Below are 57,671 nucleotides of genomic sequence, written 5' to 3'. Positions count from 1 at the left end.
CGAAGCGGTCGGCGAGCCAGCCGGTCACCGGCGTCATGATGGCGGCGGCAACGATGTAGGAGGTCAGCACCCAGTTGATATTGTCGGGCGAGGCGCCGAGATCGCCGGTCATGGTCGGCAGCGCGACGTTGGCGATCGTGGTGTCGAGCGCCTGCATGATCGTCGCCAGCATCAGCGCGACCGTGATCAGGCCGCGATGCGGCACTTCCTTGAAAGGTTCGGGCGTGCTCATGGCGTTGAACTTCCAGCTGGTAACAAGAACGTGTACAACGGGTTTCCGGGCGGCAATGCCTTCCGTTGAGAGATCCTCATCGCGGTGGGACGCGATTTGTCGATGTGGGGGTTACATCGACCGAAGTCTCTGATGAGCGGATGTCTGCCGCCCGGAAACATGAGGACCGACGGGTCCGTTTCGAAAGTTTCAAAATTCGGGCAAGCCGCGACGCGGTTCGGCCAAACGCTGATCCTTCCCACCCCTCCCATCAGACCAATCCTGCTGTTCGCTTCCACCCGCCTGGTCCCGGCGGGCTTCGCTCTCTACTGCGCGGTCTCGCCGGCCGTGGCGTGACCGAAGATCGACGGCCAGCCACGCGCCACACCGGTGTCGACGGTGACGGCGGCGCTCATGCCGGTGCGCAGCGCCATCTTGGCGTCGGGGTCCGTCAGTTCCAGGCGCACCGGAATGCGCTGCGTGACCTTGACCCAGTTGCCGGTGGCGTTCTGCGCCGGGAGCAGCGAAAACTCTGCCCCGGTGCCGGCGCCGATCGCCTTGACCGTCGCCTCGAAGGTGCGGCCGGGATAGGTGTCGACCACGATCTCGGCCTTCTGGCCGGGCTTCATGTGGGTCAGCTGCGTTTCCTTGAAATTGGCGTCGATCCAGGTGTCGCCGGTCTCTACCAGCGCAAACAAGGGCGTGCCGGAACCGACATACTGGCCGACCTTGAACGAGGAGGCCTGGCTGATGACGCCGTCAGCGGGCGCCCTGACCGTGGTCTGCGCCAGATCGTAGGCGGCTTTGTCGCGCGCGGCGAGCGCCGCCATCACGGTCGGATGCTTGTCGGTCTCGATGTCGGGATTGCCGGCAAGTGCCGCCTTGGCGCTGATGATGCCCTGCTCGGCAACCGCCAGTTGCTGCCTGGCCTTGTCGAGATCGTTCTTGGCCTGGTCGAGCGACGATTTGGCGTTGATGCCCTTCTGGGCAAGGTCGGCGGCGCGGTCGTATTGCGACTGGGCGAAGGCGACCTCGCTGGCATCCGACTTTTGCTGCGCCGTCGCCTGGCTGTAGGCCGCGCGCAACTGCTCGATGCCGACGCGTGCGACCGCGACCGCCGCGTCGGCCTGGGCCAATGCGATGCGGTAGGGCTCGGGGTCGATGGCAAACAGCACATCGCCCTGCTTGACCAGCTGGTTGTCGGATATGGCGACCTTGACGATGCGGCCAGCCGTATCCGAGGCGATCGACACCTTGGCCTGCTGCAGGTTGGCGTTCTCCGTCTCCTGGTAGCGCCCGCCGGTGACCCAGACATAGCCGCCGCCGATGGCCAGCGCCGCCGGCAAGGCGAACATCAAGAGCGAGCGGCCGATGCGGCGCTTCTTCTTTGGCGCCGGGGCCGGCTCCGGCACCACCGGGGCCGCCGCGACGGGCGTGTCGGCCGGCTTGGCCGGCGCTTCCATCTCAACCTTCGGAGTGCTCTCGTCTATCTTCGCTACGGCATTCATGCTGCTGCGCCTTCTCTATTCTTGATCTTTTCGTCGGACGGCGGATCGCCGTCGCCGAGATTCCGTGCCATCGCGTCGAGCGCCCTGATCAGGACGCGACGATCCTCCGGCGAAACGCCGACGAGCGATTCTTCATAGACTTCGCCAGCCAGGCTCTTGACCTCCGCATAGGCGGCACTCGCCTTGGCGGTCGGGAAAATCATGCGCACGCGGCGATCGGCGGCGTCGGCGCGGCGTTCGATCCAACCGCCCTCCTCCATCCGGTCGACAAGGCGCGAAACGCTGATCGGCTCGATCTCGAGCAGTTCGGCGAGCCGCGCTTGTGTGATGCCCGCTTCCTTGGCGACGCGCACCATCAGTCGCCATTGCGCCGAGGACAGGCCAAGGCCGCTGGCGCGCGTCTCGAAACGCTTGCGCATCAAGCGCTGCACGTCGTGGATCAAAAATCCCAATCTGTCCAAGCCATCTGAAACCATGAGCGGTATATATGATAAGCGTGCTCACTATTCAAGCCGCTATATCGCGGTTGAAAGCCAGCAAATGCGCATGGCGGCCGCCCAACGTCATCGTGGTTAGCGACTGGTGACACTTGCGGCCCGAGCTAGCGACTGCCGATCTCCGGGCAGCGTCCAATACGCCATATCAGATGCCAGCACCCGTTTGGGCGCTGCAGCCGCTGGTCGCGTACGACATATTCATGTACAGCCGCAGTCAGGATCGGGGGGTCAACGCAATGCCGACGCTTTACGCGCTCAAGCCGGCTTTCCAGGGGAGACTGCGGCCGCTGGTCAACCGGCTGGCGGCCATCGGTGTCACCGCCAACAGCGTAACCATCCTGGCTGCCCTGATCTCGATCGCGGCCGGAGCGGTCATCGCGACCCTGCCTGAATGGCGCTGGCCACTGCTGCTCATTCCCGTGGTGCTGTTCGTGCGCATGGCGCTCAATGCGGCGGACGGCATGCTGGCACGCGAACATGGCCAGGCTTCGACGCTCGGCATGTATCTGAACGAGATCTGCGACGTCGTTTCAGACCTGGCGCTGATCCTGCCTTTTGCAGCCTTTGCGCTGTTCAATACCTGGGGTGTCATCGCCTTTGCCATCACTGCGGTGCTGACCGAGTTCGCCGGTGTGCTCGGCATCGCGGCCGGCATCGGGCGCAATTATGCCGGGCCGTTCGGCAAGAGCGACAGGGCGCTGGCGCTGGGCGTGGTGGCCGTTCTGTGCGCCGCCGATCTGTGGTCTCCATCCATCGCGCCGCTTGTGTTTCCGGCCATGGCAACGCTTTCGCTGCTGACCGCCATAAACCGGATACGCGCCGGCCTTATTGGCAGCGCCAGCTGAGCACCGGGGCTCGCCATGCCGCCAGAGGGGAAGACCATGATGCACGGATCGATCGCAGCGGCTGCCGAAAGCCTTGGCCGGCAAGCACAAGAGCGTGTCTTCCTTAGCCATGACGGGACCGAAATCTTCTACCGGTTCTGGCCGGCGGTTTCCGCGGATGCCAAGGGCGCGGTGGTGCTCTTCCATCGCGGTCATGAACATGGCGGCCGCATGGCCCATCTCGTCGACGAATTGCAGATGCCGGATCACGCCTTCTATGCCTGGGATGCCCGCGGCAACGGCCGTTCGTCCGGCGAACGCGGCTATGCTCCGTCCTTCGCGGCGCTGGTGCGCGACATAGACTGCTTCATGCGCGAGATCGCCGCCAGGGATGGCTTCGCGACGCAGGATATCGCGCTGATTGCGCAGTCCTTCGGCGCTGTGCTTGCCGCCGCCTGGGTGCACGACTATGCGCCGAAACTGCGCGCCATGGTGCTGGCCTCGCCGGCCTTTTCGGTCAAGCTCTACGTGCCCTTCGCCAAGGAAGGCATCGCGCTCTGGCAAAAGCTCAAGGGCCGTTTCTTCGTCAACTCCTACGTCAAGGCGAAATTCCTGACCCATGATCCCGTGCGCATCGCCTCTTTCGAGAGCGATCCGCTGATCACGCGGCCGATCGCCTCCAACATCCTGGTCGAACTCTACCAGCACGCCGCCCGTATCGTCGCAGATGCCCGCGCCATCACCGTGCCGACGCAGCTTCTGCTTTCGGGAAGCGACTGGGTGGTACGCCATGGCCCCCAGCACGAATTCTTCGTCAATCTCGGCAGCAGGACCAAGGAACGCCATGTGTTGCCGGGTTTCTTCCACGACACGCTGGGCGAGCGCGAGCGGGCGCAGGCCCTCGACCTGATCCGGCCGTTCCTGGCCAAGCAGTTCACGGCGCCGGACGCGGTGGCCGACCTGAAGCAGGCCGATATTGCCGGCTACACGCGCGACGAAGCCGACCGGCTTGCCTCGCCGCTCGATCTGCTGTCGCCAAAAGGGCTCTATTGGGCGTTCAGCCGCGCCTCCATCCGCATGGGCGCCTGGGTTTCGTCGGGCATGAAGGCCGGTGTTACCACCGGCTTCGATTCCGGCTCGACGCTGGACTATGTCTATGAGAACGACGCGCGTGGGCTGACGCCGCTTGGCCGCTTCGTCGACCGCATCTTCCTGGGGGCCATCGGCTGGCGCGGCATCCGCCAGCGCAAGCTGCATCTGGAAGAACTGATCGGCTCCTGCCTGGCGACGCTGAAAGCCGCCGACCGGCCGGCCCACATTCTCGACATCGCCGCCGGCCACGGCCGCTATGTTCTCGATGCGATCGTGAAGAGCCCCGACCAGCCGGCAAGCGTTCGGCTGCAAGATTATTCCGACCTCAATGTCGAGCTCGGCCGCAAGCTTATTGCCGAGCGGCACTTGCCGGCCAGCGTCTCGTTCAGGCGCGCCGACGCTTTCGATGCGGACATGCTCGCCGCGACCGATCCGGCGCCGGACCTCGCCATCGTTTCAGGCCTCTACGAACTGTTCTGCGACAATGCGATGATCGCCCGCTCGCTCGGTGGACTGGCCAGCGCCATGCAGCCGGGCAGCCTGCTCCTCTACACCAACCAGCCCTGGCATCCGCAGCTTGAGATGATCGCCCGCAGCCTGACCTCGCATCGCGGTGGCCAGGCCTGGGTCATGCGCCGGCGCACGCAAGGCGAAATGGACCAGCTCGTCGAGGCGGCCGGTTTCGAGAAGCTCGACCAGCGCATCGACCAATGGGGCATCTTCACCGTCTCGGTCGCGCGGCGCCTGTAGGACCCGCCGCGGCATGCCCACTGACCCTGAAGCTTCGCAATCCGCACCTGCCGCAGCCGCCGAACCCTATGGCCGGGTGGTGGTCAGGGCCGCGTTGTGGCTGGCGTTCCTGGCGCCGTTCTTCTACCTGACCTATGGCTTCGCCAACTGGCTGGCGTCGCGGCGCGACGATGTCGGCAGCATCGTGTTCTCCTGGGAATACAACATCCCGTTCGTCGCCTGGACCATAGTGCCATACTGGTCGATCAACCTGTTCTATGGCCTGTCGCTGCTGCTCAACGATAGCAGGCAAGGGGTCGACCGCCTGGCCGGCCGCTTACTCACCGCGCAAATCGTGGCCGTCGCCTGCTTCATCCTGTTCCCGCTGTCGGCGACATTCGTGCGGCCGCAAACGACCGGCCTGCCGGGCTTCATGTTTGCCGTGCTTGGCGGTTTCGACAAACCGTTCAACCAGGCGCCCTCGTTGCACATCGCCCTGCTGGTGATCATCTGGGACCATTGGCGCCACCGGCTCGGCGGCCTTCTCCTGCCGCTCTGGCATGGCTGGTGCTTCCTGATCGGCGCCTCGGTGCTGACGACATGGCAGCATCATTTCATCGACATCCCGACCGGCGCGCTGCTCGGATTTTTCGCGCTCTGGCTGTTTCCGCGCAGCGGGGAATTGCCGATTTCAGACTTCCGGTTGACCCGCGATGCGAAAGCCCGCCGGCTGGCGCGGTTCTATGCGCTGGGCGCCGTCCTTGCGCTGGCGGGCGCCGTGTTCGGTGCGTCCGTTTCAGCCGTCGCGCTCTTCGTGCTTTGGCCGGCTTTGGCACTGGTCATCGTCGCCCTCGCCTATGCCGGGGCCGGCTCAAAAGTGTTCCAGAAATCCGCGGATGGCAGCGTCGCCCTCGCAAGCCGCATCCTGCTCCTGCCCTACCGCCTTGGCGCCAGGACAAACATATGGGCCTGGACACGTGATCTTGCTGCGCAGGCGGCGGTCGCCGACGGCGTCTTTCTCGGACGCTTTCCCACCGCAAGCGAGGCCAACGGCTTCGGCACGGTCATCGACCTCGCCGCCGAGCTTGAAAGGCCGGCGGGAGCGACTTGCCGCTGGATCAGCTTTCCGATGGTCGACCTGTTGCAGCCGCACGCAATGATGCAGCAACAAGCAGCCGGCGCGCTGGAGAAAGCGCGCCGCAACGGTACGGTGCTTGTCTGCTGTGCGCTCGGCTTCCAGCGCAGCGCCGGCGTTGTCGCCGAATGGCTGGTCGCGACCGGCAGGGCCAAGACGCCGGCCCTGGCTCGCGAGATGCTGACGGCCGCCGGCCGGCCGGTTCATCTTGCCGAGGCCGTGCAGCGGGCGGCATCATGACCGGCAGTGCCTATCGGGAAAGCACCGACCGCCTCGCCGGCATGCTGATGCGGCAGGCCGCGTGGCCGGCCGCACTGGTGGTGGCCGCAAACGTGCTGGCGCCCCTGGCCGCTTCAGCGCGCGGCGCCTTCGAGACCTGGCCTGCAGCCGTCGCGCTGTCGCTCGCCGCCGCGAGCGCGGTTGCCGTGCTGGCGCTGTCGGCGCTGCTGGCATTCGACGCGCTGCTGTTTCGGCTGATGGCCAGCCATGACGATGAGACTTCCGGCGGCGCCGCTGTGGACGACATCCTTGCAGGCATGCGCCTGAAGCGGCTGCCGCCCTTCACACGTTCGCTCGACGAGCGCATGGCCGGTACGCGCCGGTTGCTGACCAGGCAGCGCGCAGCCCTCGGCCTGTTCGTGGCGATGCTTTTGGCGGCGGGATTCTGGGCGCCGCGATGAGCAGGCTTGCGCTGAAGACTTTTACCCTGCTGCAGACGGTAACCTCCGTCGGCCTCTCGGCGCTGGCCTGGGCGGTGACCGGGGTGCGCCCGATCTGGAACGGCAGCCTGCCGTCGGACCGGCAGCGCATCTATTTCGCCAATCACACCAGCCATGGCGACTTCATCCTCTTGTCTGCGTGCCTGAGCGAAAAAGAGCGCGCGATCACCCATGCCGTGGCGGCGGGCGAGTATTGGGGAAAATCGCGGCTGCGCCGCTTCATCGCCGAAGACATGCTGTCCTCCGTGCTCATCAACCGGCAATGGACGAAGCCCGAGGAAAACCCGATCGAGATCATGCTGTCGGTCCTCGACCAGGGCCACTCGCTGATCCTGTTTCCCGAAGGCACCCGCAACATGACCGAGGAGCCGCTGCTGGCCTTCCGCTCCGGGCTCTACAATCTGTCGATGGCGCGGCCTGACGTCGAGCTGATCCCGTGCTGGATCGAGAACATGTCGCGCGTGCTGCCCAAGGGCCAGTTCCTGCCGGTTCCGCTTCTGTGCCGCGTCGTCTTCGGCGCGCCGGTGACGGTGGCTCCGGGCGAAGAGCGCCGTGCCTTTCTCGACCGAGCCCACGCCACGCTCCTGGCCCTCAACCCGCGCCCCGAGCGAGACAAATGATGCGCCACGACATCTCGATTTTGATCATCGGCCTGCTGGTGGTGCTGACGACCGCCAGCATCGTCGCCGCCATGCTGTCGGCGCGAGCGCCGAAGCCGCTCAGTTCGACGCTGATCAATCTGACCCAACGCATCAACGCGTGGTGGGTGATGGTGGCGCTGATGACGGTCGCCTTCTTCTTCGGCCGCTACGGCATGACCATCCTGTTCGCGCTGATTTCCTTCGCGTCGCTGCGCGAATTCGTCACGCTGACGCACACAAGCCGCAGCGACCATTGGGTGCTGCTTGGCATGTTCGGCATCATCATACCGGTTCAATACTGGCTGGTGTGGACCGCCTGGTACGGGCTCTTCGTCATCTTCATTCCGGTTTATTGCTTCCTGCTGATGCCGGCCATTACCGCGCTGCACGGCGACACCGAACGCTTTCTCGAGCGGATCGCCGCGCAGCAATGGGCTGTCATGATCTCGGTCTATTGCGTCAGCCATGTTCCAGCGCTGCTGACACTCGATGTGCCCGGCTTCGAAGGCCGCAATCTGCTGCTGATCGCCTTTCTCATCATCGTCGTGCAAGGCAGCGACGTGCTGCAATACATCTTCGGCAAGCTGTTCGGAAAACACCGTTTCTCGCCGACCGTCTCGCCGTCGAAAACCTGGGAAGGCCTGATCGGCGGGGTGGTGTCGGCGAGCCTGCTCGGCGCGCTTTTGTCCTTCGTGACGCCGTTCTCGCCGCTGCAGGCGGCGTGTGTGGCCTTCGTCGCCTGTTCAATGGGGTTTCTGGGCGGGCTGGTCGCCTCGGCCATCAAGCGCGACCAGGGTGTCAAGGACTGGGGCCATCTCATCGAAGGCCATGGCGGCATGATGGACCGCACCGACAGCCTGATCTTCGCGGCCCCGATCTTCTTTCACATCGTGCGCTATTTCTGGACACTCTGAGCCGACAACGCGGGCCCTCAGAGCTGGTTCCGGACGTCCCAGCCAAAAGCGCATACCGGCTGGATCGCTGGCTAACTGCCGACCAGCGGCACGGTAACGGTTGTCGCGTAGTTGATGGGAAAGGCGCTGAAGTATGGGAAATCGATGACGAAGGCATAGGTGGCGGTCAGATGCGCCATGCGAAAGCCGCCGCTTGCCGGGTCGATGAGGATCGTGACGTTCACATCCTTCAGACCCAGGGCCTGTAGCTTCTGCGTCGCGATCGATTGGATGTCGGCCTGCGTCAAATTGTTCTGAAGTTGTAGCGAGCGTGACGATGTCTCGAGCGTATATCGAACACTGGAGACGGAGTTCATCGACCAGCCGAAGGCGAAGATGCCGAACAGCAACATGATGAGAAAAGGCGCGATGAGCGCGAATTCCAACCCAGCCCCGCCCGACCGATCCCGGCTGAATGCGTTTGCCTCAGCGCCTCGTTTTGAAGCGGCGCCAAACGGAAAACCGCCACGCATTCCCTGTATTGCCCTAGCGAACACGGATCACCTCGAGGTGGCCAATGGTGCTGGAAGTGGAAAAGACGCCGAAGGTGACGGGCGGCACCCAGGTCGCGGATGCCTGGATCTGAACGTAGATCGACGGCACCTTCGGCCCGCTGCAGAGGGCGGAGGCGTCGACCACGGTGGTTCCGCACATGTAAATCCGGCTTAGCGTGACCTGGCCGTCCGGCGGCCTATGCTCCCAGCTCGCAATGGCAACCGCTTGGGTCACTGTATCGCTGGCCGATCCTTCCATGATCAAGTTGGCGGCCGTCTTCACGCCGGCACGCATCGACAGCGAGCTGGTCATATAGGACCAGCCGTCCAGGATCCCAAGCAGCGCTACGCACAGCAAGGGGAGCACCAACGCGAACTCGACCGCGGCAACACCCGTATCGTCACTCAGGATCGGCACTGGTTGTCGTTCCATGGCTGGGCTACTCGACCAGCGCCACGGACGGCGCTGCTGGAATGTTGTCTATTCCCAGGCTTTTGCAATTCTGATTGATGGTTGAGTTGCCGGACCACTGGATCAGATCCGCAACAACCCGGGTGCAACCGTTCTTGCCCGAGAAATTGCCGAGATAGTTGACCTGTTGCTTGGGGAAATAAAGCGAGCCCGTCAGCAGCGACGACGCCGTGCCGTTGAAGGTGCTCTGTCCACCGGTACCCGTCCTGTCACCATACATCAGCACGCCCGAATAGGTGCCGGATGTCGGTGCGCTTAACGTGACGGTGGCGTTGCCGTTCATCGAAACACGCGATGCACCGGCAACGTAAATGGTAACGCCGTCGCCGGAGATATTGGCGTTCGCATTCACTTTGAAATCGCCGCCCTGGATGACATAGACGCCGGGCTGAAGCGTGACATTGCCGCTAAGACTGAGTCCATTACAGTACGTACCCGGCCCTAGCGTCGGTTTGTTGGCGTTCTGGCAGGGGTTCGAGGCCGCCGGCGCCGGCAAGCCGGCATAGGGGTCGGCGGCGGGCAGCGCCTGGGTGATTGGCGCGGCGCAGACCGTGGTGACGGGGTTGCTGAGAGAAACACCGCCCGCCGTTATCAGGCAATCCGCCTGGAGGCCCGCCGAGCCCTGAAGCTTGATGGCATCGGAAGCGATCGAATTCGACATAACCGAGCAGCCGACGACCTTCACGTTCGTATTGCCTGAAAACAACACCGCCTGCGAAGCAGACGGATCGAGCGCGAGCATGCAGGCGCTCGAGGCATCGGTGATGAGCGCCACGGCCCTCGCGTGCTCGGGAACCTTGTCTTGCGTGAAAATCGACGTGAAAATGCGGTCGAGGTTCTGCCCGACGATGACCTCGACCGCTTTCTTGGCCGTGTTCGGCCCAGACACGGGCGGCGTATTGACGACGATCGTGCCCGAGCCGAGCCCATTCGTCGCGGCCGACTGGGTCGCCGCCGCGATGACTGTCGGCTTGTCGGAACCCGAAATTTGCTCCAGCGCGCCGGCATAGGCCGCGGCATCCGCCGTGGCCTGCAATCTTAGGCTGTTATAATACCAGTAGGAGGTTTCCACGCCAAAGCCCGCCGCACCGACGACGATCGGCAGGGTAAGCGCGAAGATCGTGGCGACATTTGCACTCTTGCTCCGGCATAGAGCGGTCGCCATGAGCCAAGTTCGGGTGAAGCAATCGCAGGCCATAGCGTAAATTAGAAAGCACGCATATGTAAACGAATGGCTAAAAAGTTCGGTTCATTTTGGTCGCGGCTTCGATTTGATTCAAAAGCTGGCCTTGGCTGATCGTGCCCGTAAATTTCTCGTGAACAATAAATTCTCGGCGCGGGCGCCGCGAAAGTCTCGGCGCGGGCGCCGCGGGCGCCGCGGGTGGTTTACCGGCTGTTAACGGCACGAGCGGTTCTCGGTATAGTTTACTGGCTAATTTAGCCTTCACAAATATAAATTTTGTCTTCTTCGATACATAGTTGCAGTCGCACAACATTCTTAGCGTTTTGGTAGTCCTCTGGACTATAGGTGGATTGCCGGGCGGTAGCATTCATGCTGCGTTCGGTGCATCAGGAATCAGGGGACGAAGGCATGGCGGGACGGATTCACGTGCGCGGCGGGGTTTTGGCCGTGGCGCGCGGGCGGTTTTGGGCGGGGGCTTCCCTGGCAGCGCTGGTCGCCGCCGGGATGGCGCCGCGCCATGCGGTGGCGGGCAACTACGTCGCCAACAGCGATGGCGCGCTTCGCGCCGCGATTACAGCCGCGAATGCCGATTCTGATCCCAACGCGACGATCACGTTGACCGCCAGTTTCACAGTATCGTCCTCGAACTTGCCGACGCCCACCAAGCCGCTGACGATCGACACGCAAGGGTTTACCCTGTTTGGCGCACCGGGCAGCGGTGTTCCAATCTCCGGCGCTGGCGCCGTGCGGACGCTGATGGGCACGTTCAAGGGCTCGGATGGCGGCACTTCATCAGCAGGCCTGCAGATCCGGACTGGGGCCGCGGTGATCAATATGGGCTTGGTCCAGGGCGGAACCGGGGCTTCAGGATCCGGCGGCGCGGGCGTCGATTTCGGCGGCCCGGGTGCTGTCGCTACCTTGACCAATAACGGAACGATACGCGGTGGGCCGGCTGGGAGCGGCAGCGGCGGTATTGGCGTCTACGTTCGAAATGGTGCCGGTCAGATCATCAACACCGGCACCATCGAAAGCGGTGGCCCGGGTGTGGGCGCCATCGCCGGCAACAACGCTGTCGGCTCCATCGATGTTGTCAACAGCGGCACGATCCGCGCTGGAACCGGCGCCGACGCGATCGGCTGGGTTTCGAACATCACGCCGACAACCGGCGTAATCCGTCTCGAGCTGCAGGACGGCTCGCAGATTTTCGGCAATGTGGTGGCGAACGCCACGGCGACCACCGACCGCCTCCGGCTCAACGGAACCGGCTTCTCGATCCTGGATGGTTCGATTGGCGCCGCCGGGCAGTATCGCAACTTCGACATTTTCGAGAAGACCGGCAGCGGCACCTGGGCACTGACGGCCGACAACACGGCCACCACCAACTGGGATATCCAGCAAGGCACCCTGCAACTGGGAAATGACGGCACCAGCGGCTCGATCATCGGCGACGTCGCCAACGCTGGCACGCTGGCCTTCAACCGCAGCGACGCGCTGACATATGGCGGTATCATCAGCGGCACCGGAACGGTCAACCAGATCGGCAGCGGAACGACGATCCTCACGGGCGCCAATACCTATAGCGGCGGCACGGTGATCAACGCCGGCACGCTTCAAGTGGCCGGCGACAGCAATTTCGGCGCGGCTTCGGGCAATCTCAGTTTCGGCGGCGGCACGTTGCGCACGACTGCCAGCTTTTCCACTGCCCGCAATGTCCAGCTCAATGGCAATGGCGGCTTTGAAACGACCGGAGGCACGCAACTGGACCTTACCGGGCAGGTGACCGGCGCCGGCACGCTGGTCAAGAACGGCTTGGGTACCCTCAACGTCACCAACTTTTCCAACAACTACACGGGCGGCAATATCGTCAATGCCGGCACGCTCGCCGGCAACACCGTGGCCATCCGTGGCGACATCCTGAACAACGGCGCGGTCTCGTTTCTCGACCTCGGGCCCAACACCTTCGGCGGAAACATCTCCGGCTCGGGCAGCCTCGATATCGAAGGCGTGGGCACGCTGAAGCTGACCGGCGCCAACACGCACAGCGGCGGCACCAAGGTCGGCGTTGGCAAAAGCATTTCGGTCGCGTCGGACCAGAATCTGGGCGCCGCGACGGGCCTGTTGACACTCGACGGCGGCGAACTCGGCACCACGGCAAGCTTCGCCATGAGCCGCGATATCAGCCTCACTTCCGCCTATGGCTACTTCCGCACAGCGACGGGTACGACGCTGACCGCGAACGGCGAACTGAGCGGCGTGGGCGGCGTCTACAAGGAGGGCGCCGGCACCCTGGTGCTCAACGGCGACAGCACCTATTCCGGCCGCACCACCGTCGACGCCGGCAAGCTCGTGGTCGAGGGTTCGCTCGGCAATACCGAAACGACAGTCAACAGCGGCGGCACGCTGGGCGGTTCCGGCTCGATCGGTGGCGCGGTAATCGTCGCCGATGGCGGTGTGCTGGCGCCAGGGTCCAGCCCGGGCACGCTTACGGTCGGATCGCTCAGCCTGAGCTCCGGCTCGATCCTCGACTACGAGCTTGGCCAGGCCGGCATTGTCGGTGGCGGTGTCAACGACCTGATCGAGGTGACCGGCGCGCTGACGCTGGACGGCAGCCTCAACATCACCGATGTCGGCGGCTTCGGGCCCGGCGTGTACCGGCTGATCAATTATGGCGGCGCGCTCACCGACCACGGCCTCGAACTCGGCAATTTGCCGGCCGGCGTCACGGCCGCCGACCTGACGGTGCAGACCTCGGTCGACAAGCAGATCAATCTGATCAGCAGTGTCGGCACCGATTTGTGGTTTTGGGACGGCGACGCAGCCGGCAATGCCAACAACGATCTGGTCGATGGCGGCAGCGGTACCTGGACGGCGACCAGCCCAAATTGGACGACCAGCACCGGCCTGGTCAACGGAGCCATGAAACCGCAACCCGGCTTTGCCGTCTTCCAGACGCTCGGCGGCACCGTCGTCGCCGACGACAGTGCCGGCGCGCTGGAGGTCACCGGAATGCAGTTCGCCGCCGATGGCTACCGCATCGAAGGCGACCCCGTCACACTGGCCGGCGCCGGCGGCGAGAGCATCATCCGGGTCGGCGACGGGACGGTGGCTGGCGCGGGCTATACAGCCACCATCGCCTCGGTGCTCACCGGGGCCAGCAGCCTGACCAAGACCGATGCGGGGACCCTGGTGCTGTCGGGCGCCAACACCTACGCGGGCGGCACGACGGTGTTGGGCGGCGTGCTTTCGGTTGCGGCCGACAACAATCTCGGCGCCGCCGCTGGCGCCCTCACCCTGTCAGGCGGCACGCTGCGCAATACAGCGGCCTTCGGCTCCGCGCGCGACGTTGGGCTTTTGGCGGGGGGCGGCACCTTCGACACCGCGGCCGACCTCACCTTGTCCGGCGCGATCTCGGGCGCCGGCAGCCTTGCCAAGACCGGCGCCGGCACGCTGACGCTGACCGGAACCAACAGCTATGGCGGCAACACGTTGGTGGGGGCTGGCACCTTGGTCGGCAATGCCGCTTCGATCCGTGGCGACATCGGCAATGCCGGCATCGTCGTCTTCGACCAGGCGGCGGACGCCAGCTTTGCCGGCGATATCTCCGGCACCGGCGCGATGGTGAAGGATGGCGCCGGCACGCTGACCCTTTCAGGCACGTCGCTGCTGGACTGGACCATCGACCAAGGCGGCCTCGTCGCGGCGGCCGAGCGCTTCGGCGGCGATGTCTCGATCGGCGCCGGCGCCTCGTTCACCTTCGACCAGACCGCCAATGCGAGCTATGCCGGCGCGCTCTCGGGCGCCGGAAATTTCGTCAAGGACGGCTTGGGGACAGTGGTTCTGGCCTCGGACAACTCGGCTTTCGCCGGCGCCACTTTGGTCAATGGCGGCACGCTCGCCGCGGGCGCGGCCAACGCGTTCAGTTCCGCTTCGCAGTTCTCGGTCGCCTCGGGCGCGACGCTCGATCTCGCCGGCACTTCGCAGACGATCGCAGGGCTGACCAACGCGGGAACGGTAGGCATCGCCGGCAGTCTTGGAAGCAAGCTGACCGTCAGCGGCGACTATGTCGGCAATGGCGGCAATGTTCTCATCGGCGCCGCCCTGGGTGCCGACAACTCGCAGACCAACATGCTGGTTATCGCCGGGGGCACGTCAGGCGCGGGCACGCTCCAGGTCGTCAATCTCGGCGGCGGCGGGGCGCAGACGGTCGAAGGCATCAAGATCGTCGATGTCGGCGGCGTCTCGAATGGCAGCTTCTCGCTCAAGGGCAACTACACCTTCCAAGGCGATCAGGCGGTGGTCGGCGGCGCCTATGCCTACCGGCTCTACCAGGGCGGCACCAGCACGCCCGGCGACGGCGACTGGTATCTGCGTTCCGCCCTGATCGATGGCGGTGGACCCGGAACTCCGCTCTATCAGGCCGGCGCACCGCTGTACGAGGCCTATGCGGGTGCATTGCAGACCTTCAACCAGCTAGGCACGCTCCAGCAGCGACTCGGCAACCGGTCGTGGACCGTCGAAGTGCAGGGCGCCGACGGGGTTTCCGACGATGTGAAGGCCGAGGCAGGCATCGGGTTGTGGGGCAGGATCGAGGGCACCAGCGGCTCCTACGATCCGGAAAACTCCACGACCGGGACGACTTACGACACTTCGACTTGGAAGCTGCAGACTGGCGCCGACATGCTGCTTTCCGACAGCGCCGCCGGTCAGCTCATCGGCGGTGTCGCTTTCCAGTACGGCACCGTATCAGCCGACGTCTCGTCGCTATTCGGCAGCGGGTCGATCGACAGCACCGGCACCGGCGTTTCCGGCTCGCTGACCTGGTATGGCGCGGAAGGCTTCTACCTCGACAGCCAGGCGCAGGTGATCTGGTATGACAGCGATCTCGACTCGGCGACCGCCGGACAGCGGCTGGTCGACGGCAGCAATGGCGTCGGCTACGCGCTCGGCGTCGAAGCGGGCAAGCGCATCATGCTCGACCCGAGCTGGTCGCTGACGCCGCAAGCGCAGCTTGCCTGGTCGTCCGTCGACCTCGACGCGTTCACCGACGCGTTTGGTGCGAGGGTTACTCCCGGCAGCAATGACAGCCTGCTTGGCCGTCTCGGCCTGTCGCTCGACCACCAGTCGCAGTGGCAGGACCGGGCGGGCCGCACCGGGCACACGAATGTCTACACGATCGCCAACCTTTATTACGATTTTGAGGATGGGTCGTCGGTTGACCTGGCCGGCAGCAGCCTCTCGAGCAGGAACGACAAGCTCTGGGGCGGTCTCGGCATCGGCGGCACGATCAACTGGGCCGACGACAAGTTCTCCGTCTTTGGCGAAGCTGTCGCCCGCACGGGGTTGGAGAACTTCGGTGACAGTCATGCACTGACGGGTTCGCTCGGTTTGCGGGTCAAGTGGTAGAAAGCCCACGGCCGTTAGTCCGTTGCGGAACCTGCCGCTCAGCACGCTGCGTGGCGGCCATGATCGCCCCGGCCGTTGCTACCACAGAGAAAGCCGATATCCATCCCGCATCCGATGCCGTGTTCAGTTGAAATTTGACTTTTGCCGTGGTCGCATCCGGCTTCCAGCTCCTGTATGGCTGGCGTAAGTATGCAGGAGGCGTGGGGTCATGAGCGTGACGAACAGCAAGCCCGAGCATGTCGCTGCCGCTTTTGCGGACGCCTGGAACCGGCATGACATGGATGAGTTCGCATCTCTGTTCGCTTCCGATGCTAATTTCGTCAACGTCGTAGGTGTTTGGTGGAAGAACCGGTCCGAAATCGAAGCAGCGCACCGAGCCGCTCATGACACCATGTTTCGGGATAGCCGCCTGGAAGGCGATGTCTCGTCGGTTGTGGAATTGGCTCAGGGGCTTGCTTCCATTCACTACAGTTGGACCCTAACGGGAGCATCTGCTCCGGACGGAACCCCGATCGGGATCAGGAAGGGCATATTGCTTCTGATCGTCCAAGAAGGACGGTCGGGATGGCGCATCAAGGTGGCTCAGAACACGGATATTGTTCCTGCCATCATCGCCCCTGCAGCTTGAGCCCGCGCACCGACCAGAACGGCGCGCGAAGCTGCCATTCTCCAGCAGGCCACCCCAAAACAAACAAGGCCCCTGCCAGGGCCTTGCGTATTAAGGGTATGACGGTCTGCAATTTCGAGAAGATGGGCGGCATGCACCATTTGCATAAAGGGCTAAGGCATCAATCTGATTTTGAGAAAGTCCCATCTACGCGCCTGCAGCTTTTTCAAGGGTTATATTCTGAGTAAGTGCAGCTAAGAAATGTAGTTAGTATTTGTCGTATTGAGCGCCACTCACCAAGCAGATCATACGAGTAAGATGCTTTAATATTTATATTATTGTAGTCAAACTCATGAATACATTGAGGGAATCGTACGCTGCCACCCCTGATGCATTCGATTTCGTCGGGGCGATCGCCTTCCGCAGCGTTCGTAAAGAGAGTCATATTCTGATACGCTGGAATCTTCTCGTTCGTGACCTCGACTAGGCCGTCAATGTTGCTGGGTTGCGTTTGTAGCGGCGGCATCTCGCGCGACCACCCGAGGCCCATCGCGGTTCGTACCCGTATCGCCAGGACATCTTTGACGCTGTAGCGGTGATAGAGGAGGAATCTCACCCTCGGAGGCAACTTCCACGGTGCGATTGGCGCCCCTTTCGCTGTGTGGCGATCCACCCAAGGTAGAGGCCGTCCGTCCATTAGCATCAAGAAGTTCTCACCGCTCTGGACTGTTTGAGCTCTAGGTCCGGCGGGAAAAGGAAACGCCAGATACGATCCCGGGTAGGTAATTTGTACCAGGGCGACGGACTTGTCAGAGCTCGCGATGACGACTTGCCTCGTGTCAGCACTGCCTTTGACGAATTCGCACCCCCGCAGATAGTTCAGGGATGCGGACGTTGCGACGCCGAGGGGGGCAAGCCAGGTCACCACGCTTAAGACTGAAATCTGGAAAGCTCTGCCTCGAATGCATCGGCGGAAATCGCGCTGACAGTCGTTGTTGGCGATCCAAGAACCAACAACCGCGTCGGCGCGAACGGCGGACCGCAACAAAATCGATCGCCAATGGCAGACCGCTGACTGCTTCAGATCAGCGCGCACAAAATCGACAAGGCCAAGCGTGGCGTTTGACATCATGCAACTCTCCGCCGCTTTAAGATTTGACGCGTTCTTCGCTTCGCTATCCCTAAATAGACTCGGTAGCATAGCTGCGATTAAGGATGCGCTGGAGCGGTTAACGAGGGGTATGGGGTGAGGTGCGAGGCTGGCTGTCATGGCCTTTCTACTCGGCACGCGGTGACATCCGCCAACATCGGCGGCAGGATTCCCATGATGTCGCCTTGGGGGGGCCGCAAGCAGTCGATCTGCTGTTGGAATGATATTGTCGATAAGCGCTCATTGCTTTGACGATCCTACAAGAGCCCAGAAGGGCTGTCATTCTTCCCGAAACGCCCGCGCCATCTGATCAGCCAGTGGCTTCACGAGGTAGGACAGGATCGTCTGGCTGCCGGTCGAAAAGAACGCTTCGACCGGCATACCCGGCGCCAGGTCCAGGCCTTTCAGTTTCTTCAACTCCCGTGCGCGGCAGGCTGACGCGCACCGTGTAAAAGCCAGCGCCGCTGCGCTCGTCTGAGATCGGCGGAAATTTCGTTGACGCTGCCATTCAGTTCCGGCGTCACGCGCTGATTAAACGCCGAGAGCTTGAGGGTAACGTCTTGGCCTAGCGAGAGCTGACCGATGTCCTGCGGAGCAATACGGGCCTCGACCGTCAGATCGTCGGCCACCAGCACGACGAGCATGATCACCTCGCCCGGCGAAATGACGCCGCCGATCGTATGGACGGCGAGTTGGTGAATCACGCCATCCTGAGGGCTGCGAATATCGATGCGCTTGAGCTGGTCTTCGGCTGCCTCACAGCCACGACGACCCGAACTCTCTTTACAACCAGTCGCGAAGAGGGCTTCATCACAGGCGACGACTAGTCAATTTCTTATAGTCGTTCCAGATTCGTCTTGCAATATTTAATATGTAGAGCTCGTGGTAGTATAGAAGATAAAGAACAACATCTAGAATGATCGTGAAGACAATCGACCCAAACAGGGACAATACGAATTGTATCGGATACTTCTCAAATTGAATCCAGCTGAATCTATCTCTTATTTCTCCATTTGCCAGCGCCCATACAGATATGCCAATCGTATATCCGATCAGTCCTGTCAAGGTGACATAGGCTATAAGTTTTTTCCAGACGCTCATGGAGAAACAGGGCCCTAAGCTTGTTTGTGACCTACATTACAAATCGACGCAGACAAATTTAAAAAATTCTCAATAGGCCGGCGCCTCGACATCCACAATCGACGCTACGGACCGGGCCCCTTCTAGATTGATCCATAGGCCACAATCGATCAAGTTTTGAAAATCGAATCAACTTGGCGAAGTCGACCAGGCACTTCAGGCGCATGTGATTTAATACTCTAATTTACACTTACGTCTATTATCCTTTATGGGCGAGAGCCGGCACGGTTAGGAAATGATTTCCGCCCGAACCAACGGCAGTAAACACGGATATTTGGCTGCCGCGCCATTTCCCGACTGTGGCTTCTGGTGGAGTTCTCGCGGGATCAATTTCTGGCGCAACCGACCTTCAGTCTGGTGGTCGCCAATGACCGCTTTCAGGCGACGGCAAAATGATCATCTACGACCGACATGAGGCGCGAAGCCGACGTTGGAGTTGGGCTCAGCGGAGAGTCCGCGTTCCGCCGATTTTGTCAGACAGTCGCCATCCATCGCTTCATACGCGAACAGCCGCCTCGCCAATCCCACCAAAGTCCGCCCCCTGCCCCACCAGCCCTTGACGAAAATCGGCGCGCCTGTTTGAGACATGAGGGCAAATGGGTCATTTGCTCGGGAGACAAGCAAGCGGTGGGCAGGAAGCGGGTTTTTCGATGGCTTGCCGCTGTGATCATGGCGTCCGGCTTCGCCGGGTGCACCAGCGTTTCCTATTATGCGCAGTCGGTGGAGGGCCATGTACGGATCATGGCGGCGCGGAAAAATGTCGGGAGGCTGATCCGCGACCCTTCGACGCCGGAGGCGTTGCGCGCCAGGCTGACGTCGGCGAGTGCCATACGCCGCTTTGCCACGGATGAACTGGCGCTGCCCGAAAACGGCAGCTACCGCAGCTATGTCGACATCGGCCGGGACGATGTGACGTATGCGGTTTTTGCCGCGCCGCAATTCTCGCTGACGCCAATTACATGGTGTTTTCCGGTCTTCGGCTGCGTTCCGTACCGGGGCTATTTTTCGCGGAAATCCGCGGCTGACAGTGCTGTCGAACTGCAGCGACAGGGGCTCGACGTTTACGTTTCGGGCGTCACCGCATATTCCACGCTGGGCTGGTTCAGCGACCCGCTGCTCAGCACCATGCTTCGCCAGGACGACACCTATCTCGCCAGCCTTGTCTTTCACGAGCTGGCGCATCAGAAAATCTATGTCGACGGCGACTCCGCGTTCAACGAGGCTTTCGCGGTCTCCGTCGAAACCAGCGGGCGTGAGGAAATGGCTGCGCGCCACCGGCAACCGCGCCGGGTTGCGCCGCTACGAAGCCAATCGAAAGCGTAGCGCCGATTTTCTCGGACTGATCGCGAAAACGCGGGACGAGTTGGGCCAGGTCTATCGAAGTCCCCGGGCCCCGGAGAAGATGGCGGCTGCCAAAGCAGCCACGATCGACAGGCTGCGGGTGCGCTACCGGCGGATGCGCGACAAGCAATGGGCCGGATATCGGGGATACGATGCCTGGTTCGCCGCCCCGATCAACAACGCCAAGCTCGCCGCGACCGCTGTCTACGGCGAACAGGTTCCGGCATTTCTTCGCCTGTTCGATTTGTGTTCCGGCGACTATCCAAGGTTTTATGCCGCCGTTCGCCGGATCGGAGATCTGCCCGCACCTTCCCGAGCCCAGGCTCTGAAGACCGCCGCTGCCTGTAACTGATATTGGCGAGCAAGGCCGCGCAAGCCTGGCCCGCAGGGCAATGTGAAGCGCTTCATGGTCTGGACGGTTGTCTTTGTCATAGTTTCATTAGGTGAGCAGGGTTACGTCACGTGAGCGCGGGGGGCAAAGATGGGCGGTCGGTTGCTGGCGGTTTCTTGCGGGTCCTGGCTGGGCAGAGTCCTGGCCGGGTTGGCGATCTTTGCTGTCACGCTTCTTGCCGAGCCGATCGGCGCGAGCGGCCAGGAAGTGGAAACGGTGCGCGTTGCCACCTTCAACGACTATCTGCTGTCGCCGATCTTCAAATGCGCCAATCCGAACTTCGCCGATTGCCTCATCCAGATCCACGGCCAGACTGAAAAACAGGCCAAGCATCTTGCCGAGACCATTCTCAAGGACACCGACCGCTTCGACATCATCGCCATCAACGAGGCCTGGGACGAGGACGCCAAGCAGATCCTCATCGATAGGCTGACGCCGGTCTATCCGAACTTCGTGCGCAAGATCGACGCCGCGCTCTTGAAGGTGCGGCCGCAGGCCATCGTCGATGCCATCACCAGCCTCGATCCGGCGGCGGCCGTCGCCATCTATGGCGAGCCGATCGAGAAGATCGACGGCGAGGACAGCGGCCTGATGTTCTTCGCCAAGAAGGAGTTCAAGTTCCTGCCGCTGCCTGACGGCAGCTTCAAATGGGGCAAGAACGACGGCGAGACGCTGGATGCCGCGACCGACGAGGTCGGCTTCACGCTCTACGATCATTGCGGCGGCGTCGACTGCCTGTCCGGCAAGGGCGCGGCGATCGTGCGGCTGCTCCACCAGCCCTCGCAAAGCAATTACACGGTCGTCTTCACCCATGCCCAGGCCGACTATTTCGACAAGAGCCCGCCCGAGCTTCACGCCGACGCCCGCGATGCGCAGTTCGACCAGGTCCAGAAGCTGATCGAGACGACGCTGTCGCCGCTGACGGCCGCGCAGCGCAAGCGCGAACGGGTGCTGGTGATGGGCGACCTGAACGTGCCGGTGTTCCACCAGCCGATGGGCGAATGGGCGCGCCGCTTCGCCAGCCCCGGCAAATACTGGACATCCAAGCATTACGACAGCTGGGCAGCGACCAACCGCGCCGACCCCGGCATCTCCAACTACATCGACGGCGAGCGCTACGATTATATCCTCGCCGCGCCGCAGCCTTATCTGAGCGGCGGCATCGAAGGACCGATCTGCGTCCAGCATGTCACCATCCCGGTCGATTTCGTCAACCTCGAGAGCGACCACAATCTTTTGACCGCCGACCTCAATCTCGGCAACAATTTCTGCCATCCGGGCATCGCCTACCAGGTCGACCTGAAGCCGAAGAAGGGGCCGGACGGCAAGCCGCAGGCCGAGGAGGTAATCGATTTCAGGAACGGCCAGGACGTCACCCAGATCCGCTTCCCGGGTTCGATGCAGTGGTTCCACGTCGTGCGTCAGGATGCGGGCAGCTATTCGATCGGCGCCGACAATCCGGGCGTCAACATCGACATCTACCAGCCGTCCAACATGACGACGCCGATCTCCAGCTATTACGGCGACACCAGGACGGTCCACGACGGCGAGCAGACCTTCACCGTCCACACCTATGCGCTGCCCAAGGAGTTCTTCATCCGCGTCACCGGCAAGGACCGCGACTGGCGAGGCAATTATGCGCTGCTGGTGCGTCGCCATACCTGTGCGACCAAGGAAGAGGCCTGCCCGCTGCAGCCTGGCGAGCCGCCGCAGTTCGCCTCGCTCACGGAAGCCGGCAGCCTGCTCGGCAGCCAGGACGAAGCCTGGTTCCGTTTCGACGTCGTCGGCGAGGCCGACAGCGGCGCCGACCAGACCGTCACGCTGACCGCCGACGGCTTGCCCGACCCGAACGGCTACAAGGCGACGCTGGAGGAGTTCGACAACCCGCATGGCGGCGAACCGCCGATCGCTATCTCCGGCAGCAGCCGCATCGTCAGCGACGCCATGGGCAACGGCACGCACGGCTATCTGGTCGTCCACCAGGCCGCGGCTGGAAACCAGCCGGTGCGGGTGCGCGCCTCCATGCAGACCACGGTGCGCAATCTCGAGGTCAAGGCGCTGATCTGCGAGGACGAGACCAATCCGGAATTCGGCTCCGACGACATCTTCACGCAGCTGTCGATCGACAGCCGCACCATCCGTTTTCCGGCTTCGGGCGAGGTGGAGTTCGACTGCGACGACTCCGCCGACCAGAAGGATTGGGCGACGCGGTTCGGCAGATCGACCCTTACCTTCGTCGACCATGCCGGACTTAAGGTGTTCGAGCAGGACACCATCCGGGACGACCCCAGCCATGTCAGGGATTTTCCCGACCTGCCGGCCGGCGCCAGCTCGATCGACGGCGTGCGCACCCCGCTGATCTGGAATTTCGAGGGCGGCCGCTACCGGCTCAATTACAAACTGACGATGCGCAGGAACGAGCCCGTGGCGGCCGCGCCGTAGCAAAGCCGAGGTCGAACCGCCTCCTGTCGATTGATCGATTCCCAAAAAACAAGGCCCCTTGCGGGGCCTTGTCGCGACACCTTCGATTGTAGGGCCCTGCCCTACTTCCCGGCCAGCGCCTTGGCATTCTCAGCCGTGATCGCCGTCGTCTCCACCGTTACGGTCGGCTCCACCGAAGTGGCGCAGTCAAGAAGGATCTTCTTCGACATCTCGATCGCTTCCTTGGCGCCCGTCGGATAGGTGAAGGTCGCCGCCCAGTCACCCTTGGCGACGGCCTCGATGCCGCCGGCCGGTCCCGGCAGGCCGTCGGTGCCGATGATCTTGACGTCCTTGCCCGCGCCCTTGGCGGCAAGCAGCGCGCCGGCCGCCATCATGTCGTTGGAAGCATAGAGCACCTTGATGTCGGGGTGCGCCTGCAGCATGGCGGCGAAGGCGGTCTGGGCTTTGTCCGGCACCCAGTCGGCGGCCTGTTCGGCGACGACCTGGATCTTGGCGTTTTCCTTCACGCCGTCCTTGAAGCCGTTCAGCCGTTCGACAGCCGGCGTCGAGCTCGGCAGGCCCTCCAGCACCGCCGCCTCGCCGCCGTCGGGCAGCAGGGTCTTGGCGGTGTATTTGCCGGCTTCCATGGCGATCTTGTAATTGTCGCCGCCGATGAAGGCTGTGTAGTCCTTGCCGGGGTCGCCAACGGTCTTGCGGTCGAGTTCGATGACCGGGATGCCGGCATCCATGGCGCGCTTGACCGCCGGCGTCAGCGGGGCCGCCTCGAAGGGCGAGATCAGCAGGATGTCGACCTTCTGGGTGATGAAGTTGTCGACCTGCGAGGTCTGCGTGTTAACGTTGCCGGCGCCGTCGGCGATCTGCAGGGTGAAGCCCGGCACTTCCTTGGCCGCCGCGGTCAGCTCGTCATTGACGTGCTGGCGGTAGGGTTCGGCATTGTTCGCCTGCGAAAAGCCGATGATGAACTGGCCGTCCTTGGCGCAGGCTTTCACCATCGGGTCGGCCGCTTGCGCCGCTCCAGCAATACACAGGCCAGCGCCTGCCAGAAGCGCGGCCTTGAACACACGCCTTTGTGTTGTGGTTTTCATAACTCTCTCCTCCTCGTCGGGCCGGGGGCCAGACCTTGGTTGACGTCCACTTGCTGCCGCCTTCCTCCTAACGACCCAAACCCTCGCGGCGGCGAACGAGGGATTGAAGCACTGCCGCCAACACGATGATCGCGGCGGTCGCGAGCAGCTGCATGGCAGGCGTGATGTTGTTGAGCTGAAGAATGTTGGCCAACGCGCCGAGCATGATGGTGCCGGCAACGGTGCCGACCATCGAGCCGGCGCCGCCGAACAGGCTGGTGCCGCCGATAACCACGGCGGCGATGGCCGTCAGCTCGTAGCCCATGCCGTCATTGGCGCTGCCGAAATTGAACTGGCCGGCATGCACGATGCCGGCAAGCGCCGCGGCAAAACCGGTGATGGCATAGACCGAGATCTTCACCATGGAGACGGGCACGCCGGAAATGCGCGCCGCGCGCTCATTGCCGCCGACCGCAAAGACGTAGCGGCCGAAGCGCGTGGTGTTGAGCACCACCGTGGCGATCGCGGCAAAGACGATGAAGACCAGCGTCGCCACCGGCACGGTGTTGTTGAACAGACGCTCGCCCAGCACGGCAAATACCGGCGGCGCCAGGCCCGGCCCGTCGCCATAGGAGATGTTGATGTACTGGTTGCCGGAGACGACGAGTGCCAGACCGCGCGCGGCCTGCAGGCCGGCGAGCGTGACGATGAAGGGTTCGAGCCGGAAACGGGTGGAGATGGTGCCCTGGATGGTGCCGAAGACGATGCCCATGACCAGCACGGCAAGGATGGTGGGGATGAGGCCGAAACCGCCGGAAATCATCATCGACGCTGTCACCACGCTGGACAGGCCGAGCACGGCGCCGACCGACAGGTCGATGCCGGCGGTGATGATGACGAAGGTCATGCCGATGGCGATGATGCCGGTCTCCGACACGGCGCGCACGATGTTGGCGATGTTGTCGGGGTTCAGGAACAGGATCTCGCCATGCCGGCGCGGCGAGAAGATGATGCCGCCGATCGCCACCAGCACCAAGCCGATCAGGCTCTGGAAACGCACGATGAGGGCCAGCGGGTCGCGATGCTTTGGCGCTGCCGCCGGCACCGCCGGAGCTACTGCCACCGAGATCTTTTCGTCCGCCATCAGGCCTCCCTGCCATTTGCCGCGGCCAGCACCGTGTGCTCGTCGACGCCGCCGATGAATTCCGCCACATTGCGCCCCTGGCGCAGCACCACGATGCGATCGCAGAGCCCGATCAGTTCGGGCATCTCGCTGGAGGCGACCAGGATGCCGAGGCCCTGTGCCGCCAATTGCCGCAACCGTGCGTAAATCTCGCCCTTGGCGCCGACATCGACGCCGCGTGTCGGCTCGTCGAGCAGCAGCAGCCGGGGATTGCCGAGGATTTCCTTTGCCAGCACCACTTTCTGCTGGTTGCCGCCGGACAACGCACCGACGGCAATGTCGGGGTTCTTCGGCCTGATGTCGAACTGGCCGAAGGATTGCCGCACCGCATCGGCCTGGCGGCGCGGCGACATCAGCCCGGCCGGCGAGATGCGGCGGATCACCGACATGACGAGATTGAGGCCAACCGCCATCCTGAGCATCAGGCCGCTGCCGCGGCGGTCGTCGGTGACAAAGGCAATGCCGGCCGCGCGCGCCGCCTTGATCGAATCCAGTTTCACCGGCCGCCCGTCGATGGCGACCTCGCCTTCCCAGCGGCCGGACAGGCCGGCGCCATAGAGCGCGCTGAGCAGTTCCGTACGCCCCGCCCCCATGATGCCGGCCAGCCCGACGATCTCACCCGCGTTGACGTCGAGCGAGATGCCGGTCGGCGGCTGCCATCCGGCACTTTCATGGGCAAGCCTGAAACTCGCATCGCGCAGGCTGAGCAGCGTCTTGCCGGCGGTCCTCGAGCGTTCGGGATAAAGCTCGTCCAGCGGCCGCCCGACCAGGAGGCGAACCAGCTCCGCCTGCGGCGCGTGCGGCTCGGTGACGCCGGCAATGCTGCCGTCACGCATCACCGTCACCCGGTCGGCGATCTGCGGCACCTCTTCCAGGCGATGCGAGATATAGACGATGCCGACGCCGGTGGCGGCAAGCTTGCGCATGATGTCGAACAGCCTTTCGACCTCACCGACCGTCAGCGCCGCCGTCGGCTCGTCCATGATCAGCACGCGCGAGGCGTAGGAAAGCGCCTTGACGATCGCCACGACCTGGCGCTGGCCGATCGACAGATCGGCGACCATAGCCGCCGGATCTATGGCAAGCTCGATGGCTTCCAGCCGCTTGCGGGCCTCGCCGCGCATCGCCGGCACGTCGAGGAAGCCGCCCGGCCGCATCAGCTCGCGGCCAAGGAACAGGTTGGCGGCGACGTCGAGCGTCGGCACCAGGTCGAGCTCCTGGAAGATGGTGGCGATGCCGGCGGCTTGCGCCTCGCGCGGATTGTTGAAGGTTACCTGCTTGCCGTCGATGAGGATGGTGCCCTCGTCCGGCGTGTAGACGCCCGACAACAGGTTCATCAGCGTCGACTTGCCGGCGCCGTTCTCGCCGAGCAGGGCGTGGATCTCGCCGGCCTTGAGGTCGAAGTCGACGCCGCGCAGCGCCTGGACGCCGCCGAAGCGTTTGACCGCACCGGTAACGGAAAGCAGCGGCGCGCTCATATTGACCTCACCGGGGCTGACCTCACGGGAGCCGACATTATGGGAGCCGGCCCCGCACAGGATTGCCGGACCTGCAGCGTCGCCTGCAGCCGGACCGCCTGCGGCTCCAGGCCGCTCGACGCGATGCGGGCGCACAGCAAGGTCGCCGCCTGCCGGCCGATCTCGGTGCAGGGCTGCGCGACGAGCGTCAGCCGCGGCTCGAAGCAATCGGCCCATTCGAAATCATCGAAACCGGCAAGCGAGAGATCCCCCGGTATCGAGAGGCCCCTTTCGCGGATTGCCCGCACCGCTCCGATGGTCGTCATGTTGTTGCCGGTGACCAATGCCGTGGGCGACGACGGCAGGGACAGGATGGCGTGGGTCGATGCCGTGGCGCTCGCCGTGTCGACGTTCTCGGGCGAGACATAGTGCGGCAGGCACTCAAGTCCATTGGCGGTCAGCGAGGCGCGAAAAGCCTCGATGCGTTCGCGCGTCGTCGCCAGGCCCGGCTGGCCGGCGATATAGCCGATGCGCTTGTGGCCGAAGGAGGCGACGTGGTCGATGAGCGCCCGCATCGCGGTTTCGTTCTCGACGCCGATCTGGTCGAAGCGCTGGTCGGCGAAGCGGTCGATGAGCACGCAAGGCAGTTTCTTCTCGGCCAGGTAGTCGATGGCGCGCTGCGGCGAACCCGACGGTGCCAGGATGACGCCGTCAACCCGGCGCTGGTGGAAGGCGCGGACCACCGACAGCTCGCGGTCGGGATCTTCCTGCGTGTCGGAGAGGAACACCATGAGGCCGAGACGCGCGCATTCGGCCTCAACCGCGCAGATTATGTCGGTGAAATAGGGATTGGAAATCGCCGAGATCGCCAGGCCGACACTGTTGGTCGACGCCACCTTCAACGACCGCGCCAGCTCGTTGGGCTGATAGCCCATCGCGGCAATCGCATCATTGATGAGCCGCGCCTTCTCAGGCGAGACGAAACGGGTGTGGTTGATGACATGCGAGACGGTCGAAACCGACACGCCGGCGCGGCGCGCGACCTCAGCCATTGTCGGCATGATGGCTCAATCGGAGTGCTGGCAAGCGCTCCTCCCTGATGATGCGTTTCCTGGCCCGCTCTAATTGATTTCGGCGGATTTTGGGAAACCATAATGTCATCGAAACGTTTGCGCAATCGCTTCGATGCGTTTTTTCGCCGAGACCATTCGTTGGGGTGCCGTGGCGATCGCGCAATCTTATCTTTGGCGGAAAATAGAGCGTGCGCGCACGGTTGACCTGCCGATACTCGTGAGAACACATTGCGGTATCGTTCGGGATCGCAGAAGCATCTGGGTCCAGCTTCACGAAGAAAGGCTCGCTTGAAATGGCTGGTATTTTCTATTTCCGGAGCCCGGCTGGTCGTTGACGCGTCGGGCGAGAGAGGGGCTGGTTTTCCGCATCGGGCGCCGGATCGACGCAAGGTCGTCGTTGGCCGGCATTCCCGGCCTGAGATTCACGAAACCGGGCAAACCTCGGTTATCTCCCTGCCAAGCACGGCGCGAGGCCGGCGACGTTATCTGGCGCGACGGGACCGCACAGCGGAGGTGCCCGGCATGATGCGTGGTGACCCAGCCGAATGAACGAGCGGACGGTAGCAATCTGCATGCTCGCGATCGGCAAGCCAGGCTATGCGCTGGCGGCGCGCGAAGCCGTTACGTCCTTTCTCCGGAACACGGATTTCGAAATCTATATAGTCACGGATCGGTTCTCCGCCCCAATGCTGCCGCCCTCGCCGCGCATCCATCTCGACTTGCTCGACGCCGCACGGCAGGAATACCGGGCCGACGGGTTTCTGGCCAAATTCGACGCATTGGCCTGGTGTCTCGGGCAGTCCAGCGCCGAGATCATTGTTCAGGTCGATGCCGATACCATCCTGTTGCGCCCCCTGGCGGCGGCCGAGGTGTCGACGGCGCTGGGCGAACAGCGGATGGCAATGGTCGAACAGACCGGCATCGCTGGTTCGGGCATGACGCCGGGGGACTTCCAGGAACATTACAGCAAGCGCTCGCTAGCGTTCATCGACGGATCAGCGGCGGCGCCACCCGCGATATCGTTTCGCTACTTCAACAGTGGGGTGGTGCTGGCCTTCAGGGACGAACTGCAGCTTCTGCTGGAGTGGGTAGCGGCCCGACGGTTGCTTCTGCCTGCCGATCACTCGGTTGGCGCGCACATGATCGCCGACCAGGACTATTTCCAGGTGTGGGCAAACTCGGTGGTGCCGGATCGCTGCGCCTCCCTCTCCTGGCAATGGAACCATTGCGGCCACTGGGATACGGGCTTTCCCCGACGCGACGCGCTGATCGCCCACTTCAGCAACTTCTGCAACGGCCCCGAATTTGAAACCGTTCTCGCGATGCATAACCTTCTTGCCGAAGGTCCCGACTTTCTTGCCGAAGGTCCCGCCGGCCCCTTGCTAGACAACGCAGCGACAGGGCAACCTGCCGACCTGGCGTTCATCATCATTACCTACAACTCGTCAAAGATAATCGGCTACTGCCTCGACGCCCTGCCGGACCAGCATGAGATCATTGTCGTCGACAATGCCTCGACCGACGAGACACTCGATCACGTGACGCATGAGGGCGTGACCACTATCCGGAACAAAAACAATGAGGGTTTCGCCGCCGCTGCCAACCAAGGCGCCGCCGCCGCCAGCGCCAAATATCTATGCTTCCTCAACCCGGACTGCCTTGTGACATCGGCCGCGGTCGAGGCGGCACTCTCGACGCTTCGTCGAAAACCCGATGCTATGATCGTTCCCGACTATGTCGACTGGCATGGCGGAGTCACAGCCGGTCGCCAGCCCGGCTATTCCCGACTCAAGCTGACAGCCGACCTTCTCGACAATAACGGCATGGCGAAATGGGCTCGGCGCCTGAGACGTCTCCCATTCTATCACGACCACAAGTGGAGCTGGCCGCTCGCGGCCGCCCTGTTCGTTCGACGAGAGACTTTTCATGCTATCGGCGGTTTCGACGAGAGCTACTTTTGCTACATGGAAGATGTCGCGGTCGGATTTGAAATGGCACGGCGTGGGCTCGAAATCGTCGAACTGGACCATGTGCTGCCGCATCTCGGTCAGCGAGGCGCGGATATCCCGACCTCCGTCAGGATCTCGTTGATCGACAATGCTCGGCTCAAGTTCGCGGAGTTGCATTTCGGCCGTGCCTTTGCGGCTACGCTGCGCGGTCTGCGATGGGTTCTCCATCGCCGCCTCGGTATCAGGGACGCGCTACGCCGAAAATGGTGGCGTGCGCTGGAAGGCCGATGAACTACTATGTTCTGCCTGGGGTCGGTATATATGGCGGCATCAAGGTTGGCTTCCAGTTCGCGCAGTTGCTGACGGACGCCGACGTGCCGATGGCGGTCGCGACCCCTGGCAACCTTGCGCCTTCATGGTTCCGATGCAGTCAGCCTGTGGTGGACAGGCAGCAGGTCGTCGCGAATGCCGGGAAGAGCGATACGCTCATCTTCTCATTGCCGCATGACTATCCCGAGTTGAAGGCAACTGGGGCGCGGCTGATCTTCCACTGCCAAGGTACCGATCCCCTCATCAACCCCATTCTGCACGACAGGGATGTCACCGTGCTGACGTGTTGGGAACAAGCGACGACTTATGCAATGTTCGTCGCCCGGCGCGTTTCGATCGATGTCGGCATATCGATCTCCGACGCTTTCTTCCATGACGGATCCCCCAAGGACGAGCGGTGCGCAGCCTTCATGCCGCGCAGAGGCGCCGCGATAGCCCAATCGGCGAAGAAGCATGTGCTCTCCCTCCGCTTCCTGCCGATTGACGGCGTTAGTGAAGATATCTGCGCGAACAGTCTTAAGCGCTCCGGGTTCTTCCTGGGCACGGCAGTCTCTGAAGGCTTCGGACTGCCGGCGCTCGAGGCGATGGCGGCGGGCTGCGTTGTAGTATCGGTTCCAGTCGTCGGCGGGATGGAGTACCTCAAACATGGGCACACCGCGTACATCGCTGAGCCGACAGAACTGCCAGCCGCGCTCGCCGAAATGAGCAAGCAAGGCGCAGGCTCCCGGCGTGCCGCCCTGCGCGACGGCGGCGCGGCGATGGCGTCCCGTTACCGCATCGCGGTTCAGAGAAAGAAACTGCGATCTGCCATGGAGGCGGGCTTGAAGGACGCCTTGTCATGGAGCTAAGCGTCATCGTTCCTTCATGGGGCCTGACGGCGCTGCTGCGAAGTTGCTTGCTGCAGCTTGAGCATGCCTTGGCGAGGACACAGCTAGGCAAGACCTGTGTCGTCGTCGTCGTCGACAATGGCACCGCCATACCCTATCTCGCCGATGATCTCGCACCGCCGCACGTGCGGATCGTCAGGCTGGATCTAAGGCATTCCTTCTCGGCAGCCTGCAATCGCGGCGCCCGCGAGCTTGCCGCCGCACGGTACCTCTTCCTCAACAATGACGTGCTTCTGCATCCAGACGCGCTGGTGGAGATGCTTGAGATCTTCCGTGACCACAAGGTTGGCATCTGCGGCACAAGGCTGGTCTTGCCCGACGACACGATCCAGCATTGTGGTGTGCGGTTCGACGCTGGAGAACGTGGCCCCTATCACCAGGATCATGGCAGGCGAAGCGCGATCGTCAGCCGGGCGACGACTTTCCCGCAGGCCGTGACGGCGGCTGCCATGATGATCGACCATGCCGCCTTCAACGCCTTGAACGGTTTCGACGAGACATTCCCTTTCGGCTATGAGGATGTCGATCTCTGTCTACGGGCACGGCAACTGGGAATCCGCATCGCATGTGGCCAGCGCCGGGATTCATTGCATCTGGAATCGACCTCGGACCGGCGGCCTGACCGCCACAAGGCCTCGCGCAAACTGTTCTTCGAGCGGTGGCGTGGGCGCTACACCATAGACGGAGACGAGAGCGGGTGAGGCAGGCAAACGAGATATCGCTGATCGTCCATACGCGGGATTCGGCACTGACCTTGCCCCGGCTGCTGGCAACCACCGCCTGGGCATCGGAGCGCATCGTCATCGATATGCAAAGCGGCGATGCGACCATCGAGATCGCACGTGCGGCCGGCTGCCGGGTGCTGAGTTGTGCAATCGTCGATGCCGTCGACGCAATCCGCAACCAATACCTGCCGCAGGCGCAAAACGACTGGGTGCTTGTGCTGGATTCCGACGAGTACCTCGCCGACGACGCATACGAGGCGCTGCAAGGGCTTGTGCGCGATTACGGTGACAACACTGACGCCTTTGCGCTGCCAAGATTCAACTCCGTCGCCGGCCAGGTCATGCGCGGCTCCGGTTTCTATCCGGACCACCAGATACGGTTTTTCCGCAAGGGGACCGTCGCCTGGCAACCAGGCCATCATCGCGTGCCGCAGGTTCTGACCGGTGCCAAGCGCCTTCGTCGGCTGGAGGCGCCGAACTGCCTCCACATTCACCATGAAAACTATGTCGACATCGCTTCGTTCATTGCCCGGCAGGCGCGCTATGCGCTAAGCGATTCGTACGATCCCAATCCCGACAATTTCGATTTCGGGACCTATGTCGCCGAGGCCTATGCCGAGTTCGAGCGGCGCCATGAGCCCGCCAATGATGGTGAACTTTCCACCGCAGTGGCAACCGTGCTTGCCTGGGACCGGATCATGCGCGGGCTGATTCACTGGGAACGGCTAGGGCGCCAACAGCCACTCAACCCGGCCTTCTCCCTGCCGATCGTGCCAACCGCCCAAAAACATCAAGGCAGATTGCGCCATCAGCCGCGCGAGATCGGGCGCCGGCTTCGCCGGTTCTTCCAGCGTCGCCGGCGCTAGTTGGTATCACTTTGCGCGCTGCGCAATTTCGATCAAACCGGCCGCGTGGAAAGGCGGCAGTATGATCTGGCCAATGCGGGAAGGAGAGCCATGAACCCGACCGAAAAAGCCCTGTGGTTCGTCGAGAGCCATCTGCCAGACGCGATATCACTCGACGATGTCGCCCAAAGCAGCGGCGTGTCGCGCTTTCATGTGACTCGGGCTTTCGGCGCCGCCACCGGCCGCTCGGTGATGGGCTACATGCGCTCGCGCCGGCTGACCGAGGCGGCGCGTAGGCTGGCCGGCGGGGCGCCCGACATCCTGCGCGTCGCGCTCGACGCCGGCTACAACTCGCATGAGGCTTTCACCCGGGCCTTCCGCGACCAGTTCGGCACCACGCCGGAACTGGTGCGCGCGCAAGGTTCGACCAAGTCCCTCGAACTCGTGGAGCCAATCCTGATGGACCAGTCCCCTCTCACCAATCTTGAACCGCCACGCTTCGAGACCAGCCGGCCGTTCCTGATCGCAGGTCTCGGCGAACGCTACAGCTGCGAAACCAGTGCCGCCATTCCGATGCAATGGCAGCGCTTCGGCCCCTATATCGGCAACATTCCGGGCGAGACCGGCGACGTCGCCTACGGCGTCTGCGTCAACGGCGACGATGCCGGCAATTTCGACTACATCGCCGGCGTCGAGGTGACGGACTTTTCCGATCTTCCCAGGGAATTCAGCCGCGTGCGGATACCGGCTCAGAAATATGCGGTGTTCTCGCATCGCGAACACATCTCGACCATCCGCCGTACGGTCAACACGATCTGGAACACATGGCTGCCCGCGTCCGGGCACGAGGTGGCCGACGCGCCAGATTTCGAGCGCTATGGTCCGGAGTTCGATCCGCGCAGCGGCAATGGCGGGCTGGAGATCTGGATACCGGTCAAATCATAGCCGGAAAGCGCCGGCTGGTTCTTCCTTCTCCCCTTGTGGGAGAAGGTGGCCTCGCGAAGCGAGGTCGGATGAGGGGTGTTCCAGCTTGACACCGACAGCGCTCCGGCCAACACCCCTCAACCGTCTCGGCGCTGCGCTGCGCGCCGATCCACCTTCTCCCGCAAGGGGAGAAGGAAGGAGACACTACAGCTCCAGGTTCCAGTTCTGGCCGACCAGATCCTTGCCGAAGGAATGGTGCCGCTCTTCCTCGGTCAGTTGGAGGCCGGCCGCTTGGTAGATGTGCCGGGCGGCCGAGAGAATGTCGTTGGTCCACAGGGTCAGCGTCTTGTACCCCTTGGCGCGGGCAAAGCCGATGCATTCCTCGACCAGCCGCTTGCCGATGCCGAGGCCGCGCGCCGAAGGCTCGACATAGAGCAGGCGCAGCTTCGCCACATGGTCCGACTTGCGCACGATGAACACCGAGCCGACGACCTCGCCCTCCCGCTCGGCGATCCAGGCGCGCTCCCATTTCGGGTCGAAGGATTTGACGAACGCCGCGAGGATCTCGGCGACCAGTGCCTCATAGGTTTCGTCCCAGCCATACTCCTGCGCGTATAGCATTCCTTGCCGGCGGGTGATCCAGCCGATGTCGCCGACCTGCAGCGGCCGCAGGATGTAAGGCACCCCAGGTTCAGGCTTGTCGCCGAGCAGGTCCTGCACAATGCGCATCGCCTTGACCAGTCGGTCCTGATCGGCGGGCACCAGACGATCGAGCAACGCACTCACCTGATCGTGCGAATCCTGGTTGAGCGGCGCAAATGCATCCTTGCCCGCCGGCGTCAACGTAATCGAAGCGCGGCGCGCATCAGCTTCCGTCGCGGCGCGTTCGACCAAGCCCCGCTCCTCGAATTTCTTCAGCAGGCGGCTGACGTAGCCGGGATCGAGACCGAGATCGCGCACAAGGTCGCTGGCAACGAGCCCGTCGCGATGGGCAAGCTCATAAAGCACCCGCGCCTCGGTCAGCGAGAACCGGCTCTTTAACAGCCCCTCGTCAATCAGGCCGATCTGGCGGGTATAGAAGCGGTTGAAGGCCCGCACCGCATCGATCAGTTCCTTGCCGCGGTGATTGTGGATAGTCATAGCGGTTTCTCCTGTCTTGGACAGGATCGATGATTTAGTTGACTGAGTCAAGGAAATGATCGGCGAGGCACCACACAACTTCGTCATTCTAGGGCGGAGCAAGGAGCGAAGCGAAGCGACGCGGCGCAGACCCTAGGATGGCGACGTCTCGGTTGCCAGCGCTACTGGCAACGCCGTGATGCGCTCTCACATCATCGGCAACACCGGCCAGCGATCGACGATTTTGCCGCCGGAAAGCACCGCGATGGGCCCGAATTGCTGCAGCACGGCCTCGCTCTGCGTCGGTCGCAGGAATGCATAGTCGCCCGGCCTGGCAACGACATCGGCAGGCAGACCCATGAATTGCTGGTTGGAGGACAAGCCGAGCAGGCTATTCGTCTTCATCCCCCGGGGAAACACCGGTTCGGCCATCCATTTGCCGCCATAGAGATAGCAGCCCTTGCGCGGAAACCGGCCGAGCGCCCGCAGCAGGCGGGAAACAGCCGGCGGGCCGGGCAGCATCGGCTCGACCACTTTCAGGATCGGCGTCGCGATGAAAGCTGCCGGCTGGAAGCCGTCGAGGCCAGGTGTATCGAAATCGCCGGGCAGCACGAAGGCCGACCCCATCGACACTTCATTGGCCATGCCGCCGCGGTGAAGCAGCGCGGTCTTGGAGCCGCCGATGTTGAGAATGCCGCGCTGGCCGGCGCCGAGGCACGCAACGAAAGCGGTGGCCCGCTCCGACGCTCGTGCCAGCGCCCTCGCCGGCCCGCCGAACAGGCCGGGAATGTGCGGCGCATGCGCCTCATAAGCCATGACGCCCTCGCAGCGCAGCCTTTTGTGCGCCGACAGTCCCTTCAAGGCTTGCGACAAGGCCGCCGGTTCAGCGAAGCCGCCGCGATGCAGCCCGACATCGATTTCGAAGGCGATGCGCAGGTCGACATCGAGCTCGGCTGCCAGGGCGCCATACTCCGCCAGCCGCTCCTGCGTGTCGATCAGCCAGCAGATGCGTGTCCGGTCAACTTCGCCCTTCGAAAGCATGGCTCTGGCCGCTCCGACCGGCATCGGCTTGCCGTACAGGAGGTCCGCATCCGGAAACGCCTTCAGCACCGCCTCGCTGATCGGCGGATGGAAGGTCATGAAGCGATCGGTCCCAAGCGCCTTGCCGATGTGCGAAAGCAGCGGCAGGCAGGCGAGCGACTTGTCGACCAGCCGCACCGCAAGGCCGGGGTCGAGCCTCTCCTTCACCATGGCAATGTTGCTATCCAACCGGTCGCGGTCGAGCAGCAGGCAGGGCTGGAAGATGCCGGCTTTTTTCAGCGCCTCCGAAAGCGTGGCGAAATAGGCGCTCATCGGTCGACACCGAAAGGACTGGGCTCGATGCCGAACAGGCCAGCCATGTAGGGCGAGACGAAACGGTTCTGCGGATCGATGTCGCGGCGCACCGCCATCGCATCGTCCCAACGCGGGTAAAGCTTCTTCAGGTCCGCCGCTTGCAGGCTGTGCATCTTGCCCCAATGCGGCCTGCCGCCATATTTGCGGAAGATCGGCTCGGCCGCGCGCATGAACGGCAGCGGATCGTTGGCGGCATCGTGGTGGATGGCGATCGAACAGGTCGGCCTGTCATGGAAGGGCGAAAGCCAGAACCGATCGGCCGCGACGCTGCGCACCTCCATCGGGAAATAGACCTCGGGAAAGCACTTCTCGGTCAGCTCGATAATTTCGGCCAGCGCCTTCGGGCCCTCCTCGAAGGGAAGGTGATATTCCATTTCGTTGAATTTTGTCTGCCGGTCGCTGGCATAGACGTTGATCCAGTCCTGCACATAGTCCTCGGATGGCACTTTGGCGACGGCGCCCAGGATCAGCCGGCGGCGCAGCGACGGCAGCCAGGCAAGCGCGGTGCGCAGCCGGCGCAGCGTCCTCAACGAGCCCTCGTCATCCTCGGTCGGCCGTGCGGTGGTCGCCTCGGTGCTGAAATCACTGGCGATGAACTGAGCATAGCCGGAGAACGGAATGTAGTAGAATTCGGCCGACCGGTGCGCGGTCATCATGGTCTCGAAATCGCGCAGCATGTCGGCGATCGGAAGCACCCATTTGCGGCGGCGCAGGCGGTAGGTCGGGATGTTGTTCAGCGTCACTTCGCTGAGGATGCCGAAAGCGCCGAGCGCGACGCCGATGGCGTGGATCATGTCCTGATCCCCTGCCCGACTGAAGTCACGGACCTTGCCAAGCCCGTCGACGATCTGCACCGTCTCCAACTGCGTGTGGTAGGCGCCGAGCGTCGGCCCCGAGCCATGGGTGGCGGTTCCCAGTGCGCCGCCGATCGCCTGGCGGTCGATGTCGCCCATATTGGGCAGGCCCTGGCCGATGCCTTGCAGGATGTGCATCAGCGAACCGAGCCGCGTCCCTGCCCGCACGCGTGCCTGATGTTTCTGCGGGTCATGCGACACCAGGCCTTCGAGCTTCTCGAGCGACAGGATCGTGCCCTGCGATTTCACCAGCGGCGTGAAGGAATGACCGGCGCCGACGACACGGACCGGACCAGGTGCCGTGCGAATGAGATCGCCGAGTTCGCCGGCATCGGCGGGGCTGGCGATCAGCCGTGGCTCGGCGGTGACAAAGCCGGACCAGTTGCTCCAGGTTTTCGACATGGCGCTCACGCAACAATCCGGCGGCGCCGCGCCACCAGGATGATCAGGCCAAGCAATGCCACGCTGGCGACAGCGCTGGCGGCGGCGAATTCCGGCACGGGGCGAAAATCCTTGCCGTCGATGAGCAGCGACGCCGCGACCGGACCGATCGCCAGGCCAAAGAGTTGGGCGGCCGGCACCAAAAGCACGGCGGTGCGCGTCTCGTCGGCGGTGATCGCCAGCCGGATCTGGTACGGCACGATGAACAGGAGGATGAAACCCATGACCAGGGCGGTGACCCAGAAGGTGGTGAGGCCAGGCCCGCTGGCGAGCACGAGCGAGGCGACGACCGCGACGGCGCCAATGGCTGCGATGGCGATGCGATAGTCGATGCGCGCCTCGAACACGGTCGCCGTCATCGCGCCCAGGACCTGCACCGCGAGGCTGGCCGAGACGATCAGGCCAACGGTGCGACCGTCGATGCCGAATTGCGCGCCGAGCGGCTCGAGAAAGGCCCACACCGCGCCGAAGAACATGAAGTAGCAGAAGACCGACAGCAAAGCGGTGATCGAGGAAACCGTCAGCACATTGGCCAGATCCTCCTCCTTCGGCAGATCGGCGTAGTCAGCGGGAACAATGAAGGCGATCACGAGCGACAGGACGCAGACGACCGCGAGGCTGAGGAAGCCGCCGGCCGATCCGGCGGCGGGGATGACATAGAGCGCCAGCAGCAACGCCAGGGCGCATTGCGCCAGGGTCTGCATGGTGACGAAATAGCCGCCGATGCGCTCGGCTCGCCGCGAACGGGCGATCAATTCGGTGGCGACCGCGACCAGGCCGCCCTCGGCGAGACCAGCCAGGGCGCGTGCGGCCATCAATGTGCCGGCCCCGGCGGCATAGGCCGTCCATATGTTCGCCAGCGCCAGCAGCAGCAGGAGAACCGCACTTTTCCAGCGCATGTTGTGGGCGGACAGCAGCATCGCCACGATCGCCGAGCCGATGGCGATGGCGATCATCTCGGCGGTGGCGACCAGCGCCAGTTCATCGCCGCTGACATGGCCCTCGGTATAGAGGGCGCCGAGCAGCACGGGCTGCAGTCCAAGGATCAGCAGGCCGACCGACCCGATCCACAGAGCCGAGGCTAGCTGCCCGCCGGTCGGATTGCCGACCAGCCAGTCGCCATTGCCCTTGTGTCCGGTGTCCTTGTGGCCGGTGCCGGTGTGGCCGGTGCCGGTGTGGCCGGTATTTGTCGAAGCCAAAGGCGCCTCCCAACGTCCTTGCCGCGCGGCAAAAAAACTGACAATCTGTCAGGATTCCAGAAACTGATACTTGATCATATTTATTGTCAACCAGAATTTGGAAACGCGCGCGAAAGACCGGTGCATGGTTGAAGCAAGGCAGACGATGATCGAGCCGAGGCGCAGGCCCAAGCAGGAGCGCAGCCGCGAACGCATCGACGCCATCCTGTCGACGACCATGCGGCTGATCGGCGAGAAGGGCATCGATGCCGTCACCATGAAGGAAGTCGGCATGCTGGCGGGCGGGCCGATCGCCACCGTCTATCACTACTTCCCCAACAAGTCGGCGATCCTGGCGATGCTCTATGAGCGTTTCTCCGAAGTCAGCCGGGCGCGGCTGTCAGCGATTGTCGCCGATGTCCGGGAAGCCAAGGACATCATCGTGGCGGCCGACCGGCTGCTCGACGACTATCGCAGCCGCGTTGCCGGCGATCCGGCCATCCAGGATCTGCAGAACGCCATCCAGGCCGACAAGGCGCTCAAGAATCTCGACATCGCCGAGACCCGGCATCAAGCCAGGATGTTCTGCGACCACGTCATCGCCTTGCTCGCGCCGGACAAGCACGAGCAGTTCGAACGCATGGTTCTCTTGATCTTCCAGCTCGCCGGTGGCGTGGTGCGGCTGGCGCTCGCGGAAGGCGAAGCCGAAAGCCGCCGGACCATCGAGGATTACCGGTCGATCATCCACACCCAGTTGCGGCTGTTTTTGTAGCCCTGGCGATCGTCAGTAAGCTGCCGCGAATGAGAGGTCCCGGACGGCGAAAGCATCAGAACGCCCGCTATGCGAGCTGGCGGACTAGGCCTTCGAAGCCGTCGGCAAGATTGGCATTGCCGGCAGCGAGAAACGCGGAAAGATTGCGGGCGCCACCGGGCGTCTTGTTGGCATCAAGCAGCACCGCCCTGCCCTCATGCATGACGAAATCGAACTTTCCGTAGTCAAAGCCAAGCCGGCGCCTCAGCGCGCGAAGCTCCTCGGGAACCGGAACTGGCTCACGGCGGATCGTGTCGTCGCCTTTGACGAGGCTCTGCGGCGAGACGTGGCGGGTGCAGCGCTCGCGCTCGCCGCAGAATATCCAGAAGCGGGCTCCAAAGCCGTCCGGTTCCGGCTCGGGAATGAATTTTTCGACGACGAGATCGCTGCGGTCGAAGACCGCCGGCGCAACCTCCGAAAGGGATGCATAGACGCGATAACCCTCGATAGGCTCGACGCCGGGAAACGGCTTCGGCTTTCCGGCACGCAGCGATCGCCGGTTGAGCGTCTGCTCCCGCATCCCGAGATTGTTGAGATTGCTCTTGACGATGACCGGCCCTGGCCAGTCGTCGTCCTTGCCGATCGCCGCGCCACTGATGCGTCGCTTGGAGATGTCGGCGGCCCCAATGTTCAGGCAGAAGGGAAAAGCGCGTGCGTATTCGACATATTCGGGTGGCGTCACGGTCGCGTCGACGTGCAGCACCGCTATATCGGCCTCCGGCTTTGCCGACGTTCCGGGGATTATGCGGACGGAATGTCCGCGTCGCTTCAGTTCCTCCAGCAGATCGAACAGCATGTAGGGGCTGTCGCGGCGAAACAGCGGCCCGCGCCGGCGTTCGAACCTGTCGAACTCATGCGTAATTACCGCGATGCGCGTCATGCTTCCCCCGCTTGGTCTCTTTAACGTCCTCTATTATAGCTGCCAATACAACGCGGGCTTGGGGCTGTGGATGACCGACCATTGGAATATCATTCGAAGGCATTGGCAGTTGCTCGGGCCACCTTTGCGGCCGCCAGCGGAAGCGGTTGAGGCCTATGAGCGTGAGCTCGACCTTTCGAAGGCGCACGTCATTCTGCTCGGCGTAACACCGGAACTCGCCGGGCTCGGGACGACGATGACGGCCGTCGATGAATCGTCCGACATGATCGCCGGTATCTGGCCAGGCGACACCGCGTTTCGAAAGGCGATCAACGGCGACTGGCTGGACTTGCCGGTACCGAACGCAAGCGTCGATGCGGTGATCGGCGACGGCTGCCTGTCGGCGCTCGGCCTTTCAACCGCGCGCCGGGCGCTGTTTGCGGCGATCGCCGGCGTACTGCGCACCGACGGCCGGGCGGGACTGCGTCTCTTTGCCGGTCCCGAAACACCGGACGATCCGGCGGCGGTGCGGGCGCTTGCACTCTCGGGCGGTGTCTCGACCTTCCACGAACTCAAATGGCGCGTCGCAATGACCGCGACGGGCGATGCGCCCGACCATGCCATTCCGGTCAGGGCGATCGCGGAAAGGTTCGACGCACTGTTTCCTGACCGCAACGAGCTTTCGGCTCGCACAGGCTGGGACCTGCCCACCATCGGCACCATCGATGTCTATCGGAACTCGCTGGCCATCTACACCTTCGCGCCGGCGACTACACTGGTGAGCGAGGCGGGAGCGTTTTTTGGTGATGTTCGCATCGCTTTGACCGGGAGCTATGGGCTTGCCGAGCGATGCCCGCTATTGGTGCTGCGGGCGCCAAGACACTGAAGGCGCCAAGACACTGAAGTTAGCAGGACGGCGCTCAAGCCGGGGCAGGCACAACCCAGGCTTTCTAAAATCGTGCGGCAGCATGAGAAAAATTTCGCTCGCATCGCGGCCTTCGCCCGCCTTGACTCTCGCCAGCCGTCAGCCTATTTCAGCGCCACGTTAGCACTCGCCTTTGGTGAGTGCTAATCACAGGGCCCGGCGTCGCCGGGCTTTGTTGTTGTCCGGCTTCGCCGGATGGAGGAACTGTTTCTCACCGTTCTCATCGAGGAAGAAAAAATGGCAAAGTCGAAGTTCCGCCCGCTTCATGACCGCGTGGTCGTTCGCCGGGTCGAATCCGAATCCAAGACCGCTGGCGGGATCATCATCCCGGATACGGCAAAGGAAAAGCCGCAGGAAGGCGAGATCATCGCCGTCGGCTCCGGCGCTCGCGACGAAGCTGGCAAGCTGGTCCCGCTGGACGTCAAGGCCGGCGACCGCATCCTGTTCGGCAAGTGGTCGGGCACCGAAGTCAAGCTCAATGGCGAAGACCTTCTGATCATGAAGGAATCCGACATCATGGGCATCATCGGCTGATCATCGGCCTCACCGTCAACTGAATTCCGGGCTTACCCCAAGCCCTTGCCAGGAGCTAAAAAATGGCTGCCAAAGACGTAAAATTCTCCCGTGATGCCCGCGAGCGCATGCTGCGCGGCGTCAACATCCTCGCCGACGCGGTGAAGGTCACGCTCGGCCCCAAGGGCCGCAACGTCGTCATCGACAAGTCGTTCGGCGCCCCGCGCATCACCAAGGACGGCGTCACCGTCGCCAAGGAAATCGAGCTTGAGGACAAGTTCGAGAACATGGGCGCCCAGATGGTCCGCGAAGTCGCTTCGAAGACCAACGACATCGCCGGCGACGGCACCACGACCGCGACCGTCCTGGCGCAGTCGATCGTCCAGGAAGGCCACAAGGCCGTTGCCGCCGGCATGAACCCGATGGACCTGAAGCGCGGCATCGATCTGGCCGTGACCGAAGTCGTCGAGGCGCTCGGCAAGGCTGCCAAGAAGATCAAGACCTCCGTGNACAAGGCCGTTGCCGCCGGCATGAACCCGATGGACCTGAAGCGCGGCATCGATCTGGCCGTGACCGAAGTCGTCGCGGCGCTTGGCAAGGCTGCCAAGAAGATCAAGACCTCCGAGGAAGTTGCCCAGGTCGGCACGATCTCGGCCAATGGCGACGAGTCGGTCGGCAAGATGATCGCGGAAGCGATGCAGAAGGTCGGCAACGAAGGCGTCATCACGGTTGAAGAAGCCAAGACCGCCGAGACCGAGCTGGAAGTCGTCGAAGGCATGCAGTTCGACCGCGGCTACCTCTCGCCCTACTTCGTCACCAATGCCGACAAGATGGTTGCCGAGCTCGAGGACGTCTACATCCTGCTCCACGAGAAGAAGCTCTCCAACCTGCAGGCAATGCTGCCGGTTCTCGAAGCCGTCGTGCAGACCTCCAAGCCGCTGCTCATCATCTCGGAAGACGTCGAAGGCGAGGCCCTGGCCACGCTGGTCGTCAACAAGCTGCGTGGCGGCCTGAAGATCGCCGCCGTCAAGGCTCCGGGCTTCGGCGATCGCCGCAAGGCCATGCTGGAAGACATCGCCATCCTCACCGGTGGCCAGGTCATCTCGGAAGACCTCGGCATCAAGCTCGAGAACGTGGGCCTCAACATGCTCGGCCGCGCCAAGAAGGTGTCGATCTCCAAGGAGAACACCACCATCGTCGACGGCGNCCGCGTTGCCCAGATCAAGCAGCAGATCGAAGAGACCACTTCGGACTACGACAAGGAGAAGCTGCAGGAACGTCTGGCGAAGCTCGCCGGCGGCGTTGCCGTGATCCGCGTCGGCGGTGCGACGGAAGTCGAAGTCAAGGAAAAGAAGGACCGCGTCGATGACGCCCTCAACGCGACCCGCGCGGCCGTGGAAGAAGGCATCGTTGCAGGCGGCGGCGTTGCCCTGCTGCGCGCTTCGGCCAACATCAAGGCCACCGGCGTCAATGCAGACCAGGCCGCCGGCATCAACATCGTGCGTCGTGCGCTGCAGGCTCCGGCCCGCCAGATCGCGGCCAACGCCGGTGCGGAAGCTTCGATCGTTGCCGGCAAGATCCTTGAGAACAAGGGCGCGACCTTCGGCTACAACGCCCAGTCGGGCGAATATGGCGACATGATCGCCATGGGCATCGTCGACCCGGTCAAGGTCGTGCGCACCGCTCTCCAGGACGCGGCCTCGGTCGCCGGCCTGCTCGTCACCACCGAAGCCATGATCGCGGAGGCTCCGAAGAAGGAGTCGGCTGGCGGCGGCATGCCTGGCGGCATGGGCGGCGGCGGTATGGGCGGCATGGGCGGCATGGGCGGCATGGATTTCTAATCCAGCCCCTATCAACCTACAGCGGAAAGGGCGGCAGCAATGCCGCCCTTTCCTTGTGTGCCGAACATGATCGACACCTTGGAGTGCGTCCCGAGGATCTCGTTCGAGCCTCACCGCATGGTCGAGAATTAGGATCTTGTCCGATCGAGCAATTCGCGGGCTCAACCTGGTCAAACCGGCGCCCCCTACGAACTGCCCGATCCTTGAGGATTCCGCTGCGCGACAATCACGATGATTCATTCAGTTGGTAGCTATAGGCGGTGAATCATGAGGGGCATTGAGGAGCGTGGCAAGGCGCCCATCTCGGCATTTAACCCCATCGCGCGTGATATCAGGGACAATTCTCTCATCGGAACCGGCGGCTGGCGTTGAAGGACCCGGTGAATCATCCTGTTCTATAGTGGAGCAGACGCGCTCTGAGCCTCAAGATCAGGCGTTTCCTCCTCTGAGTGTCCTTGATCTGCCGCTGGACATTCTCGTTGATATTGCTGAGCGGCTCAGCCCGATGGATCTGCTGAGGATGTCGCACACAAATCAAGAGCTGCGTGTCGCCGCGATGATAGTCGCCACGCCTCAAGAAAGGCGGATCCAGGTTCAGGCCATCTGTGGCAGCCCTTGCAACCGGGCTCCAGCAGCGTCTCGTCGTCGTGGCCGAGAGGCCTCGTGACCCCGACGACTGCGCTTCGGCCTTGTGGGGCCTCGGAGCGGGCGTGGCAGCGCTTGCACCTGAGCTCCAGCGGCGTCTCATCCTCCTCGCCGAAGGGCTTGAGCCCAGGTCTCAGACCATTGCCCTGGAGGGCCTCGGAGCAGGCGTGGGTGGCGGACATAGCAAGGCCTGTCCCATACCTATGAATACGTTTGGCTGAAGCAGACCGATGGCTGCGCGTCGAAGCCGAAGCCGTCGAGTTCGCGGACAAACGGGAACTGCGCGATCTTGCTCGACATGAGCGTGTCGAGCTGGTCGCGGATCGCCGTCAACTTCAGCCGATCCAGGATTGCGATCAGCAGGTCATGATCTAGGGTAAGGCTCTGTCGCAAACCTGGAAATGGGGTTGTGAACGGCCATTTCGGCCTGTCCGTCAGGCAGCGAGGATATCGAAACAGCGATCGACAGACTTGTAGGCATACCTCGCCTGTCGCTTGCCCATCATGTGGATCATCTCGATGCCGGAGAGGATAACCACGTCGTTCGCATGCGACTTGAAGCCGAGCATGGATCGAATGCGGCGCTTGATACGCCGGTGATCCTGTTCGATCCGATTGTTGAGATGCCGGCTATTGCGGATGCGGATCGGCTTCAGCGGTCGCCGCGATCGCTGCCGCAGCCGGCTTTCAGCGTCGCAGGAAGGATCGCTTCGTAATTGGTCTGGCTGCCGTCGATGACGATGCGCTCCGGCCGGCCATGGCGCGTCAGCGCCTTGCGGAGGAAGCGTTGGGCCGCCACCAGGTCACGGTTTTCGCTAAAGAAGAACTCGACCGTGTCGCCGAGGATGTCGATAGCGCGGTAGAGATACATCCATGGCCGCGGACCTTGATGTACGTCTCGTCCATATGCCACTTGCTGCCGACCACACGCTTGCGCCGGTTGAAGCGCTCCAGCAGCTGCGGCGAGAAGTGGGCGACCCAGCGATGCACAGTGGGGTGGTCGACCTTCAACGCGTTCGGCCATCATCTCTTCCAGATCGCGCAGGCTCAGAGTGTAGGCCAGGTACCAGCGCACGCACAGCAGGATCACCGACTGGTCGAAATGGCGGCCCTTGAACATCACGTGCTCCTCCACAGCTGAGGCGTTTTTCTTGCCATGCTCGCTTACAAAAAAGTTTGCGACAGAGCCGTTCGAACCGCATGCCGACACCATCGTCAAGGGCGGCCGCGATGTCCATTACGGCCACAAGCTCAACCTGACGACGGGCAGGCAGTCTGTTCTTTCAATTTAGACCAACTATGCGGATGCCGCCTCAGTCAATTCAAGAATGTAACCAATGCCGCGCACGGTCGTGATACGTGGCGTTGCACCTGACCTACTCAGGTGTCCACGTAAGCGATAGATTCCGACTTCAAGCGCGTTGGCAGATACCTCGTCGTTGAACGAATAGAGGTGATCTTCCAACTGCGCACGAGGCGCGATGCGGCCTGCACGGATAAGCAGATGCTCTAAAATACATAGTTCGCGGCGTGCGATCTTCAGAGGATGACCCGAGACGGAAACCTGTCGGCCGATCGGATCGAAATTGAGATTGCCAAATACAACGATGGGGTCGGTCACCTGTGTCGACCGGCGCAGAATGGCTCTCATTCTGGCGATGAGCTCATCGAAAGAGACGGGCTTGAGCAGAAAGTCGTCCGCGCCACCGTTGAAAATTGCAATTCGCTTCTCGAGATCGTTGATGCTACTCATAATGAGGGTTGGAACTGAATGCCCGTCGCTCCTTAGCTGTCTCAGCCAGCCCAAGCCATCGCCATCTGGCAGAGCCAACTCCAGCAGGAGAATTTCATAGGTTGCGCAACAAAATGCCCTCGACGCCTGTTCCAGGTTGCCAACTACATCAACGGCAAAACCGCTATCCCCGAGCGCAACTCGCACGGCGCGCGTAAGATCCACATGATGATCAATGAGCAGCGTTCGCATTTCACGTCCTATCAAAGTAGGACAGGTCACCGTCCGCTGTAAGACCGGGGCGACAGCAGAAGTCGCGCAACTCTTCGTAGTGTTCGTAACGCTCTTGCCGATGGGTGATCGCGGGAGCATGCAAGCCGCACGCCTGCAATAGTCGGGGATGGAACACGTGAAGACCTGTTGACGGGCTGAAACCGTCGGTCGGCCAGCCCACAATGCCACCGACTCTGCCTGCGATTTCTCTGCGCATCGATCCTCCTATATGGATTGCGTCGCAAACTCCAGCTGAGGTCGCAAGGGCAGGTTGCGGCTTTGTTCATCGAGAGGACCCCCTGGAGGCAATACCAGGAGGATTCCCTGTACGGCACTTCCCGATTTGCCAACCGGTCATTCCGAACACGTTCGGCGGCTTTGAACACGCTCATTGAGCGCGGCTAGGTAAATCAAGGGTACGACCTGCCGGGTGTCGATGCCGCTTTTGAAGCAGGCATCGGCACCAGCTCGGTGAGCGTCGCCCGCGCAATTCAGCGGACGCGCTCGATACACCCAGTCGAATCGTGCCGCAACTTGCCGCGCCGACAGGGCGCCCGAAGACTTCAGACTTGTGACCGAAGGTCTACGCCCAGTCCTCCTCCCATTATCCACCTCCGTCAAATCAAAGTGGACGTTCAATCCGAACAAATTACGCCATCGTATCACAAACGACTTACCGATCCCCGACGTGCTCTAGCCTTAGTGCTTGTTAAGAAGGTCGGCTACTGTCTCTCCGCGTCGCCGGGCATCGGCGGCGAGCCACACCTCCCCCACCTCATACACGTCGCCGTGGGTACTGAACGGCACAATGACGTCAATGGCAGCCGACAGCAGGTCAAGAAGCGTGTGGTCTTCCACAGCAGCTCCTTGCGGGCTGCTCTTGACGAGTGAAAAGAGCTTTTTAAAGCCTTGGACCGGATCCGCCCCATGAATCGTTGATATTGATCCCGCATGGCCGGAGACGACTTCGCTAAGGTAGGCCCAAGCAGCATCATCGCGCATCTCGCCAAGCAATATTCGATCAGGGCGCATGCGCAAGCTGGCTTGCAACAGTTGCTCGGCTGTCACCGCACCTACGCCTGCTCGGTCCTTCGGATAGAGTAACCGGACATGGTTCTCGTGCGGGATTGCAAGTTCGAGCGTGTCCTCGATACTTATCAGCCTCTCTTGCGGGGGTATAGCGTTGATCAAAGTCTTGCTCATTGTCGTTTTGCCGCTTCCAGTAGGTCCGCAAAGCAGCATCGTGAGCCGCCCGCAAACGCACGCTCGCAAAAATTGCTCCAAGTCACCATGGTCGTAGTGCTGAAGAATCGTTTCGTCCTGCCGCTCTTGGCGCTCCTTTCGTGACCGCCATTGATTCCAACGCGAGTATTCGTAGCGAGAAGAAACTTCCTTGAGTTCGGTCACACGACTTGAGGGACGCCGTATCGTCAGGCTTATTGTTCCTGAGGGAACAGCGGGCGGCAAACAGATCTGCAGCCGCTCTCCGTTCGGCAGCTCAGTCGCACAGAGGGGGCTTTGCGGTCCGACATCTTGCTTGCGCAGCGCTCCAGCGAGGATCGCGATGTCCTCCAGATCGTCATAAGATAGCGGTAGCGGATGTTTCGTGAAAACGCCGGCCTGTCGGACAAAGGCTTCCCCAGGCCGGTTGATAGCGACCTCTTCGGTCCTTGGCTCCTCAAGCCATTTCAGAACAGGGTTGAGAAGCAAACGCAATTGAGGGTCAGCCTCCGGTCGCATTGTTGTCTCTCCGGCGTTGGCGATGTTGGGGGGCTGGCGCCACGGCGATCGCTCTAAGATCGTATACATCTGAGAAATCGAGGTCCCGAGCCACAAAGATGGATACAGCATCTCCCTGGTTTTTCTTCAGAGTTGGCGGAACGTTGATCGTTGCTCTAAGGGTCGTGTCAACGGCTTGTCCGGCGTTGCTCTGGAAGCTGTTGATGCCGCTTCCTCCACCTGAGCTGCCAGCGTATTGACCGGCGGCCTGAAACGCGCCTTGAATGACGCTCATGAGCATTGCTCCGCCAAAGCGCTGCCAGAAGTGATTATCCACCGTGCCAGGCATTCCGGAGCGGCCGAGCTCGTCAGCGCCCGGCGACGCTAGCGAAACGAGGGCATGGTCAGGCGTTTCGATGCGCGTCCACAGCACGAAGACACGCGCATCCCCCTGTTGGAGACCACGCTGGATCTCGCCAATCACGGTCGTCCCGCGATCCAAAAGCACCACGTTGTTGGTGGCGCCGCGGACGTCTTTAGGTAAGACGCACTTCACATAACCCGGTAAATTTGTGTCGACTGCCGTTTGCAAAATGCAGGGAATTATCGTTCCTTGAGTAATCACGAGATCAGGGTGCGGCAAAAGTGTGGCCCGGCTTGGCTCCTGTATATCTGGCTTCAATCGCCCCGTCAGATCGCCAGCGTCTGAAATCTCATGCGAGGTCGCGGGAGCATCCCTATGGTTGTCTTCGTTCCGCTGACCGTCGTTGGGCATTTGACCGCTGCCACTGTAGGCGAAAATTGGTGATTCCTCCGGCGGCGGATCAGCTGGCGCCGGAGGCGGCGTGGATGGCGCAGGATCTCCTGCCTGCGCCGCCTGTACGGGTGCTGAAGGTTCGGGAGCAATCTTAATCGGCACGGGGCGGAATGGCTCGGCGTCGGCGACAATTGGAGGTTTTGGCTGAGTTGGCTCGTCTTGTGTGCTGGGACGACCGCCGAGCCAGATGAGCGATAGAGATGAGATGAGAACAAGAGCAGCGACGGCCAACTTCTGCAATCCCGAAACATGCCGGCGGGCCGGCTCCGAGACCATCGATCCGGAGGCATGGACATCATGTCCCGACTGTGGGCCGGTTTCATTCATCGGCCGAGCCTTTCAAAACGCGCCACACGTCGGGTGTCACTGTACCGGTCCCTGGCGCTCGTCCCACAGGGTCATAAGCCCTGTTGAAAATGGACAAGACCGTATTGCCATCTCTCAGACGCCATTCCCGGGCGACTGCGGATACTTCAACATAGTCCCCTTTGACCGTGTAATTGGCAGCGGCTTCCTTGCCGTCGGGATTGATAATGTAGAGGGAGGGTATGCGGGAATTGCTTGCGAAGCCAAATACGGTGGTAAAGCCATTATCGAAAACTTGCAGCGGCGCCAGCGATCGATCGCCCTTTGCGACGTAGTGAAAATTGCTTTCGTCCGGACTGGTAGTTGCGGCGGGCCGATTCAACAAATCCTGAACTCTCTCGTCGTGCAGCACTTTCGCCCGGGCCTGACCAAGAATCGAGCGCCTTTCTGCGTCCTTTCTCTGAGCAGCAGCCTCATCAGCAGGATAGGTGAACTGCACGCTGTAGTATAGGTCAGGTTGCTGCTCATCGAGTTTTGGCATCGCTCTCGTTGAAATACTGAAGACGTATCTCCGTGTACCGGACTCACTCTCGGCCAGCACGATGACCGGCTGCGGCGGGAGCATCCGGCTAGCCTTAAAAAAGAGATAGTTGGCGCGCGGGAGCGCAGCCAGGTCTTTGCTATTGGAAACGGCCACGGCTGCGACTGTCTCGTTGGCCGCGAATGTGACAACCAGCGTTGCCCCCACTGCGGTAGACAGGCGCACCACTTCGTCGGGACGATAAGCCAGGTAGCGCATGCGCGCATCATGCTTGCCGGCAAGTGGTGTGTCTTCCGCGGACGCTTCCATCGTTAAGAAGAGTGAACAGACCAGCGCGAGAAACGCTCTTTTTGTCATGGCTGCACATAGCCCAGGTTCGATACGCTATCTTCCGAGCCTTGATAGGAAGTGACGAGTAGACCTCCCGGATTGGTGAGCCTCGATTGCCCAGGCAGACCCGTCAAGCGCTCGTAGCGGATGGTAGCTGTCCAGGTGGTCACTATCGGCATCTGCCCATCGACAACAAGCGTACGTTTGTAACGGATCTGTTGAACGTCCGGACTGATGTCGTTTGAGGAAATATGCCCGACCTCGAGCTTGCCGCGCTTGCCGACGGTGACTTGCGGCGAGGTGGGATTCGGATAGTTGAAGAAATCTTGATATTGCTGTCGCACAGCCGGCGCGCTGAAACTGGATACGAGGTCATAGGCGTATTGGGCTGTATCTGCTGTGTACCCCTCGCGCAGGCGTACATATTCCCACAGCGAAGCATTTATGACGGCTCGGTCCTGGGTTGCCGGCAGTCGAGAGACTGACACTTCGCTGTCGACGGTCCCATCCGGCCGGACCCAGAGGAACACAGGTACGAGCTTGGCCAACGGGACCATGGCAGCGATGGTAAATGCCTGGGCAACATTTCCTAGGACCGCCGCTGCGGCAAAGGCGATCAGGGCCTTTGACAGGCGCCGCGCAGACTTCGCTCGTGACGTTTGAAACGCTTCCACCTTCTTATAGTGGGCGGCTAGCGTTTCTCTCTCCACCAGAAGGGCATGTTCAGGAAATTTCACTTTGGCTCTTCCGCGCATTCGACCTGAAGATCCTCAGGGGTGGTTTCCCATTGTCCCACGTTCAGTTGGAATGGGGCACCCGCGCACGTCGCAAGCCCATGGCTCGTCTTGCAGGCGGCCAAAGCGAGGATTGACAGAAGTAGGCAATATTTCATGTTTTTGGCACCGAGCTTGTCGATTGATTAACCACCCGCCGTTTTGGCAAAGTGGCGATTGAGGCTGTTAAGAGGTCGGTTCGCACCTCCCCAAGAGCCGCCGGCGATGCTGCTGGCGATCGTCGGAAGCGCGACGATCAGAGCGTCACCAGCTAGGAAAAGCATGTCGAGCTCGTAAAGCCCGATGATCTTGGCTGCTGTCGTGCCCGAGAATTTGATCATCAAAAGCATGGCTGCCAGCGAGACTGCTTCGGCAGCGATTACTATCGTTGCAACGATGTTGAGGAGGAGAAGCAGCAGCCCGTACGAGAGCAGTTGGCCGATCCATCTGGTGGCTATGTCTCGAGTGTGATCAAAAAGGTAGCCTACAAGGACCAGGGGGCCGATCGTCAAGAGCACCTTCGTCAGAATTCCAACAGCATCGTAGATCTCGAACGCTGTCCACAGCGCGCCGTAGAAAATCCATTGCGCTCCCTCGAAAGCAAGTATGTCCTGGCCGTTCATAGGCCCAATTTCGGAAGCAATCAGCTGAAAGACATACTGGCTTGAAGCAAACATGAGATCGAGCTTCTGGGGGATTCCGATGAAGGGCAAGTCGCTGCCACTGATGTCGTGAGCCAACCTCGGAATCGTGTCGTCGAAGAGCGCTTCAATGTACTGCTGATAGTTGGCCTGCCCTAAGATAAGGGCGACGACAATCGACACCATGATTACGCGCGAGATACCCCCGCGCGCATCGACTTGACCACGCATGACCAGACAGCCTTGGATTATTATCCAGAGCGTGACACACGCAACCAGAGGCGCACTGACCGCCGCTTGGACGTTTTCAAGCACTTTGTGCAGCCCGGACGTGAAGGCCCCATGAAAGATCGTGTGTATAGTCGTGAATGGCGCGGGAATTTTGAAATTCATGGCGTGAGCCTGATGTGTCCCTGATCAGCGCAGCTGAGCCTGATGAACTCTGTGTGGTTTACGGGAGGATGCTAAACATATTAGCGGTGTCCTGATGTTCGCGACGCTGCGTGGCGGCCTCCTCCACGGCGTGAAGGCTCCCTTGTGCAGTGGCCATTGTCAGCAGACTCGTGGCCTGGACATTTTGGATCATCGCATCGTGAATCTGCTTGAGGACCAGACCGTTGGTCACGGTGGCCTGCATAATATTTCCCGAGCGGGAAAGCTGACCAAGCGTGCCGGCGTTATCCTTAAGGCGCTTGTCCATCATGCCCAAAGTGTCGGCTGCAATAGCTGCGGCATTGGCGGCCCCGGCGATTTGTCCCTGTAACAGTTTCGCTTCTGAATCGGTGCCGTTGACTATCCGATTTGGGTCCTTCGCAATGTTACGGGCCATAATCGAAGCTGGCGCCCGAGCATCAAACATCTGCTCCTCCAGCTTATTGCCCGACGGGTAATGATTTCCTTGGTTCAGTGAGCTTAGCAGTCCCGTGACAGCGAATGACGACGTTAGCATTGTCACCATTTCGATCGTGGTAGCGAGCGTCTCGATTGACCTCTCAAGGATCGCCGCATTGGAAATCGCTGTTAAGGTCGATTGTGTTTCTGTTACAGGGTCGGTGACGATCCATTGCGACCGGGCCTGTCCGTGAAGCAGAAGGGAAGCAGCAAGGGTCGTTACTGCAAGTTTGGCAAGTTTCATGAATATTCCTCCGTCAGTCTTGAACTTCATGGTACCGGGCCATGAACTTGTCGAGCCACCCACTTGGGGCGTCTCCGTGCTGGTTACGAAGCTGGTCGGCAAAGCGCACTGTGTTGGCCCGCCCCGAGAGTACGGCTACGTACTCGCGCATCTGCCCAAGATCGAATTCGCAAACAATACTCCCGCTATCGCGCTTGAGCAAAAACTTGCGGCTGCCGATTGCCATTCCCTGGCGGATTGCCTCGAACTCCTGCGCAGTGCACTTCAAGCCATCGACATACGCAGAGCGGTCCGCCGTCGGTGATGGGTAGAAAATTTTCGTCATACATTGCGCAACGAGACTAGCTCCGAGAGGCGATTCCAGAACGTGTTCAGGCTGCTGCGTTGCGAGTATCAACATGCCGTTGTTTTTGCGGACCGTGAGCAAGAACTTGTCGATAACGGCCGAGAATTGGGGGTTGAGTAGATAGAATCGAAATTCGTCGCAGCTCATGACGAACCGACGACCATCGACGATAGCGCCCACTCGATGCAGAAGGTATGCGGCGGCCGGTGCACAGACCTCCTCATATTCCAGGAGCTGCGTCATGTCGAAGCCCGTAATGGAGGCATCCAGCCTTACTTCGTCCACGTCGCCGTCAAAGGCCCATCCAAGCGCCCCCCCTCTACACCACCGCTGCAGCCGTGCTCCTGCGCCCTCGGAGGGGCTGTGCAATAGGAACTCGCGCAGGCCCGCAAGTGAGCGCATAGGGGGTTCGAACGAAAGCTGACGAACAATGCCGCGTTCCAGCCGACGACTTTCCTCCGGCGAGATCGGACCACGGCCGTCACTCTCGATCAGGGCCATCAACCACTCGCGCAGAAAGTCCCGAGAGGCGGAGGTGTTGTCCAGTCCACGCAGAGGGGCCAAGCCGCTCGGAGCGCCTCTGCGCAACGCAAGATATGTCCCTCCCGTGGCTCGCACCAGCAGTTCACCACCCCGATCCTTGTCGAAGAAGACGATCGCACCATTGCGATCGACCAAGCTTTGCTCAAGCATCGCGAGGACAAAGGTCATCAGCGTCGTCTTGCCTTTGCCAACGGGCCCGAATATTGCCGTCATGCCGACGTCATTCTCATGGGGGATGTAGTCGAAAGAAGTTCCACCGTTTGTGCGAAAGCGCGCAACAGCATTGCCCCAGTGGCCGGAACTGGAACCGCTTGGGAAGTTCTCAAATGAGACGAGCCCGGCAAAATTGTGTGAGGTGATCGCCCCCGGGCGCGTGCGCCACCTGTTGTTCCCCGGAAGTTGGGACCAATATGCGGCCTCCATGCCGATGCCCTCTTGGACGATAACGGCGCCCGCGTCGGCCAGCCGTGCGCGGGCACTTGCTGCGCGATCTGCAAGGCTATTGAGGCTGTCGGCATAGACGCACAGGCTCAGATGATGCGAACCCATCACGAATTCGTTGCTTGCCAGTGCGTCCTCTGCCTCGGCAAGTTCATTGATCTGGGTGAGAGCCTTGTCGCCGGCACTCGTCATCTGGCTGGACTTAAGGCTTAGTTTGGCATGAGCTTGTGGGCGAGTGAGGAAGGAAAAGCTCTGGCTCAGGACAAGCGGGAAGTTGGCGGACAGCAAGGAATTTAGCATGCCCGGCCGCGTCGTCGCCGGATATTCACGGAACGAAAACAATGATCCGACGGAGCTATCCACGGGCCTTCGAATCTCAAGCGCCCGCTTCCCGCAGATGACCTGGTCAGTGTAGATCGAGGCGCCAAGTGAGCCGGTAACCATCGGAACCGGAAGAAACCGGCAAGTCATCATGAGCCGAAGCGCCTCGCCGATTTCCGTGAAGAGCACGTTGCCTTTCTCACGAATGCCCAACCGGCGCAGACCGTAACCGCCGAGCGCGCCAGCAGTGATGTGCCAGAGGTCTTCCAGGCTCCGCATTTGGGTGGCTAGATCGTGCTCATTCCGTCTGCGGGACTTGGCAATCCGCAAGCCGATCTTGCCGATTGCGGTGCGGGGGGACACGATCAAAGTGAGGAAGTGATCGTTGCGAAAGAGCTTTCCCGACAGCACACGACGCTCGTAGGCCTCGCTCAGACTGCCAGCGAAGGCACTTTGAAACTGGCGCGGCGCCGGCGCCGGCACATCGTTGTGTCTCACAAGATGAGCGTATATCGAGATATTGTCATCGGCGATGTTGCGCAAGAGAGTGTTGAACGCGCGGCAGCGCGAGTTGCGCATCTCAGCGTCTTCCAAATCAAAGGGCACACCGTTCACATGTGCCATGGCCATGATCGATCCGTCTTCCAGAAGGACAACCTGATCGCTTACGTGACCAACATACGGAAGGTAGATCTCGCCAGACCTCTCGGTCCGGCCGCTGGCGCCGAACATTACACCATTCCTCTTCCGCGTTTCGGCACTCTGATCGGATTGGCGCTGACGCTTGCGCCTCCCCAGACCGGCCCGTCCACGCTTCTGCCGGCCGTCTGCAAATAGAGCAGCACGACGCTTGCCGCGTTATAGTCACGCTCAACAACCAGCCGTGCTCCGAACCAGAGTGGCGCGAGAACGATTTCGTAGAGCGGGTTCTGAAGGATAATGATAACAAGCCCAGCCAACATCATGAGCAATCCGGCCAGCGTCAGCGGCACCCCCAGAAACAGTGCGGGGCGCGTCGCCGCCACATAGAGGGTGCTCACTTCCAACCGGTCGCTCATCAGCCACCGCCTATGAGCGCCTTGCCCAGGAAGCTGGCCCCGAACATGATGACGATCCCTCCAACGACACCCGCAACCAGGCCAAGTGAAGCACGACCGAACATCCAAGAGATACCGATGGCTACGAGCCCGAGCACGGCCAGTGATTGTCCAAAGGGGCCAAGTATGAACGTGCAGATATTCTGGACCATCTTGGCAGGATCCGTCCCTCCGGTCACCTGAGCCGCGGCTGGCCCGCTGTAGAAGACCGTCCACGCCGCGCCTGCAGCAGCGGCCGGTACATATTCAGCCGCCATGCGCAGCATGGAAAAAGGCGAAGGAACACGCGTTTTAAGCGCACGAAGTATCTTGAGTGGCGTCATCATTGCATCTCCATGTTTCAATCGAATACGAGTTTGTTCGGGTTCGCGGGTTCCCGTGCTTTCGCAGCCTGGCTGCCTGTCGGACCGGAGGGATCGGCCCCGGAGCGGTCTGGCTGATACGAGCCCCAAATGTCCCAAGAATCTTGGTTGGGCTGCTTCTTTCTATTGGCCTGTTGGCTCTGCTGGAGCAGAGGCGGCACGGCTTTCCGACCGGGTGCCTCAAGGTGCGGCACATCTCGAGCAGTCGGCTCCAGCGTTCGCTCAAGGAGACTTGAGATGTCCTTTGCGGCCGACTCGACCTTGCGTACATAACCGTTGGCGAAGCCACGCGTGACGTCGCCCGTGTTATAGGCCGAGATGGCACGGCGAAGCGCCAGTTGCTGTGCCACAGCAGTGGTGCCGCCGGCATACCGGCTTTCAAGCAAGTGGGCGGCAGCCGAAAGCGAGGCGCAGGGCTCGAAAGCCCTTTCCGGCGTAAGATTGAGCATGGCAAAGTTCTTGCTGTTTATCTGCATCAATCCAACATCGACAGAATGTTGTGCTTCGAGGCGTTCCTTGATGCCCCGCGTGGCTTCCAGGTGGTCTATCCAGCGAAGCTGCTCACCTGTGGTGTTGTCATGAGCCACCAGCGTGTCAAAGCCACTTTCAATCTTGGCAATCGCGGCCAGGGTGGACGGCGCAACCCAGGGAGCGCATTTGCGCGACAGGCTGCGGAACTCACGCGGAGAGAGTGGCGCGGGCTCGGCTGGGAGTGACATGGATGTCAACAGGACGATGGCCAGCGGCCAAGCTGCAATAAACATTCCCTATCACCTACCTTTCCAAGCCGCCGGACGGGTTCTGGCCCTGTCCGGCACGCGCTTATCGGGGAGGTTTGTTACTGTGTGATGTTCAAGTTCAGCTTTTCGGTTTCAACTGAAGCAAAGACCGTGTTCGTCTCAGCTGGGTGAGCATCTTGCGCATGCGTGGGTGGCGCGGGCCCGATCAGCCAGCGACATCCGGAGCATCTTGGTACAATGACTCCTGTGCAGGATTGCTCGTCCCGGCCGTCCGTTGCTCCTAGACTGTGGGCCGCGACTTCGGCGCCATGGATGGTACTTCTGTCAGCGCCAAGCCAAGGACAAAATGGGGAGCTTGGCGGGTTTGTTCAGGCTCGGGATCACCGTGGGGAATCGACGAAGGCGATAAAGCAGCCCAACTTTGCCGGTATGCTGCCGGTGCTTAAAGAGCAGCCATGCGCGGCCCTGCACACTCAGATCATTGCTTGAGTCGCGAGCTCGTCCGCGAAGCTGGCTCGAAGGCGCAAATCCGCGGGGGCGAGGGTCAACTGGGAAGACGTGGCGGCGCAGCCCATCCTGGTGCGAGCCTGGTTCAGCTGTTCGGCCGCCGCCGCCGCCAAAGGGAGGATCATGCACAGTCCCATCGGCAGAAAACCGCACGTCATTGACGGAGTCCGACGGCGCAATGGACAAGCATAGTGACACGCTCAAGATGGAGGAGTTGCAGTAACTGAGAAATGTTAGCCCGGACGTTCACCGCAACCGGCGACCTGCCGGTCGCCCGAACAGCATTTGAGGCCGCCGGCCACCTTGGACGAAGCCGGCTTGGCAGGAGACATACTATTTGGCACAAGGCCGCTGCAGCGAATCACGGTCTTCTTCCGCCGACCGCCTCTCCGATCAAGCCAAACGCCGCGCTGCTCAACCATGTCCGAGCTGGATCCACGAGCCGGAGGATATCGAGATGATCCAGGTCCGCAAACTCCAGGATGACCAGGATGCAAGGGCATAGCAGGAAACTTGGCATCCATGAGGTCGAACTCGAGTGATATCGGCAGGCCTGCACCAACGGGGGAGCTCGAAGCGAAAAAGCGAAGGACCACACGGCAGGGTCATGTCGGCGCTTGAACCTGTCTGGTGGCCACGGGCTGCCTTGGTGCGGTCAATTCGCTGGGGATGAAAAGACCAGGACGAGCACGGCCTCACATTGGCCGCACGCAACGGCGAGTGGTATCAAGGTGCAGCTGTTCTGGGTCGGCGCCCCAGGGTTGCTCGGCAACAGGTTTAGACAAGGGGATTCAAGATTGAAGGTGTGCCGTTGAAACATGTTCTTGTCATTGACGATGATGCCGCAATGCGGCGCCTCATCGCCGAGTATCTCACGATGCATGCCCTGAAGGTAACCGCAGTCCACGATAGCAAGCAGTTTGACTATGTTCTTTCACGTGAGCCAGTCGATCTCGTGGTTGTTGACCTTAACCTTGGCCGGGAGGATGGACTTGCGATCGTCCGCAATCTGGCGACAAAATCGGATGTTCCTATCATAGTGATCAGCGGCGACCGGCTTGATGAGGCGGAAAAGTGGTTGCACTGGAGCTCGGCGC

Annotated in this window: 49 protein-coding genes and 4 pseudogenes (1 of these 53 running past the window's edge); 21 read left to right on the top strand and 32 right to left on the bottom strand. The window is 61.9% G+C overall.

Features of this window, described 5'->3' with window-relative positions; translation table 11 throughout:
- From X741_RS145090 to X741_RS145100, 3 genes are all read right to left on the bottom strand, one after another.
- On the bottom strand, positions 1 to 232 hold the 5' end (the start) of the coding sequence (locus tag X741_RS145090; protein WP_023779354.1) for a DHA2 family efflux MFS transporter permease subunit. Its footprint begins 1,304 nt before the window's first position; 232 of the gene's 1,536 nt are visible here — the first part of the coding sequence; the start codon lies at positions 230 to 232; its stop codon lies beyond the left edge, outside the window.
- A gap of 305 nt (positions 233 to 537) precedes the next feature.
- Complete coding sequence (locus X741_RS145095) at positions 538 to 1,719, bottom strand: HlyD family secretion protein (RefSeq protein ID WP_023779352.1); 1,182 nt, start codon at positions 1,717 to 1,719, stop codon at positions 538 to 540.
- Entirely contained in the window at positions 1,716 to 2,195 is a 480-nt protein-coding gene (locus X741_RS145100; RefSeq protein ID WP_031250296.1) for a MarR family transcriptional regulator, read from the bottom strand. The genes X741_RS145095 and X741_RS145100 overlap by 4 nt, the downstream gene beginning before the upstream one ends.
- A gap of 257 nt (positions 2,196 to 2,452) precedes the next feature.
- On the opposite strand from X741_RS145100, the gene X741_RS145105 reads away from it, so the two are divergent.
- Genes X741_RS145105 through X741_RS145130 form a run of 6 tightly spaced genes read left to right on the top strand, consistent with a single transcriptional unit; the run spans position 2,453 to position 8,270 of the window.
- On the top strand, positions 2,453 to 3,061 hold the full coding sequence (locus tag X741_RS145105) for a CDP-alcohol phosphatidyltransferase family protein (RefSeq protein WP_031250295.1): 609 nt from the start codon (positions 2,453 to 2,455) through the stop codon (positions 3,059 to 3,061).
- A 39-nt stretch (positions 3,062 to 3,100) separates the two neighbouring features.
- Positions 3,101 to 4,882: a bifunctional alpha/beta hydrolase/class I SAM-dependent methyltransferase gene (locus X741_RS145110; RefSeq protein WP_198023997.1), complete on the top strand. Its 1,782-nt coding sequence runs from the start codon at positions 3,101 to 3,103 to the stop codon at positions 4,880 to 4,882.
- Between the two features lie 13 nt (positions 4,883 to 4,895).
- The gene (locus tag X741_RS145115; RefSeq protein ID WP_031250294.1) at positions 4,896 to 6,236 is read left to right on the top strand and encodes a phosphatase PAP2/dual specificity phosphatase family protein; all 1,341 of its coding nucleotides are present in this window, start codon (positions 4,896 to 4,898) and stop codon (positions 6,234 to 6,236) included.
- Positions 6,233 to 6,676, top strand: a complete 444-nt coding sequence (locus tag X741_RS145120; RefSeq protein WP_023779347.1) for a hypothetical protein — start codon at positions 6,233 to 6,235, stop codon at positions 6,674 to 6,676. Before X741_RS145115 ends, X741_RS145120 begins: the two co-directional genes overlap by 4 nt.
- The gene (locus X741_RS145125) at positions 6,673 to 7,335 is read left to right on the top strand and encodes a lysophospholipid acyltransferase family protein (RefSeq protein WP_023779346.1); all 663 of its coding nucleotides are present in this window, start codon (positions 6,673 to 6,675) and stop codon (positions 7,333 to 7,335) included. The genes X741_RS145120 and X741_RS145125 overlap by 4 nt, the downstream gene beginning before the upstream one ends.
- Positions 7,335 to 8,270: a phosphatidate cytidylyltransferase gene (locus tag X741_RS145130; protein ID WP_023766476.1), complete on the top strand. Its 936-nt coding sequence runs from the start codon at positions 7,335 to 7,337 to the stop codon at positions 8,268 to 8,270. Before X741_RS145125 ends, X741_RS145130 begins: the two co-directional genes overlap by 1 nt.
- A gap of 71 nt (positions 8,271 to 8,341) precedes the next feature.
- Here the strand turns inward: X741_RS145130 and X741_RS145135 are convergent, their stop codons facing one another.
- From X741_RS145135 to X741_RS145145, 3 genes are all read right to left on the bottom strand, one after another.
- Positions 8,342 to 8,695: a TadE/TadG family type IV pilus assembly protein gene (locus tag X741_RS145135; protein WP_023779344.1), complete on the bottom strand. Its 354-nt coding sequence runs from the start codon at positions 8,693 to 8,695 to the stop codon at positions 8,342 to 8,344.
- A gap of 100 nt (positions 8,696 to 8,795) precedes the next feature.
- On the bottom strand, positions 8,796 to 9,236 hold the full coding sequence (locus tag X741_RS145140; RefSeq protein ID WP_031250292.1) for a TadE/TadG family type IV pilus assembly protein: 441 nt from the start codon (positions 9,234 to 9,236) through the stop codon (positions 8,796 to 8,798).
- Positions 9,237 to 9,243: 7 nt separating this feature from the next.
- Complete coding sequence (locus tag X741_RS145145; RefSeq protein WP_031250291.1) at positions 9,244 to 10,473, bottom strand: pilus assembly protein TadG-related protein; 1,230 nt, start codon at positions 10,471 to 10,473, stop codon at positions 9,244 to 9,246.
- A gap of 393 nt (positions 10,474 to 10,866) precedes the next feature.
- Between X741_RS145145 and X741_RS0135545 the strand changes: the two genes are divergently transcribed.
- Both X741_RS0135545 and X741_RS145150 read left to right on the top strand, forming a co-directional pair.
- Complete coding sequence (locus X741_RS0135545) at positions 10,867 to 15,861, top strand: autotransporter outer membrane beta-barrel domain-containing protein (protein ID WP_198023996.1); 4,995 nt, start codon at positions 10,867 to 10,869, stop codon at positions 15,859 to 15,861.
- A 208-nt stretch (positions 15,862 to 16,069) separates the two neighbouring features.
- On the top strand, positions 16,070 to 16,489 hold the full coding sequence (locus X741_RS145150; protein ID WP_023779340.1) for an SgcJ/EcaC family oxidoreductase: 420 nt from the start codon (positions 16,070 to 16,072) through the stop codon (positions 16,487 to 16,489).
- Positions 16,490 to 16,694: 205 nt separating this feature from the next.
- Here X741_RS145150 and X741_RS145155 read toward each other — a convergent pair whose 3' ends face one another.
- Together X741_RS145155 and X741_RS01000000167065 are read right to left on the bottom strand one after the other, a co-directional pair.
- Positions 16,695 to 17,600, bottom strand: coding sequence for a hypothetical protein (locus tag X741_RS145155; protein WP_031250289.1), 906 nt, complete (start codon positions 17,598 to 17,600; stop codon positions 16,695 to 16,697).
- 297 nt (positions 17,601 to 17,897) lie between these two features.
- Positions 17,898 to 18,373, bottom strand: a pseudogene (locus X741_RS01000000167065) (HlyD family efflux transporter periplasmic adaptor subunit); the annotation flags it as partial.
- 1,012 nt (positions 18,374 to 19,385) lie between these two features.
- On the opposite strand from X741_RS01000000167065, the gene X741_RS1000000171135 reads away from it, so the two are divergent.
- The 3 genes from X741_RS1000000171135 to X741_RS145160 all read left to right on the top strand — a co-directional run bounded on the left by X741_RS1000000171135 (position 19,386) and on the right by X741_RS145160 (position 22,932).
- Positions 19,386 to 20,081: an aminopeptidase gene (locus tag X741_RS1000000171135; protein WP_245272764.1), complete on the top strand. Its 696-nt coding sequence runs from the start codon at positions 19,386 to 19,388 to the stop codon at positions 20,079 to 20,081.
- Positions 20,050 to 20,451, top strand: a complete 402-nt coding sequence (locus X741_RS1000000171130; protein WP_245272763.1) for an aminopeptidase — start codon at positions 20,050 to 20,052, stop codon at positions 20,449 to 20,451. The genes X741_RS1000000171135 and X741_RS1000000171130 overlap by 32 nt, the downstream gene beginning before the upstream one ends.
- A 189-nt stretch (positions 20,452 to 20,640) precedes the next feature.
- Positions 20,641 to 22,932: an endonuclease/exonuclease/phosphatase family protein gene (locus tag X741_RS145160; protein ID WP_023779332.1), complete on the top strand. Its 2,292-nt coding sequence runs from the start codon at positions 20,641 to 20,643 to the stop codon at positions 22,930 to 22,932.
- Between the two features lie 101 nt (positions 22,933 to 23,033).
- Here X741_RS145160 and X741_RS145165 read toward each other — a convergent pair whose 3' ends face one another.
- From X741_RS145165 to X741_RS1000000169970, 5 genes are all read right to left on the bottom strand, one after another.
- On the bottom strand, positions 23,034 to 24,017 hold the full coding sequence (locus tag X741_RS145165; protein ID WP_032928119.1) for a substrate-binding domain-containing protein: 984 nt from the start codon (positions 24,015 to 24,017) through the stop codon (positions 23,034 to 23,036).
- Positions 24,018 to 24,084: 67 nt separating this feature from the next.
- Positions 24,085 to 25,140, bottom strand: coding sequence for an ABC transporter permease (locus X741_RS145170; protein WP_023779330.1), 1,056 nt, complete (start codon positions 25,138 to 25,140; stop codon positions 24,085 to 24,087).
- Positions 25,140 to 26,657 carry a sugar ABC transporter ATP-binding protein gene (locus X741_RS145175; RefSeq protein ID WP_023779329.1) on the bottom strand — a complete coding sequence of 506 codons (1,518 nt, stop codon included), beginning with the start codon at positions 26,655 to 26,657 and terminating at the stop codon, positions 25,140 to 25,142. The genes X741_RS145170 and X741_RS145175 overlap by 1 nt, the downstream gene beginning before the upstream one ends.
- Positions 26,654 to 27,697: a LacI family DNA-binding transcriptional regulator gene (locus X741_RS145180; protein WP_031250287.1), complete on the bottom strand. Its 1,044-nt coding sequence runs from the start codon at positions 27,695 to 27,697 to the stop codon at positions 26,654 to 26,656. The genes X741_RS145175 and X741_RS145180 overlap by 4 nt, the downstream gene beginning before the upstream one ends.
- Positions 27,681 to 27,983, bottom strand: coding sequence for a hypothetical protein (locus tag X741_RS1000000169970; RefSeq protein WP_156937930.1), 303 nt, complete (start codon positions 27,981 to 27,983; stop codon positions 27,681 to 27,683). Before X741_RS1000000169970 ends, X741_RS145180 begins: the two co-directional genes overlap by 17 nt.
- 298 nt (positions 27,984 to 28,281) lie before the next feature.
- Here X741_RS1000000169970 and X741_RS145185 point away from each other — a divergent pair, with 298 nt between their 5' ends.
- The 5 genes from X741_RS145185 (at position 28,282) to X741_RS145205 (ending at position 33,390) form a co-directional block, all read left to right on the top strand.
- Positions 28,282 to 29,949: a glycosyltransferase gene (locus X741_RS145185; protein WP_023779327.1), complete on the top strand. Its 1,668-nt coding sequence runs from the start codon at positions 28,282 to 28,284 to the stop codon at positions 29,947 to 29,949.
- Positions 29,946 to 30,836, top strand: coding sequence for a glycosyltransferase (locus X741_RS145190; protein ID WP_031250285.1), 891 nt, complete (start codon positions 29,946 to 29,948; stop codon positions 30,834 to 30,836). The genes X741_RS145185 and X741_RS145190 overlap by 4 nt, the downstream gene beginning before the upstream one ends.
- Complete coding sequence (locus X741_RS145195; protein WP_023779325.1) at positions 30,827 to 31,576, top strand: glycosyltransferase; 750 nt, start codon at positions 30,827 to 30,829, stop codon at positions 31,574 to 31,576. The genes X741_RS145190 and X741_RS145195 overlap by 10 nt, the downstream gene beginning before the upstream one ends.
- A complete protein-coding gene (locus tag X741_RS145200) occupies positions 31,573 to 32,466 on the top strand; it encodes a glycosyltransferase (protein WP_023779324.1) in 894 nt (297 codons plus the stop codon). The genes X741_RS145195 and X741_RS145200 overlap by 4 nt, the downstream gene beginning before the upstream one ends.
- A gap of 90 nt (positions 32,467 to 32,556) precedes the next feature.
- Positions 32,557 to 33,390, top strand: coding sequence for an AraC family transcriptional regulator (locus X741_RS145205; protein ID WP_031250284.1), 834 nt, complete (start codon positions 32,557 to 32,559; stop codon positions 33,388 to 33,390).
- 183 nt (positions 33,391 to 33,573) lie between these two features.
- Here X741_RS145205 and X741_RS145210 read toward each other — a convergent pair whose 3' ends face one another.
- The 4 genes from X741_RS145210 to X741_RS145225 form a co-directional block, all read right to left on the bottom strand.
- Positions 33,574 to 34,509, bottom strand: a complete 936-nt coding sequence (locus tag X741_RS145210) for a helix-turn-helix domain-containing GNAT family N-acetyltransferase (RefSeq protein WP_023779322.1) — start codon at positions 34,507 to 34,509, stop codon at positions 33,574 to 33,576.
- 186 nt (positions 34,510 to 34,695) lie between these two features.
- A complete protein-coding gene (locus tag X741_RS145215) occupies positions 34,696 to 35,841 on the bottom strand; it encodes a DSD1 family PLP-dependent enzyme (protein ID WP_023779321.1) in 1,146 nt (381 codons plus the stop codon).
- Positions 35,838 to 37,139: a D-arabinono-1,4-lactone oxidase gene (locus X741_RS145220; RefSeq protein WP_023779320.1), complete on the bottom strand. Its 1,302-nt coding sequence runs from the start codon at positions 37,137 to 37,139 to the stop codon at positions 35,838 to 35,840. Before X741_RS145220 ends, X741_RS145215 begins: the two co-directional genes overlap by 4 nt.
- 5 nt (positions 37,140 to 37,144) lie before the next feature.
- Positions 37,145 to 38,377 carry an MFS transporter gene (locus X741_RS145225; protein WP_023779319.1) on the bottom strand — a complete coding sequence of 411 codons (1,233 nt, stop codon included), beginning with the start codon at positions 38,375 to 38,377 and terminating at the stop codon, positions 37,145 to 37,147.
- A 124-nt stretch (positions 38,378 to 38,501) separates the two neighbouring features.
- Here X741_RS145225 and X741_RS145230 point away from each other — a divergent pair, with 124 nt between their 5' ends.
- Positions 38,502 to 39,128, top strand: a complete 627-nt coding sequence (locus X741_RS145230; protein WP_031250283.1) for a TetR family transcriptional regulator — start codon at positions 38,502 to 38,504, stop codon at positions 39,126 to 39,128.
- 67 nt (positions 39,129 to 39,195) lie between these two features.
- On the opposite strand, the gene X741_RS145235 is transcribed toward X741_RS145230, so the two are convergent.
- Positions 39,196 to 40,047 carry a hypothetical protein gene (locus X741_RS145235; RefSeq protein ID WP_023779317.1) on the bottom strand — a complete coding sequence of 284 codons (852 nt, stop codon included), beginning with the start codon at positions 40,045 to 40,047 and terminating at the stop codon, positions 39,196 to 39,198.
- Between the two features lie 70 nt (positions 40,048 to 40,117).
- Between X741_RS145235 and X741_RS145240 the strand changes: the two genes are divergently transcribed.
- The 3 genes from X741_RS145240 to groL all read left to right on the top strand — a co-directional run bounded on the left by X741_RS145240 (position 40,118) and on the right by groL (position 43,305).
- Entirely contained in the window at positions 40,118 to 40,912 is a 795-nt protein-coding gene (locus X741_RS145240; protein ID WP_031250282.1) for a class I SAM-dependent methyltransferase, read from the top strand.
- A gap of 276 nt (positions 40,913 to 41,188) precedes the next feature.
- Positions 41,189 to 41,485, top strand: coding sequence for a co-chaperone GroES (groES, locus tag X741_RS145245; protein WP_006203049.1), 297 nt, complete (start codon positions 41,189 to 41,191; stop codon positions 41,483 to 41,485).
- Between the two features lie 62 nt (positions 41,486 to 41,547).
- Positions 41,548 to 43,305, top strand: coding sequence for a chaperonin GroEL (gene groL / locus X741_RS0135535; protein ID WP_023779314.1), 1,758 nt, complete (start codon positions 41,548 to 41,550; stop codon positions 43,303 to 43,305).
- Between the two features lie 870 nt (positions 43,306 to 44,175).
- On the opposite strand, the pseudogene X741_RS145250 reads toward groL, so the two are convergent.
- The 14 genes and pseudogenes from X741_RS145250 to X741_RS145300 all read right to left on the bottom strand — a co-directional run.
- A pseudogene (locus X741_RS145250) lies at positions 44,176 to 44,343 on the bottom strand (ATP-binding protein); the annotation flags it as partial.
- A 41-nt stretch (positions 44,344 to 44,384) separates the two neighbouring features.
- Positions 44,385 to 45,070 (bottom strand): annotated as a pseudogene (locus X741_RS01000000167055) (IS6 family transposase).
- Between the two features lie 177 nt (positions 45,071 to 45,247).
- Positions 45,248 to 45,934, bottom strand: coding sequence for a response regulator transcription factor (locus X741_RS145255; RefSeq protein ID WP_023779308.1), 687 nt, complete (start codon positions 45,932 to 45,934; stop codon positions 45,248 to 45,250).
- Positions 45,935 to 46,654: 720 nt separating this feature from the next.
- Positions 46,655 to 47,695 (bottom strand): P-type DNA transfer ATPase VirB11, encoded by a 1,041-nt coding sequence (gene virB11 / locus X741_RS145260; protein ID WP_023779307.1) that lies wholly within the window; start codon positions 47,693 to 47,695, stop codon positions 46,655 to 46,657.
- On the bottom strand, positions 47,679 to 48,818 hold the full coding sequence (gene virB10 / locus X741_RS0135525; protein ID WP_031250280.1) for a type IV secretion system protein VirB10: 1,140 nt from the start codon (positions 48,816 to 48,818) through the stop codon (positions 47,679 to 47,681). Before virB10 ends, virB11 begins: the two co-directional genes overlap by 17 nt.
- Positions 48,811 to 49,695: a TrbG/VirB9 family P-type conjugative transfer protein gene (locus X741_RS145265; RefSeq protein ID WP_031250279.1), complete on the bottom strand. Its 885-nt coding sequence runs from the start codon at positions 49,693 to 49,695 to the stop codon at positions 48,811 to 48,813. The genes virB10 and X741_RS145265 overlap by 8 nt, the downstream gene beginning before the upstream one ends.
- Positions 49,692 to 50,405 (bottom strand): type IV secretion system protein VirB8, encoded by a 714-nt coding sequence (locus X741_RS145270; protein WP_023785251.1) that lies wholly within the window; start codon positions 50,403 to 50,405, stop codon positions 49,692 to 49,694. The genes X741_RS145265 and X741_RS145270 overlap by 4 nt, the downstream gene beginning before the upstream one ends.
- Positions 50,402 to 50,560 (bottom strand): type IV secretion system lipoprotein VirB7, encoded by a 159-nt coding sequence (locus tag X741_RS1000000168855; protein WP_081731114.1) that lies wholly within the window; start codon positions 50,558 to 50,560, stop codon positions 50,402 to 50,404. Before X741_RS1000000168855 ends, X741_RS145270 begins: the two co-directional genes overlap by 4 nt.
- Before the next feature lie 27 nt (positions 50,561 to 50,587).
- Positions 50,588 to 51,475, bottom strand: coding sequence for a type IV secretion system protein (locus tag X741_RS145275; protein WP_023762840.1), 888 nt, complete (start codon positions 51,473 to 51,475; stop codon positions 50,588 to 50,590).
- Between the two features lie 58 nt (positions 51,476 to 51,533).
- Positions 51,534 to 52,217 carry a type VI secretion protein gene (locus tag X741_RS145280; RefSeq protein WP_023785252.1) on the bottom strand — a complete coding sequence of 228 codons (684 nt, stop codon included), beginning with the start codon at positions 52,215 to 52,217 and terminating at the stop codon, positions 51,534 to 51,536.
- Positions 52,218 to 52,230: 13 nt separating this feature from the next.
- Positions 52,231 to 54,600, bottom strand: a complete 2,370-nt coding sequence (locus X741_RS145285; RefSeq protein WP_023775347.1) for a VirB4 family type IV secretion/conjugal transfer ATPase — start codon at positions 54,598 to 54,600, stop codon at positions 52,231 to 52,233.
- Positions 54,600 to 54,926 (bottom strand): type IV secretion system protein VirB3, encoded by a 327-nt coding sequence (locus X741_RS145290; protein ID WP_023679584.1) that lies wholly within the window; start codon positions 54,924 to 54,926, stop codon positions 54,600 to 54,602. The genes X741_RS145285 and X741_RS145290 overlap by 1 nt, the downstream gene beginning before the upstream one ends.
- Positions 54,926 to 55,231, bottom strand: a complete 306-nt coding sequence (gene virB2 / locus X741_RS145295; RefSeq protein ID WP_023673707.1) for a pilin major subunit VirB2 — start codon at positions 55,229 to 55,231, stop codon at positions 54,926 to 54,928. The genes X741_RS145290 and virB2 overlap by 1 nt, the downstream gene beginning before the upstream one ends.
- Before the next feature lie 74 nt (positions 55,232 to 55,305).
- Positions 55,306 to 56,091: a type IV secretion system lytic transglycosylase VirB1 gene (locus tag X741_RS145300; protein ID WP_023775348.1), complete on the bottom strand. Its 786-nt coding sequence runs from the start codon at positions 56,089 to 56,091 to the stop codon at positions 55,306 to 55,308.
- A 1,294-nt stretch (positions 56,092 to 57,385) separates the two neighbouring features.
- Between X741_RS145300 and X741_RS0135520 the strand changes: the two are divergent.
- Positions 57,386 to 57,671, top strand: a pseudogene (locus X741_RS0135520) (response regulator); the annotation flags it as partial.

The organism is Mesorhizobium sp. LNHC221B00, assembly GCF_000502935.1.
Lineage (GTDB): Bacteria > Pseudomonadota > Alphaproteobacteria > Rhizobiales > Rhizobiaceae > Mesorhizobium > Mesorhizobium opportunistum.
This window is presented reverse-complemented; position numbering and strand designations above follow the sequence as displayed.

Coding starts and splice junctions, on each gene's coding strand:
- X741_RS145095 (WP_023779352.1), bottom strand. CDS start 1,719: ATGAATGCCGTAGCGAAGATAGACGAGAGCACTCCGAAGGTTGAGATG.
- X741_RS145100 (WP_031250296.1), bottom strand. CDS start 2,195: ATGGTTTCAGATGGCTTGGACAGATTGGGATTTTTGATCCACGACGTG.
- X741_RS145105 (WP_031250295.1), top strand. CDS start 2,453: ATGCCGACGCTTTACGCGCTCAAGCCGGCTTTCCAGGGGAGACTGCGG.
- X741_RS145110 (WP_198023997.1), top strand. CDS start 3,101: ATGCACGGATCGATCGCAGCGGCTGCCGAAAGCCTTGGCCGGCAAGCA.
- X741_RS145115 (WP_031250294.1), top strand. CDS start 4,896: ATGCCCACTGACCCTGAAGCTTCGCAATCCGCACCTGCCGCAGCCGCC.
- X741_RS145120 (WP_023779347.1), top strand. CDS start 6,233: ATGACCGGCAGTGCCTATCGGGAAAGCACCGACCGCCTCGCCGGCATG.
- X741_RS145125 (WP_023779346.1), top strand. CDS start 6,673: ATGAGCAGGCTTGCGCTGAAGACTTTTACCCTGCTGCAGACGGTAACC.
- X741_RS145130 (WP_023766476.1), top strand. CDS start 7,335: ATGCGCCACGACATCTCGATTTTGATCATCGGCCTGCTGGTGGTGCTG.
- X741_RS145140 (WP_031250292.1), bottom strand. CDS start 9,236: ATGGAACGACAACCAGTGCCGATCCTGAGTGACGATACGGGTGTTGCC.
- X741_RS145145 (WP_031250291.1), bottom strand. CDS start 10,473: ATGGCCTGCGATTGCTTCACCCGAACTTGGCTCATGGCGACCGCTCTA.
- X741_RS0135545 (WP_198023996.1), top strand. CDS start 10,867: ATGGCGGGACGGATTCACGTGCGCGGCGGGGTTTTGGCCGTGGCGCGC.
- X741_RS145150 (WP_023779340.1), top strand. CDS start 16,070: ATGAGCGTGACGAACAGCAAGCCCGAGCATGTCGCTGCCGCTTTTGCG.
- X741_RS145155 (WP_031250289.1), bottom strand. CDS start 17,600: ATGATGTCAAACGCCACGCTTGGCCTTGTCGATTTTGTGCGCGCTGAT.
- X741_RS145165 (WP_032928119.1), bottom strand. CDS start 24,017: ATGAAAACCACAACACAAAGGCGTGTGTTCAAGGCCGCGCTTCTGGCA.
- X741_RS145170 (WP_023779330.1), bottom strand. CDS start 25,140: ATGGCGGACGAAAAGATCTCGGTGGCAGTAGCTCCGGCGGTGCCGGCG.
- X741_RS145175 (WP_023779329.1), bottom strand. CDS start 26,657: ATGAGCGCGCCGCTGCTTTCCGTTACCGGTGCGGTCAAACGCTTCGGC.
- X741_RS145180 (WP_031250287.1), bottom strand. CDS start 27,697: ATGCCGACAATGGCTGAGGTCGCGCGCCGCGCCGGCGTGTCGGTTTCG.
- X741_RS145185 (WP_023779327.1), top strand. CDS start 28,282: ATGCTCGCGATCGGCAAGCCAGGCTATGCGCTGGCGGCGCGCGAAGCC.
- X741_RS145190 (WP_031250285.1), top strand. CDS start 29,946: ATGAACTACTATGTTCTGCCTGGGGTCGGTATATATGGCGGCATCAAG.
- X741_RS145195 (WP_023779325.1), top strand. CDS start 30,827: ATGGAGCTAAGCGTCATCGTTCCTTCATGGGGCCTGACGGCGCTGCTG.
- X741_RS145205 (WP_031250284.1), top strand. CDS start 32,557: ATGAACCCGACCGAAAAAGCCCTGTGGTTCGTCGAGAGCCATCTGCCA.
- X741_RS145210 (WP_023779322.1), bottom strand. CDS start 34,509: ATGACTATCCACAATCACCGCGGCAAGGAACTGATCGATGCGGTGCGG.
- X741_RS145215 (WP_023779321.1), bottom strand. CDS start 35,841: ATGAGCGCCTATTTCGCCACGCTTTCGGAGGCGCTGAAAAAAGCCGGC.
- X741_RS145220 (WP_023779320.1), bottom strand. CDS start 37,139: ATGTCGAAAACCTGGAGCAACTGGTCCGGCTTTGTCACCGCCGAGCCA.
- X741_RS145230 (WP_031250283.1), top strand. CDS start 38,502: ATGGTTGAAGCAAGGCAGACGATGATCGAGCCGAGGCGCAGGCCCAAG.
- X741_RS145235 (WP_023779317.1), bottom strand. CDS start 40,047: ATGACGCGCATCGCGGTAATTACGCATGAGTTCGACAGGTTCGAACGC.
- X741_RS145240 (WP_031250282.1), top strand. CDS start 40,118: ATGACCGACCATTGGAATATCATTCGAAGGCATTGGCAGTTGCTCGGG.
- groES (WP_006203049.1), top strand. CDS start 41,189: ATGGCAAAGTCGAAGTTCCGCCCGCTTCATGACCGCGTGGTCGTTCGC.
- X741_RS145255 (WP_023779308.1), bottom strand. CDS start 45,934: ATGCGAACGCTGCTCATTGATCATCATGTGGATCTTACGCGCGCCGTG.
- virB11 (WP_023779307.1), bottom strand. CDS start 47,695: ATGCGACCGGAGGCTGACCCTCAATTGCGTTTGCTTCTCAACCCTGTT.
- virB10 (WP_031250280.1), bottom strand. CDS start 48,818: ATGAATGAAACCGGCCCACAGTCGGGACATGATGTCCATGCCTCCGGA.
- X741_RS145265 (WP_031250279.1), bottom strand. CDS start 49,695: ATGACAAAAAGAGCGTTTCTCGCGCTGGTCTGTTCACTCTTCTTAACG.
- X741_RS1000000168855 (WP_081731114.1), bottom strand. CDS start 50,560: ATGAAATATTGCCTACTTCTGTCAATCCTCGCTTTGGCCGCCTGCAAG.
- X741_RS145275 (WP_023762840.1), bottom strand. CDS start 51,475: ATGAATTTCAAAATTCCCGCGCCATTCACGACTATACACACGATCTTT.
- X741_RS145280 (WP_023785252.1), bottom strand. CDS start 52,217: ATGAAACTTGCCAAACTTGCAGTAACGACCCTTGCTGCTTCCCTTCTG.
- X741_RS145285 (WP_023775347.1), bottom strand. CDS start 54,600: ATGTTCGGCGCCAGCGGCCGGACCGAGAGGTCTGGCGAGATCTACCTT.
- X741_RS145290 (WP_023679584.1), bottom strand. CDS start 54,926: ATGAGCGACCGGTTGGAAGTGAGCACCCTCTATGTGGCGGCGACGCGC.
- virB2 (WP_023673707.1), bottom strand. CDS start 55,231: ATGCTGCGCATGGCGGCTGAATATGTACCGGCCGCTGCTGCAGGCGCG.
- X741_RS145300 (WP_023775348.1), bottom strand. CDS start 56,091: ATGTTTATTGCAGCTTGGCCGCTGGCCATCGTCCTGTTGACATCCATG.